This window comes from Halomonas sp. 3A7M (assembly GCF_014897875.1).
In the GTDB taxonomy this organism is placed as follows: Bacteria; Pseudomonadota; Gammaproteobacteria; order Pseudomonadales; family Halomonadaceae; genus Vreelandella.
This window is the reverse complement of record NZ_JABUZD010000030.1, coordinates 1-57,671: the sequence shown is the minus strand read 5'-3', so window position 1 is coordinate 57,671 and position 57,671 is coordinate 1. Positions and strand designations below refer to the sequence as shown.

Below are 57,671 nucleotides of genomic sequence, written 5' to 3'. Positions count from 1 at the left end.
CGACGATCATGTGATGGCGTAGTGGCTCGCCCTGAACGGGCCATCCCAGGGAATCTCACTACCGCTAAATGCAGTGCGTTAAGCTCACCCCTCCCGTAATGCCTCTACCACTCGTTCAGCCAATACCTCACTGGCATCACTACTGCCCGCACGCTTGACAAGAAATACCTGATAATCGCCCAATGGCGGTAGAGCATCGTTGTTTAACCGTTTGAGCGGTGGGCGAATCAAGCTTTTCGGAAAAGCCGTCACAGCCAGATCAGCCAGCATAGCCGCTTCCTGACCAGCACAATGGTCACAGGAGTAAGCGATCCGGTAATTAACCCCAGCATGATCAAGGGCGTTTAGCGCGATCCTCCGCCACGCACACCCCTGTTGAGCCAAGGTCACCGGCAGCGGTGTGCGTTCTACGGCAACGCCATCCTCACGACCAGCCCACACTAACGGTTCGCTATGCACCACATCACCGCGCGCCGCCTGACCAGGCTCTCCGCCCATCACCAGCGCCAAGTCGAGTTCTCCCTCATCCAGCCTAGCGAGCAGGTCTTTGCTGCGCCCAACGACGACATCGACCTGCACGGCCGGATGCGAGCGAGCAAACTGAGCAAGCACATTGGGTAAAATACGCCCAACGACGTCGTCAGTTATACCCAGCCCCACGCGCCCTTCTATGGTGGGAGCTAAAAACTGAGTCACGGCTTCAGCATTGAGCTTAAGCAGCCGTCGACCATAGCCCAGGAGTACTTCCCCCTCGGTAGTCAGGCGCACATAGCGCGCCTCGCGCACAAATAGCGTTTGCCCAAGTGTTTCTTCTAGCCGTTTGATCTGCATGCTCAGTGCAGATGGGGTGCGAAATAGCTGCTGGGCGGCGCGGGTGAAGCTGCCGCTCTCCGCAATCGTCACAAAGGTGCGTAGCACCTCGCTATCCAGTAACGGCAAGGCAGCTCGGCTGGGAGCTATGGTCGATAGTTGATTCATCACGCCCACCTTTCAGAAAAACTTAACGATCAGTGTAGATCTTTTCGTTTGATTGATCCGAGGCGAAGTACCAAGCTGTTCACAAGAGGTCGCGACCCTCTCACTTATTGACCACAAACCATGCCTGTCCAGTCGGTGCCCAGACACCGCTGCCTGCACAGTCGTTGTGAAAAAAGAGGTGCGCGATGAAGTGTGAATGTTCAGCCCAACATGCCCAAAATGCATGGGTAAAAGCCAGCCAATTAGCGCCGCCCCCAAAGCCACCACAAGTAGATTTTTACATGCCTGCCATGCCGTCAATGAGGCTAATTCGCGCGCTAGATATGGGCTGGTGGCGTTTCCGGCGGCGCTGTCTTTTCCGCCGCCATATACTGCCGCTATTGGCCTACGATGATCAGGTGCTGCTGGATATTGGCCATTGCCGCGAAGATATTCTCTGGGCCAACAAGCTCCCATTGAAGATCGACGCCATCCACGCGTTAGAAGCCCGGCAGAAAAAGCAGTAAGCCCAAAAGGCTCAGGATCAAAAAAAGCTCCGAACCTTTCACCGGTTCGAAGCTTTTAATGGAAGCTCTCAATAGCGTTTTAAGCACCCAAAATGGTGACTAGGACTCAACCGCTATTTTCACACCCCTATCGGCCCACCATCGCGCTTCTGAATAACTACGGTAGATGCCCGAGGGCGTACCTGACCGCTGGCCTCAGCGGTGGCATCTTGGGTCAGTGCACTACCATCCGCGGGCCAGTTGCCGGGGTGCTGAATATTAATAAACAGCGCCGTTTTGTCCGGCGTCGCAAAAATGCCGGTCACTTCACAACCGTTCGGCCCTACGGCGAAGCGTTTCAGTTGCTGCTGGTTGCTGTTGTTAATCACCGGGCCGGTACCCTGAATCTCGTCCAGGCTGTTAGGCACCACGGCTAATAGCTGGTCGTTGGTGTACTCGGTAATGCCTTCGTAACCATTATCGGTCTGTATCCAGAGAATGCCCTGACCATCATCACGCTGGTCAAACCACAGACCATCGGGGCTGGCAAACTGGTTCATTTCAGTCAGGCCAGAATGATTGCCTTCATCATTAGTGGCGGCACCAAACACAAACACTTCCCAGCGAAAGGCATTCGGCAAGCGGCTTTCACGCCAGCGGATAATGTGACCTGCTTCGTTATTAGCGCGTGGATTAACGGCGTTGGCCGGGGCTGTCTCATAGCCTACCCCTAGCTGAGCAATGTCATCGCCTTGATTGGTGAAAGTAGCCGCTGCAGCTTCTTCGCTACGCTTCGAATTATTGGTCAGCGTTAGATACACCTCGCCAGAGGAAGGATCCACGGTTGCCCACTCTGGGCGGTCCATTGGTGTCGCTCCCATTAGATCCGCTGCATCACAGGTGTTAATAATCACTCCAGCTAAATCATCCTCTGCCAAGCCCAAAGCCGTTGCCAACGAACGGCCATCGCGTGTTTGCGCGTTAGGTGTTAGCGGCAACCACTCACCGCTGCCATCAGCGTTGAAGCGAGCCACATAGAGGGTGCCGTTATCCAGATATTTACTACCAATGGCGAGGCGGTCATACGCTTCACCCGGACGATTGGCATCGGCGGGATCCCAGGCAGCGTCAGAAACATACTTATAGACGTACTCGTTGCGGGAATCGTGGCCAGAGTAGTACACCACGGGTTGCCCTGCTTCCAGCTTACCTAGCCAGCACCCTTCATGACGGAAACGACCAAGTGCCGTGCGTTTTACCGCGTAAGCATCACTATAGGGATCGACTTCAACTTGGTAGCCAAAGGTGCGCGCTTCGTTGCGGTAATCATCTTCAGCACGCTCGCCCCGTGGCGTGATATTGAAACGCGCAAACTCATCGTTTTCTTCAGAGGCATCACCCGCCGAGGTATCCCAACCATAGCGGCTTTTATCGGTAGGAATACCAATCCGCGCGTCGTCCTGGAAGAGTTGGCCGTGATTAATGAACACATTGGGCCAGTTCTCTTCGCAAGCGATATAAGTACCCCAGGGCGTTAACCCATTACCACAGTTGTTATTGGTGCCACGGGTTTGCGTACCCGCTGGGGAGAAACGCGTTTTCACATAGTCACTGCCTGCCACTGGGCCTGCAATTTCCATCACCGTCGCGCTGGTAAGACGGCGGTTATAGCGGGAGCCGGGCACATGCGACCAGTGTCCGTTAGCGTCTTTCTCAACTTCCACAATAGTGACACCGTGAGCGTTGATTTCAGTACGCGACTCTTCGGCGGGGCGCTTGCCTTCTGACGTATTGGTCGGGCCACCTTGAGGTGCCCACAGCGCTGCTTGATCGATATATTCGTTGTTGAGCACCAGCACAAAGCGCCGTGAGGCGTTGTCAGCATCCAGGGCAAAACTAGCCATTCCATCGTGGTTCATACCCACGCTAGCGGCTTGACGCTCGGCGGTCATTGACTGGTCGGACTGCCAGCTGTCACCAGCGCTCAACGGCGTGCCCCACGGCACCAGCACTTGGGCAACATAGCCTTCAGGCACTACGACAGCATCCGTTAGCGATCCTTGAACCGCCTCAAACGCCAGCGTCAACGGCGTTTTTTGCGCCCCGTTTGAAGCCAGTGCTTGGGCGGCACCGCCAAAGCCAAGCATTGAAGCAGCGGCCAAACCTAAGCCGCCCCGCATTACCGCTCGTCGCGAAACATGCTGCGCTAACACATCCGCAAACGGCTGGTTGCTGCTCTGATTTAACAGGCGATGGTCTTCAATTTCCTTGCTCATAACTACGATCCTCTCGTCACGGTTAACACGCGCTAGTTTTATGTTAAGAGGACACTAATCAATTTAAATGACAGGGTAATGACGAGAACTCTACTGTTAGGTGAACGTTCATTCGCAAGCTATTCCCCACCTTTAAAAACTGTTGGTTAAGCATCTGCACGGTGGTTAGGTAAGGTTGGGAGTGATGGTTGTGAGAGGTAGTCAAATCTGCTAAATTAATGCTAATAGTTATCATTACCACAGGAAACAACCTCTCATGCAGCCCAGAAAAAAAGACGTTCCGCCAGAAGGCTCGCCTAGCGCATCTCGCGAAGTGACAAGTCAGGCGCTGCTTGATCAAGACGGTCAGTTGGTTATTCACCATGAACAGCGACGCTATGTGCTGCGACGCACGAAAAGCGGCAAGCTGATCTTAACGGCGTAAGCCTTTTAAAATAATCACTTACCTACTACTAACCCTTTTAACCAGCCAGGTAGCCCATCGCACCCAGCCAGCAACATTATCCATCACTTTCTGCTGGAACTGTCTGGCCCATGAAACCAACTCACACGTTAGGCTTTTGCCTTACCTTACTCCCTCTTCTGCCTGCCAACGCCAATGACTCGGGCTTAGACCCCCTCACAGTCACAGGTACCCGAGCACCGACGGATCTGTCCCGCGCACCGCTGATTATCGACATCATCGACCGCCAAGACGCAACGCTTGCCACCGCGAGCCGCGTTGAAGACGTGCTGAGCCGCCAGCCTGGCCTGCATGTGGCTGGCCAAGGACGCCGTAACGGCCAAACGCTGAGTATGCGTGGCTTCGGCAGAAATGGTGTACTGGTGCGCCTGGACGGTGTTCGCCAGGATATTTCCACTGGCCATGTGGGCAACTTCTTCCTCGACCCAGCGCTGATCCAAGAAGTGCAGATTGCCCGTGGCTCGCTTTCCAGTCTGTACGGTAGCAATGCCATGGGCGGCGTTGTTAGCTTTACCAGTGTCGAGGCCAGCGACCTATTAGCCCCAGGTGAAGATAGCGGTGCACGTCTTTCTCTAGGCGGGGCAACAGCGAACGACGAGCTACGCGGCAGCCTGACGGCGTTTGGTCGCCGCGCCACGGCTAACGGGCAAGTGGATGGGCTATTTTCTGTGGGCCGTAGCGAGTCCGGCGATATTCGTCGCGCGGGCGGTGATGATGCAGTAGAAGATGCCAGCCTCAATAGCCTGCTTTTAAAAGGCGGCTGGGAACCAAGCGACGACCAACGGGTGTTTATTAGCTGGCAGCACTATGATGAGCGCGCCACCCAACCCGCTAATCCGCAACAGCTATCAACCAACGCTAGCAACCCATTACGCGACCGTGATGTTGAGAGTAATAACGTACAACTTGGCCACCGCTGGCAACCGAGTGGGGCCACTGAAATCACCTCTCAGCTTACCTTTAGCCAACAGGATATCGACGAACCACAGGCTAACCGTACCCTTGAGCGGATCGGCCTGCAGAGCGATGGCTATCACAGCATCGACCATGGCTGGCTTTCACAAACGCTGGTGTTTGGCGCAGAGCTGGAACAGGCTCGCCAACGGCCTGACGGTGAAGCGAATGGTTTCCCTCACGCTGATATCGATACCCAGTCAGCCTATCTTGATACCACGCTTACTGCGGGCCGCTATTTAGCAGAGGGCGGCGCGGGGCAGTTTGACGTCGGCATTGGCGCGCGCTATGACCGCTATGACGCCAGCGGTCAAAACGATGCCGACAGCGTGCACGACCAAGTGTCGCCGCGCTTCCGCCTTGCCTGGCGACCCGACGACACCTTGATGCTGTTCTCCGGCTACGCCGAAGCCTTCCGCGCACCCAGTCTTTCCGAGCTTTACGCTAATGAGCGCCACTTTGCCGGTTTCTGCGCCGGGCCCACCTTCTGCACGCCGGATAACTACTGGATTCCCAACCCTAACCTGTCGCCTGAAACCAGCCGCACCTGGGAAAGCGGTGTGGTATGGCACCAAGGCGACTGGCAGGCGCGCGCCAGCTACTTCGACACTCGTGCAGACGACTTCATTGACACTCAGGTCGATATCATGGCGGGCACGACTCAGGCCGTAAACGTGCAGCGTGCTCAGCTATGGGGCTATGACGCCCGACTTACTTGGCAACCTAGCGCATTCCCGCTGCTGACCAGCTTTGTAGGTCTTTCAGAGGTATCCGGCAAAGATCGCGACAGCGGTGAGGCCCTGGGTAGCCAAACACCTCTGGAAATGACGCTGGGCAGTGACGTTGCGCTTTATAACGGCACTGTACGGGTCGGCTGGCAAAGTCGCTTTGCTCAGGCGTTCGACAAACAGGGCGACGATGAACGCCTGCCAGGCTATGGGCTGCACGATATCCACCTTGCTTGGCAAATCACCCCCGCTATTGATACCGCGCTGCGCCTCGCCAACCTCGGCGACAAAGTATGGTATCGGCCCGATGGCAGTCTGGGCGACGGACGTAGCCTGTTCGCCACCCTCAACTGGCAGTGGTAACTCCTTGCAATGTTAAGCCTAGAGGTGACGTATGATTGAGTCCCAGCAGATCGCAATTCTTGAAGCCTTTGACGCAGCACGAGCAGCACAGCCTCGCCTGCCAGCGATTGATATTGCCGAGCGCTTATCAATCAGTGAAGGCGAACTTCAGGCCGCGCGCTTAGGCCGTGACGTATGGACGCTGCCCCTCGCGCCGAAAGACCTTGCGGCGCGCCTCCCCCTGTTAGGCCGAGTCAAAGCGCTCACCCGCTCCCGTTTAGCCGTGCTTGAGCAAACCGGTGATTACCCTGACCTAGACGGTGGGCCGCAAACCGGCTTGCTGCTTGACCCAGGTGGCCTAGATTTACGGTTGCTGTATTCCCATTGGCACTGGGCTTGCCTAATCCGCGACCCTATTCATGCCCCCCTGCCAACGGAGAGTGAACAAGGCCAGTGGCGCTGGAGCCTGCAAATTTTCAATCAGCATGGCTGCGCCATTCACAAAAGCTTTGCGCTGGAAAATCCGCTGCCCCGCCCATGGGGCGCATTAGCTGCTCTAGGCACCCTAGATACCCCCGCGTTTACCCAAAGTGTGCCCCGCTTAAAGCGTGCTCTTCCTGAAGCGCCGACACTCGCCAGCGAATGGGCGGCGATGCGCGATGTGCACCAATTTTTCGCCCTGCTCCAGCGCCACCATCTAGAGCGCATTGAAGCCAACCAGCTAATGGAAGGCCGTTATACTCGCGCGCTGCCCGTCGATGCCCTGGAAAATCTGTTAACCAAAGCCAGTCAGCGCACACTGCCACTGATGCTGTTCGTAGCCAGTCCTGGCTGTGTGCAAATTCGCACGGGCACGCTACCTGAACCTCAGCGCGCCCGCGGCTGGCTGAACCTGTTTGGCGAGCAGTTCACGCTGCACCTTAATGACACTGCCATTGAGCAAGTGTGGCAGGTCAGCAAGCCTAACCGCGACGGTGGCGTCACCAGTGTAGAAGCCTTTGATGCAGAGGGTTCTTTGGTGCTGCAAATTTACGCTGAGCGCCAGGAAGGTCGCGTGGAGCGGCCCGAGTGGCGGCAGTTGCTGAATGAACTCGGCAACCAAGAGGCCGTGGCATGAATGTCACACGCTTCGCACGCCACTCGCTTGCCGCGCTACTGATTGGCTGGCTAACCACTGGCGGGGCGCTAGCCAACGAACGCTGGGTCATTCTGGGCGGCGATATCGCTGAAATCATCGCCGCGCTTGACGCGGATATCGAGGTCGTTGCCCGCGATGATACGGTGCTCCACCCGCCCGAAATGGCCGCACTGCCCTCGGTAGGCTATCTGCGCCAGCTGTCGGCAGAAAGCGTACTCTCAGTGGCGCCGGACCGTGTGTTAGCCGCGGGACATTCCGGCCCGAAAGAAGTGTTGGAACAGCTAGAGGCCGTGGGTGTAACGGTTGATGTGATTGATGCCCCTGCTGACCTTTCCTCGATTGCCGAGAAAGTCCGCACGGTGGCTCAGCACACGCAACGCCAACAAAGGGGTGACGAGTTGGCAGCCTCACTCACCGCAACGCTTGAGCGCTTGGCGGCTCTTCCCCCGCTGCCGGATACGCGTGCGATGTTTATTCTTCACCATAGTGGCCTAACACCGCGGGTTGCCGGCAGCGACACCGCCGCCCATATAGCCTTGAATGCCGTTGGCCTCGACAATGCTTTTGGCGATATGGCGGGCTATCAAAGCGTTGCGGCAGAGGCGCTGGCAAAAGAAGCACCCGCACTGGTGATTATGTCCCAACGGGGGTTAGACGCGCTGGGCGGTGAAAATGCGCTATGGCAGTTACCGGGTATGCGCTTAACGCCCGCAGGACGCGAACAGCGGCTTATTGTGATTGATGATCAGGCCCTGCTCGGTTTTGGCCCTCGCACGCCTGAGCAGCTATTTACCTTGCGCCAGAACATTGAAGCACTGCTGGGCACAGAGCAGGTCAGCCGATGATCACCAGCGCTTCCCATGATCGTTATCGTCCCTTGTTACCGCTTAGTCGAACAGCACGGGTGTTAAGTGGCCTTACCCTGGCGTTATTGATCGCCCTTGGCTGGGGTGCTGCTTCAGGCGCGTTAGGTGTGTCGCCCTGGGCACTCGTTAATGGCAGCGCAGATGAGCTCAGTGTCCAAGTGTGGTGGCAGCTACGCCTACCGCGCCTGCTCCTGGGGGTTGCCGTGGGGGCGATGCTGGCGGGCAGTGGTGCCGCCATGCAGGGGCTATTTAGAAACCCATTGGCCGACCCAACGCTATTAGGCCTTGCCAGTGGTGCAGGGCTATTTGTAGCACTTTGGATTGTGCTATTTCAGGACAGCGCTGCCGGTAGCCTCTATGGCCAGTTTGCAGCGGGCTTTCTCGGTGCGCTTAGTGTTTGCTTAGTGGTGTTTGGCATTGCCAAGCGCCAAGGGGGTGGCAGTGCCGCCGTCATGTCACTGCTACTAGCAGGCTTAGCAATCAACACGTTAGCAGGCGCTGGAGGCGGCGTACTGGCGTTTATTGCCAGCGACGAGCAACTTCGTCAGCTCAGCTTATGGGGAATGGGCACGCTTACCAACGCTCTGTGGCGCACCACCGCCGTAGCCCTTGCCCTGATTGCTGTTGCCCTATGGCTGTTAATACGCAGCGCTCGTGAGCTTGACCTACTTCAGCTAGGCGAATCTACCGCCCATGCGGCAGGCCTGGATGCAACGTGCTTAAAACGCCGCGTGGTCGTTGCTACCTCGCTGGGTGTAGGGCTGTGCGTCGCGCTTACCGGCGTGATTGGCTTTCTTGGTTTACTCGTCCCCCACTGCCTGCGACTTTGGCTCGGGCCTGGCCATCGCCTGCTGCTACCCGCCTCTATGTTAGGCGGTGCACTACTGCTAGTGGTGGCCGACACCCTGGCGCGCACCCTCGGCGCGCCCGCCGAAATCCCCGTCGGGCTGTTAACCAGCCTACTGGGCGGCCCCTATTTTCTTTACCTGCTAATGCGTCGGAACCGGGCATGCTAACTCTACATCAGGCGGGTTTTACCACCACGCCCTCAATCGCGCCGCTGGACGGCACCCTTCGCCCTGGTGAGCTACTCGCCATTGTTGGCCCCAACGGCGCGGGCAAAAGCACACTACTCAGCATGCTGTCGGGATTTCGTCCCTGTGAACAGGGCGAGCTACATCTGGATGGAAAACGCCTGAGTGAGTGGCCAATCAACGAGCTTGCCAATCGCCGGGCGCTGGTCGCCCAGCAAGAGTTGCCCGGCTTTGATTGGCAAACCTTTGAGCTGGTGAGCTTAGGCAGCAACCCCAGCAATGCACTGATTGCGGAACTGCTGCATGACCTAGATCTGACGCAGTTAGCTAAACGCAGCGTACTTTCACTCTCTGGCGGTGAACGCCAACGGGTAATGATTGCACGAGGTGCCTGCCAGCTACTCTCACGGCGCTCTCCTACCGCTAAAGATGGCGGGCTTTTACTGCTGGATGAACCCACTAGCGCACTCGATATCGGCCAGCAACAGCGCTTAATGCGTCAACTACGCACCTGGGCAGAACGGAACAATATGGCGATTGTCTGCGTGCTCCACGACCTCAATCTCGCCAGCACCTACGCCGATCGGGTATGGCTGTTACATCAGGGCCAGCGTATTGCTCACGGCTCGCCCGCCCTAGTGCTTGACCCCGCCACCATCGCCAAGGTGTATGACGTAGAGCTGCAGCCTATCAATAGCAGTAACGCTGCAGCCCCTCTTCTCGCCCTAACGCCTTAAGATAACGTTCAGCAGCCAACGAGCTCTATCCCGCAGAGTGGCAAAGCCTTCATATAAGTCCATACTTATCCCATACGTAACGGGCAATATATGCATTACCGTGTGCCAATTGGGGAGCAAGAATGAGACTGATCAGCCTCATGTGGGTAATGCTGGCAGGGATGAGTTTTAGCATCGGCGTATTAGGCATTTTTCTGCCCCTATTGCCGACCACCGTGTTTATGCTAATCGCTATTTACTGTGCCTCAAGGGGGTCTCCACGTTTTGAGGCCTGGATTCGCTCCCGCCACTATGTCGGGCCGCTGCTGGTTACCTGGGAACAAGAGCGCGCCATACCCAAGCGCGCTAAGATTTTTGCCGTTTGCACGATAGCGTTGAGTGCCGTAATCACCGTCTGGTCACTCGGGCCTGGCTGGTTAAGCGGGGCAGTGGTGGCCCTACTAATGCTGATTGCCCTTTGGCTGGCTACCCGGCCAGAGCCTTCGTCTCATAGCTAAGTGTGACTGAATAGTTCATCGTTTAGTGAAGTGATCGCCACTTCCAGCTGTAGCGCTGCTTGGGCTCGATATGGGCTGGTATACCGTGTGCTTGCATCACAGTACCTCCATGGCTTTCAACCCTACCTGTCTATAACATTCATAAAGCGAGCCGCCAGGAGTTTGCACTTCTTTAACACTAAGCTTCCAATAAGGACGGGCTCTATGCGCGATGAGGAAAAATACACAAATTCAGAGGAGCAACTGCTCTATCTTCAAAAACGGTTAGATGAGGAAGATACCGCCGCCCTAAGCGAGCTGTTTACTGAACTCGATATTTTATCGATTGCGCGCACGCTCGAGTCTTTTCCAACCAAAACTCGCGACCGATTGTGGGAGTACATTCCTGAAGCACTGCTCGGCGAAGTACTCGCCGAAGTCGATGAAGATATTCGTGCCGACTACATTGAAGACCTTTCTGCCAGCGATGTAGAGCAAATCGTAAAAGGCCTAGATGCCCAGGAAGTGGCTGAAGTTCTCGACGTCGCCGACGAAGAGATCAAAACGACCGTCTATGCCAGCTTAGATCAAGAGATCCGCGCCCAAGTTGAGAACCTGCATTCTTATGAAGATGACGTGGTCGGCCGTTACATGGACCCAGAAACGGTTAATGTAAAACAGGGCGTATCGCTGGAAGCCGTACAGCGCTATATCCGTATTCATCAGCTGTTGGATGATGAATCGCAACAGATCATGATTACCGACAAGGATAAGCGCCTGTTGGGCACGCTGACGCTCATTGATCTAGTCAAACAACCACAGGAGAGCGTCGTTGATGAGTACATGGTTGCCCCCTTCACACTCAATGACCAGATGAAGGTAAGCGAGGCTGCCGCACTGCTCCGCTCTAAAGAGCTGCCTTTTGTTCCGGTTTGCGATAGCGACGGGCTGTTAGTGGGCCAGTTGAACGCCGCTGATGTATTAGAAATCACCCAAGATGATGCTGACATGACGTTAAAGCACATGTCGGGCGTCAGCGACGAAGAAGAAGTCTTCACTCCGATACTGCGCAGTGCAAAGAGCCGCGGCATTTGGCTGGGCATTAACCTGCTCACTGCATTTTTAGCGGCCTTCGTAATTGGGCAGTTTGAAGAGGTCCTGGATCAAATTGTAGCGCTAGCCATCCTGATGCCGGTGGTCGCGAGTATGGGCGGGATTGCGGGCAGCCAAACCCTCACGGTAGTGATACGCGGCCTAGCGCTCGGCCAGCTCGCCGGTAATAACAAACAGTGGCTCTATAACAAAGAACTGTGGGTGGGGATGAGTAACGGCTTGGTGTGGGCACTCGTCGTTGGTGGTATTTCCTACCTGTGGTTCGGCGATCCGCTGATTACACTGGTGATTACGCTGGCCATCTTTGTGAATATGAGCCTAGCGAACTTATCAGGCGTGCTGATTCCCTTAGTGTTGAAAAGGTTACAAATAGACCCCGCATTATCAGGTGCCGTCATCTTAACCACCGTTACCGATGTGGTCGGCTTTATGTCGTTCTTGGGGTTAGCTACTTTAATCATCCTATAACCATGTGCCCCTGGCGGGCACTGCAACACTTGAAAGGAGAAATCGCTAAGCACCGCTTGACTTGGAGAAGGTGCCCATATATTTCTGCTATGTGCGGCACGGCTCCGGATAGCGCAGGGAATCAGGCAATAGGGCGATTCTGATGAGCGAGCCATCTTTTGAACAAGATGCCAATGCTCAGGGCACAACTGTCGAACGGAAAGCTGCTGGCCGAGGGAAAGAACGAAGGAAATAAATAGACCGACTTCACCGGACAACAACAGTACAGCAGCGGTATGACAGCTGAACCGGCCCTCGCAGCACAGGATGAAGTCGAGTGAATGACCGTTAACACCTGCACGCTAATGGGGAACCGGACATATGAACAATCCGTATGAGACGCTATTCCACCGCCAGAAAACAGCTTTTCTCAGCGACCGCACGAAATCACGCGACTGGCGGCTAGATCAGCTCGCGAGAATGGAGCGCATGCTGCTTGAACATCGCGAACGCTGGTGTGCAGCACTTCATCAAGATTTCGGCAAGCCGCCGTTCGAACAGCAGTTCGAGATCACTGTGCCGATGGGAAATATCGCCTATTATCGCGACAATCTGGACCGGCTGATGGCACCGGAAGAGGTCGAAATCCCTGAGGGGCTGGCAAAGCTCGGCCAGCGCGGTGTGATCCGACGTGAACCCTTCGGCGTGACACTGGTGATCGGGCCATTCAATGCGCCGATCCTCCTGTTGCTCGATCCGGCCATCGCGGCGCTGGCAGCGGGCAATCCCGTGATCCTGAAACCGGCCAATACCACGCCAGCAACGGCTGCGCTCTTCGCGGAACTGGTGCCTCAGTATTTCGAGCCCGAAGACGTTTCCGTGGTCACTGGTGGACGCGAGGAGATCTCAGCGCTGCTGGAATTGCCCTTCGACTTTATCTTCTTCACCGGCAGTTCGGCGGTGGGCAAAGTCGTCATGCGGGCGGCTGCCGAGCACCTAACACCTGTGATTCTGGAACTGGGAGGACAGAACCCGACCATCGTCGACGAGACCGCAGACCTTGATCGCGCCGCTGGCGCCATCGCCTGGGGGCATAACGCGATCTCGGGTCAATGGTGCATCGCACCCGGTTTCGTCTGCGTACATGATAGTGTCGCAGACATTTTTGTCGAGAAACTGAAAGCGGCGATCACGCGCATGTACGGGGCCGATCCGTCGCAAAGCCCTGACTTCGCGCGCATGATCAGCGAGAAAGATGCGCAGCGCGTTGCCCCCTATATCCTGCCGGACAAAACCGTACTCGGGGGGCGCTTCGATGTGCCTGCCCGCTACGTCGAGCCCACCCTGCTTTATCCTTCCGATTGGTCGGACCCAGCGATGCAGCAGGAGGTGTTTGGTCCGGTGCTGCCAATCCTGCGCTACGGCGACATGGCCACGCTGATCGAAATGCTGAAGACAAGAGACAAACCGCTGGCCGCCTATATCTTCAGCCGCGATGAAGCGACGATCGAGCACTTTCTTCAGTCAGTGTCCTTCGGCGGCGGCTGCGTAAACCTGACCAATCTGCATTGCTGGGTCGGCTCGCTGCCCTTCGGTGGGGTCGGCAATTCAGGGATAGGGAAGTATTACGGCAAGACGGGGTTCGATGCACTCAGCAACACTAAGTCGCTTTTGATCTCGCCCGCCGACAAGACCGTCGATGTCTATCCGCCCTATGAGGACAAAGACATTGGCGCGATGCTGGCTCCGTTTTCCTGACAGATCCTTAGCGGCCTTGTCCTGTTAGTTGTTATTTGTAGCGTTGCAACTGGAGGGGCCGCCGCGGTGTACTGTGCGAAAAACCTGAAGTGAAGTACGCCTTTATCCATCGGCATCATCAGGCACGGGGCTGCTGATATTAGACTTGCACCCACTGCCCCGTCTGATCTGACGTTTCGATGGCATCTATCAAACGATTCACCCGCGCCGCTTCGCGGAAGTCTGGATAGAGGGGAAGATCGTTAATGATACCTTCGACCAGATCACGCACCTCGATAATTTTCTGGTCGTTATAGCCCAAACCATGGCCCGGTGCGGGGCTAAAGGCCGCATAGTCGGGGTGTTCCGGGCCGGCTAACAGCGTAGTGAACCCACGCCTGCCGTGGGCATCGCCGTGGCGATACAGCTGCAGCTCGCTCATGCGCTCCTGATCAAACACAATGGCACCTTTAGTGCCCGTTAGCGTGTAGGCCAAGCCCATTTTTCGACCAGCCGCCACCCGAGACGTTTCGATATTGCCGATTAACCCTTTATCAAACCGCAGCATGGCCTGGGCCTGATCGTCGTTTTCCACCGCGGCCATACCGCTGCCGTCGGCATTGGGCCGAGAGGGGATGACAGTCTGTAGCTGGCCGCAAACCTCGCTAATCCGCTGCCCGGTTAAAAATTCGGCCATATTGAGGATATGCGAGCCCACATCACCTAACGCACCGGCCCCTGCGGTCGCCCGCTTGGTATGCCAGTCGTGGGGCTTTTCCGGGTCGAGCAGGTAATCCTCGTTGTGCCGCCCACGAAAGTGAATCAGCTCACCAATTTCACCGCTGGCGACAATCTGACGAGCCAACTGGGTGGCGGAATTGCGAATATAGTTAAAGCCCACCAGAGTTTTGACGCCCGCTTTTTCAGCCGCGGCGACCATCTCGTCGGCGTCTGCCGTGCTCAACGCCAGCGGTTTTTCGGCGTAAACATGCTTACCAGCGGCAATGGCGGCCAGCGCCATCTCTTTATGCAGAAAGTTAGGCGCGCAGATATCCACCACGTCCACGTCACTGTCGGCCACCAGGGCGCGCCAGTCATCGGTGGCGCGAGCAAATCCCCAGGCACGTGCTCGGCTCTCCGCAGTGGCAAGGTCGACATCCGCCAGCAGTTCGCAAACGGGCTTGGCAGGCAGTTCAAAAACACTGGATGCTGCATTAAAGGCAATGGCGTGGGCTTTACCCATAAAACCAGTGCCGATCAGGCCAATCTTGAGGGTTTTCATTGTGGTTATCCCTGTTAACAAGTTAATTGCCGGTAAAAAAATAATTGCTTTTACAAACACTCGATGAAGGGGTGTGAGGGCAGGTTGAAGCGAGGGTCTTTCGCCATGGATGGCGAAAGTAGCGCCCATGGACGGGTTCACAGCGCCCTCGCGGAAACCTGCCCTCATCACCTGATACACTGGCCGGTTTTAAAACAATAACGCCGGGCTGGGCCCGGCGTTGAATGATGTCGTGCCCCATAGACTGCTTACATGGTCGGCATGGTGAAGTGGTTGGTCTCTTCACGAATGCCGCTGGGCCAGCGTTGGGTGATGGTTTTCATACGGGTGTAGAAACGCACACCGTCGGGGCCGTGCATATGCAGCGGACCAAACAGCGAGCGCTTCCAACCGCCAAAGCTATGGAATGCCATGGGTACCGGGATAGGTACGTTAACGCCGACCATACCGACCTGGATCTGCTCGCAGTACTGACGCGCCGCATCGCCATCGCGGGTAAAGATTGCCGTGCCGTTGCCGTATTCATGAGCGTTGATCATGCTGACCGCTTCGTCGAAGCTGGCCACGCGAGCAATCGCCAACACCGGGCCAAAGATCTCCTCGGAGTGAATACGCATTTTTGGCGTCACATGATCGAACAGAGTGCCGCCAATAAAGTAGCCATCACCTGCGCCATCAACCGTTGTCTGGCGACCGTCGACCACAAGCTCTGCGCCTTCATCCACACCAACCTGAATATAGTCCGCCACCTTGTCGCGATGCTCGCGGGTGATGAGCGGCCCCATATCGTTATCAGGGCCATCAACCAGGCCAGGCCCAACCGTCAGCTTATCCAGTTCAGCTACCAGCTTTTCACGCAGGCGGTTGGCGGTATCTTCGCCCACGGGTACAGCAACGGAAATCGCCATGCAGCGCTCGCCTGCTGAGCCATAAGCCGCGCCCATCAGGGCACCCACGGCTTGATCGAGATCCGCATCAGGCATAATCACCATATGGTTTTTAGCCCCGCCCAGCGCCTGAACGCGCTTGCCATGTGCCGATGCCGTAGCGTAGATGTACTCGGCGATGGGTGTGGAACCCACAAAACTTACCGCCTGAACACGCTCATCGGTGAGCAGCACATCGACGGCTTCTTTATCACCATTGACGACGTTAAAGACACCACCCGGAAGGCCCGCCTCTTTAAGCAGCTCGGCTAAGCGCAGCGGCGTGGAGGGATCTTTTTCCGAAGGCTTCATGACGAAAGTGTTGCCGCAGGCCAAAGCGATGGGGAACATCCACATGGGCACCATGGCGGGGAAGTTGAACGGCGAGATACCGGCGCACACGCCCAGCGGCTGCATCATCGAGTAACTATCAACGCCGGTGCCGACGTTCATGGAGTGCTCGCCCTTCTGCAGGTGGGGAATGCCGCAGGCAAACTCAACCACTTCCAGGCCGCGGGTCACTTCGCCTTTGGCGTCTGAAAACACCTTGCCGTGTTCGCTGGAGATAAGTCGCGCCAGCTCATCGGTGTGCTCCTCGACCAGCGCTTTAAATTTAAACAAGATGCGCGAGCGCTTTAGCGGCGAGACTTTTGACCAGCCGGCAAAGGCTTCGTCGGCGATGCGCACGGCTTCACGAGTTTCATCGGCGGTGGCTAGCGCTACCTGGGCGCTTTGTTCGCCGGTGGCCGGATTATAAACCGGCGCAGTGCGCTGGCTCTGACCGGTGGAGAACTCACCATTAAGATAATGGGATAACGTCTTCATACAAGCTCCTGATTAAAAGGCGGCGACTGGCACCGTTTAGCTGGCAATGTCGAAACCTGCCTGCTCGGCAAGTTGGCGCAAGTTGCGATACCCCAGGCGAGCATAGGTCAACGGATGGGCGACTTCGGGGTCTTGTTCGGCTTCAACCACTAACCAACCCTGGTAGCCCTGTTCGCACAGGTGGGTTAAGGCGGGCAGAAAATCCACATTGCCATCCCCCGGCACCGTAAACAGGCCGTCTAGCACGCCGTTTAAAAAGCTTTTGTCGCGGTTGCGCACTGCGTCCAGCACCGGAAAGCGCAGGTCTTTGCAGTGCACATGGTGGATACGTTGGCTGTAGCGTTTGGCGATGGCGAGCGGGTCGCCGCCTGCACCGCGCAGATGACCAAAATCAAGCAGTAGCCCCACGCCTTCGCCGGTGTAATCCATTAAGCATTCAACGTCGGCCTGGCTTTCGATCACCGTGCCCAGGTGGTGGTGATATACCAGTTGAATGCCCTGGGATTTCAGGTAATCACCCACCACCTCAAGACCATGCAGCAGGCGCTGCCACTGTTGCCCGGAAAGATGCGGACGCTGGGAGAGCGGGCGCTCCTGATCGCCGTGTACACAGTGGGTAACTTCACATAGCACCATTACCTTAGCGCCGCACAGCTTGAGCAGGTTCATGTGATCCTGAATAGCCTCAATCTCTTCTTCAGGCGTGCGCTCCAACAGCTGCGCAGAGTACCAGCCCGACACAAGCGCCAAGTCGTGGGCGCTTAGCACCTGATTCAAGGCGTCGGGCGTGCGGGGAAACTTGTTACCTAATTCAAAACCACTAAAGCCTGCCTCGCGCCCCTCTTTCAAACAGGTTTCCAGCGGTGTTGCGCCACCCAGGCTGGGCAAGTCATCGTTGGTCCAGGTGAGCGGATTGATGCCTAAAGTAACCGTCGGCATAGCGTATTCCTTGTCATTTTTGTCTGAGTATTTTTGGCGTTAGGGCGCTTTACCCTATCGCCGACTCTCTGATGTTTTGTATTCGATTAGCGGGCCTGACGCTGCTTAGCCTCGCGGTAACCTTGATAGGCTTTATTGACGGCTTCGCGCTCGGAAACCTCGGGCACGGCCACTTCCCACCAGGCACCGCCTTCTTGGGTGCTGGGCAGTGGGTCAGTATCCAGGGCAATCACATAGGTCGAGGAGGCGCTGCGAGCGCGCACCAACGCCTGCTCCAGTTCCGCAATGCCGCTCACTGATTCAGACTCACAGCCCAACGCTTTAGCGTGGGCGGCAAAATCGGTTTTCGGTGCACCAGCCTCGATGGTGCGGCAATCTTGCAGCAGGTTGTTGAACCCCGCGCCGCCGGTGGCGTGCTGCAAGCGGTTGATACAGCCATAACCGCGGTTATCCAACACCACTACCGTCAGCTTGTGGCCCAGCATCACCGACGTCGCCAGCTCCGAGTTGTGCATCAGGTAGCTGCCATCGCCGACCATCACCACTACCTCGTTGTCAGGTTTGGCCATCTTGACGCCCAGCCCGCCGGCAATTTCATAGCCCATGCAGGAGAAACCGTACTCAACGTGGTAGCTGCCAGGGCCCGAACATTGCCAGAGTTTGTGCAACTCGCCGGGCAAACCACCGGCAGCACATACCACGGTGGTATCGTTGCCTGCCTGACGATTGACCGCACCGATCACCTGGGCATCGGTGGGCAGCGCCAGCCCTTGATCTGCGGTTACACGGCGCACTATGTCGGCCCATTCGCGTTTGAGCGTGCCAGTTTGTTCGCGCCATTCATCGCTACCGCGCCACTCGCCCAGCGCTGCGTCGAGTTGCCCCAACCCGATCAAAGCATCGCAGCTAAGCGGCAACGCTTGATGCTTCAAGCTATCGAAACGGCCAACGTTAAGGGCAATCAGTGTTTTATCGTTGTCTTCAAACAGCGCCCGAGAGCCAGTGGTAAAGTCCTGCAGCCGTGTGCCCACCGCCAAAATTACATCTGCCTGTTCCGCTAACTGGTTGGCAGCTGCACTACCGGTCACCCCAATGGCACCCACAGCGCAAGCGTGGCTATCGGCCAGCGCGCCCTTCCCCGCCTGAGTTTCAGCCACCGGAATAGCGCGCTTTTTGGCAAATTCGGCTAAGGCGTCGCAGGCAACCGCGTAATGTACGCCGCCGCCAGCAATGATCAGCGGGCGTTTGGCCTGTTGCAGTGCGGCGATGGCTTGGCGAAGTTCGAAAGCATCCGGCGGCGAGCGGCGAATGCGATGCACTTTGGGGGCAAAAAATGCCTCCGGATAATCGTAGGCAAAGGTTTGCACATCTTGGGGCAGCGCCAGGGTCGCGGGACCGCAGTGTTCAGGGTCAAGCAGGGTGGCAATCGCCTGGGGCAGGCTGGTCAGCAGCTGCTCGGGGCGGTTAATGCGGTCGAAGTAGCGCGATACCGGGCGAAAACAGTCATTGACGCTAATCGTCGGGTCACCGAAATGTTCCACTTGTTGCAGCACCGGATCGGGTTCGCGGGTGGCAAAGGTGTCCCCCGGCAGCAGCAGGATCGGCAACCGGTTGGCATGAGCAAGCGCCGCGGCGGTGACCATATTGGTCGCCCCCGGGCCGATGGAGCTGGTCGCCGCCATTAGGCGCTGGCGGCCATTGGCCTTGGCAAAGGCGATCGCCGCGTGGGCCATGGACTGTTCGTTATGGGCACGAAAGGTCGGCAATTCGTCTTGCACGTGGTAAAGCGCTTCGCCTAACCCCGCCACGTTGCCATGACCAAAAATCGCAAACACGCCTTCAAACAGCGCCACTTCTTGGCCATTGATCTCAATACGCTGGGCGGCGAGATACTTAACCAGCGCCTGGGCCATGGTGAGTCGAATGGTGCTCATCTTACGTCTCCTCGGTGTGGGCCAGCGTTTGCGGCTGCGCCTGCCTTAATTGCCGCCACGCCGTTATCAGCTCGGCATAGTTCTGGGCGACTCGCGCTACCAAGCTAGCGTCATCGATACGCCCAGCCAGCCAATCACGACTCGCACTAGCAAATAGCGTGCGACCAACGGTGAAACCCTTACAGCAGGCATGATTGGCGGCTGCTTCAAAGCCGCGTTTCATGTCGTCCATAGGGGCGTCGAGCCCGAGCAGTACGACCCCGCGGCAGTAAGCATCCTCGCGCTCAATGGTCTCGCCCACCGCCTGCCAGGCAACATCCGTCATTGAGGGTAGCTTCCACCAGTCTGGGCGAATGCCTAGGTTGTAGAGCCGCTGAAGGCTGCGCGGTAGCGTCGTGTTATCGCTTTGCATATCAGCGGGAGGGATTATCTCAATCAGCAACTCCAGCCCATAAGCACAGGCCGCCTGATAGAGCTGGCGCAGACGCTCCTCCTGCTCTAGGCGCAATGAGAGTTCATCGTCAGGGTGGTAGAACACCAAGCATTTAATGATCTGTTCTCTAGGCCAGTTGCGTAGGCAGGCACCTAAGTCATCGCCATGCTGGAAACGCAGCGGGCGTGAGCCTGGCAGCTCCACCGGCCGACCAATCCACCAGCCTTTTCCACTGGCTTGATTGAGTGCGTCTTGACCCAGCACGTCATCAACCAGGATTGCGGGAGTGGAAATGCCACCCAGCTTGGCGCCCTCTTCAGCGGCGCTGACCAGGAGTTTTTTAAGCTTAGGAAGGCGCGCACTATCGGCATGCTCTTCGCGGGCCATATCGGTAAGCTGGCGACGGTGGTCAAATGCTAACCCCAACACTTCGGGCCATTGAACGGGCACCCGGGTAGTGACGCGGTGCAGATGATTCAGGCGTTGATCGATATCCGGACGGGGTACCTCATCCCGGCGCGCCAAGTAATCAAATAACTCGTCTTCAGTGGGCATGGCGGGAGCACAGCCGTGGCGGGAGACCACCAGCGCGCCACAGGCATTGGCATAGCTGGCACTGGTTTGCCAGGGTTCATTGCGCAGCCAGCCGCGTAGCAAGCCACTCATAAAGGCATCGCCAGCGCCCAGCACATTGAGCACCTCGACCTGAACGCCCTTGACTAGAATGCCGTCTTCAATGCGGTCAGGAATAGCGCCTTCAAACACGACACAGCCCATGGGGCCCAGCTTGCATACCAGAGTGGCTTCACTAACCTCACGTACCGCGCGCAGTGCCGTTAAGGTGTCGGTGCTGCCGCCGGCAATATGAAACTCCTCTTCGGTGCCTACAATCAGGTCAAAATCTGGCAACCAGCGTTGCAGATCTGTAGTGACTTTTTCATCGGCGATAAAGCGGGTTTCACCATCACCAGGGTTGGTCAGCCCCCACAGTACGGGGCGATAGTCGATGTCCAGCACTCGCTTCACGCCATGATGGGCGGCGGCGTCCAGTGCTTTGCGGCACGCCCGGCGAGTGGTATCGGTAGAAAGATGGGTGCCGGTAATCGCCAGCGCCTTGGCCCGAGCGATAAATTCAGGGTCGATGGCATCGGCGTCGATGGCCATATCGGCACAGTCGCGGCGGTAAAATAGCAGCGGGAAGCTTTCGCGATCTTTTAACGCCAGCAGCACCAAGCCGGTGTGGCGCTCGGGGTCGGTTTGTAGCGCGGAGGTATCCACCCCCACTCGTGCTAATTCCTCGCGAACAAAGTTGCCCATTTGTTCATCGCCGACCCGCGAGAGCATGGCAGACTTCAATCCCAAACGAGCGGTACCGTAAGCCATATTGCCCGAGCTGCCACCTAGGTACTTGGCAAAGCTCGCCACGTCTTCTAAACGGCTGCCAATCTGTTCGGCGTACAGGTCGACCGCCACACGTCCCAGGCAAATCAGGTCAAGCGGCCGGTGTTGACTATTGTTATTCAGCATAAATGTCTCCCCACGTCACAAATTCGTGGTATCGGGCAAAAGAGGGCACTGGGCATAAAAGCGTCTTGGGTGGCTATCGATGAGGCTTACCTAAAATGAGAAGGCAGCACGGAATCGATCAAGGGCGAGGCCGTCATCGCCAGAGGCCCAACCTTCTAACCCCACCGTGCCGCGATAACCTATGTCGTTCAGCGCTTGAGCAATGGCCGGGTAGTTAATCTCGCCAGTCCCCGGTTCGCAGCGCCCAGGCACATCGGCTACCTGCACTTCACCAATGTACGGCCCGCAGCGGCGAATCAATTCAATCAGATTACCTTCGCCAATTTGGGCGTGATAAACATCTAGCATGATGCGCAAGCTAGGCCGATCAACACTCTCCACCAGTGCTAGAACATCTTCCAAGCGAGCAAACGGCACGCCGGGGTGATCAACCTCGGTATTGAGGTTTTCAAGCACGAAGATGACGTCATTCTTCTCGCCAAGATCTGCCAGCCGATTGAGCGTGTCGCGGGCTTTGAGCCACATAGCGCCCGTCATCTGCTGGCAAGGTTGAACGGGCAACCCATTACCATCTAGCCCGGTGCCATGCAGGTTAAGGCGCGGAATGCCAAGACGCTTTGCTACCTCAACCGACTCAGCGGCGGTGCGTAGCAGTTCATCTGCCCCGGCGGCATCTGCCAGGGTGCCGGTGACATAGCCGGTCATGGATGAAAACGTCGCCCCGCTATTGGCCAGTGCGTCAATGTCGTGCTTCGTCCAGTCCCAGATTTCGACTTGAAAGCCCAGTTCAGAAATACGCTTAACGCGTTCCAATATCGGCAAATCGCAGAAGATCATTTCAGCACAGACAGCCAGCGTGAACGGCGATGATGGGGTCAACTTATTCATCATGCTTCCTTAATAGCCGCTTGCCGCTCGCGGTGAAGTTTGCTCGGCGCTGCTTGCATCGGCAGGCTGAGTGTCTTGATCGGCTAAGCTGGCCTTCTTGGCTTTATCCTCCCGCTGGAATTCCGCAAGCTCTGCATCCAGGCTTTCAAGCTCAGCGCCACCCGCCATCATGTTGAGCACTTCTTCGCGGCTGACTTCCTCTTTGCGGAAGGAGCCCAAACTACCGCCGCGTGACAATAGGGTGAACGCATCGGCCACTGGGTAAGCATGGTGGACATTGTGGGTAATAAAGATGACTGCAAGGCCATCTGCGCGGGCTTTGGCAATGTAGCGCAGTACAACAGACGCCTGCTTGACCCCAAGCGCGGACGTGGGCTCATCCAGAATCAGCACTTTGGCACCAAAGTAGACGGCACGAGCAATCGCCACACACTGGCGCTCCCCGCCAGAAAGCGTGCCTACCGGCTGGCTTGGGTCGCGTACATCAATACCGATTTTGGACATTTCCTCTTTGGCAACCCGGTCGGCATATTTCCAATCAATGCGCTTTAAAGGCCCCCAGCCCACCGTCGGTTCGCGCCCCATAAAAAAGTTACGGGTAATCGACATCAACGGCACCATCGCCAGATCCTGGAAAACGGTCGCGATACCAGCGTCTAATGCATAAGCTGGGGACTTGAAACGAGCGGGTTTGCCATCCAGTAGCATTTCGCCGTGGGTGGGCTGGTGAACACCGGAAAGGGTTTTAATCAACGTTGACTTGCCAGCACCGTTATCCCCTAGCAGGCACATAACCTCACCGGAGTAGACCTGCATCGAGATATCACTTAAGGCGATAACACTGCCGAAGTGTTTGCTGACACTGCGCATTTCAATCATTGGCGTACGTGTGGTCATGTTATTTGGCCTCCATCGCCTTTTTGCGCATGTAATTGTTGAATAGCACCGCCACCAGCAACATCACGCCCAGGAAAACCTGGAACCAGTCGGTATTAACGCCGGTGTAAAAGATGCCCATTTGCACCATGCCAAAGATCAGTGCCCCCAGCGCCGCACCAATGGCAGACCCATAGCCACCGGTCAGCAAAGCACCGCCAATGACAACGGCAATGATGGCTTCCAGTTCTTTTAATAGGCCGCGAATGGTGTCCGCCGAGCCGGTATCCATCACCTGGATGCAGGCAAAGATGGTGGCGGAGAAAGCGGTGAACATGAACAGTGAAATCTTGACGCGCTGGACGGGAACGCCTGAGTTGCGCGCCGCATTGGCATCGCCACCGCTAGCGAATATCCAGTTGCCGTAAGGCGTGCACAGCAGCACCCAAGTCGCTACAGCGGTTAAGCCCAGCCACCAGACAATCGAGACAGGAATACCGGTAACCGTGGGGTTGCCCGCAAAGTTGGTCGCCATCCAGCCATTGGCTGCCATCCAGCTAAATAGGCCCGTAGCGACTTCTCCAGAGAAAAGCGCCGAAAACCAATCTCCGGGGATATGATCCTGCACTCCTCCTACCTGAGTACGTCCCGTCAACAACCGACTGGTTCCGATAGCCAGGCCACGCAGAATGAACAGGAAGCCCAGGGTAACGATAAATGACGGCAAGCCTGTTTTATTGACCAGATTACCGTTAATCCAGCCCACCAAGCCCGCACAGGCGAACGCCAATAAAATTGCGGCCCATAGCGGCCAGCCATACTCCACCGCGGGGATGGCAATCAGGATGCCTGCCAAGCCAATCATCGAGCCAATCGACAGATCAAACTCTCCGCCAATCATCAATAACGCAGCCGCCGTGGCGATAATGCCGAGCTGAGCGGCGACTTCAAGAAAATTAATAATACCCGCGGGGGTAAACATCCCGGTGCCGCTGGAAGCAGCGATAAAGAAGGCAAGCACCAACACGGCACCGGCCAGCGCCCCCAACTCCGGGCGATTAAGCGCTTTCTTCCAGAAAGAGACTCTCTGGATACGCTCATCTTGATCAGCCGCTGCTGGCGCAACCGATGATTTCGTTTCAGTGGAATTCATAGCGATCGACTCCCAAGGCTCGACACCGCCGAGCCTTTTCCGATTAGGTAGTTATCAGCGGATGCCCTGACTACTCAGCTCAATGACCTGAGCAGCGTTTTCTTGAGTAACAAATCCAGGGCCGGTGGCAACATCCCCTGCGGGCAGCAGACCGTTCTTGACGAACTGATCTAGGAACATGACAGGTAAATAGCCCTGCATGTACTGCTGTTGGTCGATCGCAAAGTCCAGCTCACCCGCATCCAAGGCTTCCAAAATACCGGGTGAAAGGTCAAAGGTGCCGAGAGTGAACATATCGGTTGCTCCCTGTTCACGCATGGCCCGGATCATCGGATCAGCGGCCAATGCTCCCAAGGTCAGCACACCACGCACATCACTGTTTTCGTTGAGGTAAGCGACAATAGCATTGCGAATATTGGTGGGGTCGTAAGTGGTCGCTAGCTGCTCAGCATTGCCATCGAAGCCGTCGACAAAACCATCACAGCGCTGGTCAAGTCCTTGGTTGCCTTGTTCATGGTTAACGCAGACGCCTTTCTCGACGCCCATCTCCTGCATGCGTTCAGCAGCTTGTTTACCTGCCTCATATTCACTCTGCCCAACGTGTAACCGGGCACCATAATCCCTTGCCACGTCGCCACCGGAGTTAATAGTGATGACGGGTATGCCGTTATCGACAGCATTTTGCACAGCGCCACCCAGGGCATTTTCGTCGGTAAAAGAGAGAATCAAACCATCAGGACCAGATGCCACTGCTGCTTCTACAAGTTGCTGCATCTTGGCCATATCAAAGGTGGAGGGCGCGCGATACTCCAAGCTAGCCCCAACGGTTTCAGCGGCGGCTTCTGCACCGTTTTTAACCACCGACCAGAAAGGATCAGAGGGAACGCCATGGGTCACCATGACGAAACGGCTCTCTTCTTGCTCTGGTTCCTGTGCTTGAACGACACCTGCCATTAATGCCGTGGTAGCGGCAGAGGCTAGAAGCCATTGAGATAGACGTGCCATAAATAATTCCTCATAACGTTATCGTTGTTGGTAGGGAAGTGGCATTAAATGCCTTGGCGTTATGAAATATAGATTCCAAACATCAGTTATAGCAAATTATTTATTCTATACTTTGGTATAAATGGAATATTTATTCCAATCAACTAGACTGCACAGCAACGAGTCACTTTGCTCAGTACTGCATATCCACTAGCACATAAGCAGAAGGCTGCTAGATGGGCCAACGCGAAGGAATTTGTATGCCACAACCACCACAGAGCTACCGTGAGTTGGAAACGCTGATCACCGCCGAGTACGCCACACTGAGCAAACGCTTACAGCAAACCGCGCGCTTTATGCTTGATCACCCTCAGGAAGTTGCTTTAGCGACCGTGGCCAAAATTGCCGAACAAGCGGATGTCACGCCATCCACCTTAATTCGCTTAGCCAATAGCTTGGGCTTTAAGGGCTTTTCCGAAATGCAGCAGCTGTTTCGCAGCCGTCTGGTCGATGAGTTGCCTAACTACACCGAACGCATTCGCGCGGTACGCAGCGCCACCGGAGAAACACCCGATAGCACCCAACTATTATGGGAGTTCGCTGACGCCAACCGCGCCGTGCTTGAGCAACTACCCAGCCGTATTGATCCAGAGAGCCTAGAGAAGGCGCTGGATATTTTTGAAAAGGCCCATGCGATTCATGTGATGGGCGCACGACGCAGCTTCATGGTCGCCAGCTACATGACCTATGCCCTGGCGCATGTGGATAAACCTGCGCTGCTGGTCAGCGGTTTGGGGGGAATGTACGGCGAGCAACTGCGCGCGATGAGCCAACATGACGCGCTACTGACCATTAGCTTCTCTCCCTATGCCAAAGAGAGCCAAAAAGCCTGCGAAGACGCCCATCAGCGCGGCCTACCCATTGTGGTGATTACCGATTCGAGCCTTAGCCCACTGGCGCGTTTCGCGGATGTTGCTTTCGTGGTTAACGAAGCTGAAGTGAAAAGTTTTCGCGGCTTGACCGCATCGCTCTGCTTAACCCAAGCCTTGGCAATTGCCCTGGGCGTACGGCAAGACAAATCCCGGGACAAAGCCCTGGAAAAAGCCTCAACTAAAAAACGTAAGACATAAACACCAAGCCAACAGCAACAACAAAACAGGAGTGCTTATGAAACTCGCGCTTATCGGCGCTGGGCGCATCGGCAAGGTGCATGCCCAGGCCATTTATTCACACCCCAACGTGACGCTGGTTGCCGTGGCTGATTTTCATCAGCCTGCCGCAGAAGCCCTAGCCGAGCAGTACGCTAGCCGAGCGGCCTCTGTGGATGAAATCTTCGCAGATGATGAAATTGATGCCGTACTGATTGCTTCAAGCACACCTACGCATGCGGAGTATCTCGAGCGTGCCGCCCGCGCAGGCAAGGCGGTTCTGTGCGAAAAACCTATCGCCCTGGATTTAGCGCGCACGCGCGATGCCCTACAGGTACTTAGCGAACACCCGGTGACCTGCGCGTTAGGCTTTAACCGCCGCCACGATCCTCAGTTTGCAGCATTAAAAAAAGCGATTACCGAAGGGCGTATTGGCGCACTTGAAACGCTGACGATTATTAGCCGCGACCCCTCTCCCCCGCCTGCCGAGTATGTGGCTGAGTCCGGCGGTCTGTTCCGCGACATGATGATTCATGATCTTGATATGGCTCGCTGGTTGCTGGATGAGCCGATTGAAAGTGTCTTTGCCGTCGGTAGTAGCATCATTGACCCAGCGATTGGTGAAGCAGGTGATGTAGATACCGCCATGGTCACCCTTACCACCGCCAGTGGCAAGCTGTGCCAAATCAGCAACTCGCGGCGCGCTAGCTACGGCTACGATCAGCGTATCGAAGCCTTTGGCAGCCAAGGCATGCTGCAAGCCCAGAACGAGAGCGACACTCGGCTACGTTTTACGGGGGAAGCAGGCCAAGTGGAAGACAAACCCAAGTGGTTCTTCCTGGAGCGCTACGCCCAAGCCTACCAACTTGAAATTGGCGACTTTGTCGCCGCCTGGCAAGAGAAGCGTGCGCCACTCGCCGGTGCCCAAGATGGCCTAGAGGCGTTGCGCTTAGCCGATGCAGCGGAGCTTTCATTGCGTGAAGGTCGCAAAATACTGCTCGACGCCCCGGTTTAAACCGACGCAGACGGGTCTGTGGAGACCCTTCATATCGACAACGACTAGCTGCCAACCGAGCAGCTAGCCATCAGAAGGAGCGATATATGGCTTCACTACTGGTACGCCCCACCGCCCCAGATGCCCAAGGCACCGTGATTGACGTTACCCCTGAATCGGCTGGCTGGACGCACGTTGGCTTTCGGGTGCATAAACTCGCCAAGGGCCAGCGCCTGGAGGCCAGCAGCGATGACCAGGAAGTCTGTCTGGTGCTGCTCACCGGGCGGGCCACAGTGACCTGCGGCGAGCACCGCTTTGAAGACATCGGCAAGCGCATGGATATCTTTGAGCAGATCCCTCCCTACGCGGTTTATCTGCCTGACCATGTTAGCTACGCGGTGGAAGCGACCACGGACTTAGAGCTTGCGGTGTGCGCTGCCCCTGGGGATGGCAATCACGCCCCAAGGCTGATTTCCCCCGACAACATCAAGCAGAGCACCCGTGGCCAGGGCACTAATACCCGCCACGTACACGATATTCTGCCGGAAACCGAGCCCGCCGATAGCCTACTGGTGGTTGAAGTATTCACACCTGCGGGCAACTGGTCTAGCTACCCGCCACATAAACACGATGTGGATAACTTACCCCACGAATCATACCTGGAAGAGACCTACTACCACCGTATTAACCCTGAACAAGGGTTCGCCTTTCAGCGCGTTTACACCGATGACCGCAGCCTTGATGAAACCATGGCGGTAGAGAACGGTTGCTGCGTGCTTGTACCCAAGGGCTACCACCCTGTAGGCGCTTCCCATGGCTACTCGCTCTACTACTTAAATGTCATGGCGGGGCCCAAGCGGGCGTGGAAATTTCACAACGACCCCGACCATGAGTGGTTAATGAAAGCCTAACGGGCGGCACAATTTGCCTGCTAACATTTATCCAATGCTATGCTGTATAGCCCCGCTAATGCGGGGTTTTTCGCGCTAGGGAGCCTCTGATTAATGTAATGAGCGCAGGCCAGACAAGGCAAAAATTAACGAAAAAGCGGAGTTTACGGGTTGTAAATGAGCATTTTGAGGCGATTTTTAACGCAGTATGGCCAAGCGTAATAGTTAATCAGAGGTTTCTTAGGCTTTTCAACGACTGGTTCCCAAGGACTTGCCATGCTTCCCGATTACTCCACCATCGCTTGGGTGTTGATTGTATTTTCTGTTTACCTGACTGGCGTTTCAAAAGGTGGTTTCGCGGGCGGTTTCGGCACGCTCTCGGTGCCGCTAATGGCACTGGCGATCAGCCCCACCCAAGCGGCAGGCCTGCTGCTACCGCTACTGCTGGTGATGGATGTATTTGCGGTGAAGGCATGGTGGGGCAAGCAGGATGCTACTGAGGTCTGGCGCTTTGTGCCGGGGCTGTTTATCGGCGTGACGGTGGGGACGCTGCTGTTTGGCAGCTTAAGCGAACAGGGCTTACGCCTGACCCTCGGCGTTATCACCTTGCTGTTCGCCGCCTATATGCTGCTCAAGCCCGTTTCTAAAAAACCAATCTCCACTCGTTGGGCATTGCCAGCGGCAAGCGTCTGCGGCTTTACTAGCTTTATGGCCCATGCGGGCGCGCCGCCGTTAAACGTTTATCTCCTGCCGCGCAAACTATCGAAAGAGAGCTTTATTGCCACTTGTGCGGTGACCTTTGCCGTAGTCAACGCGATCAAGCTAGCGCCGTATATGTGGCTGGGTGAAATCAATGTCACCAGCGCCTGGGCATCGTTGCTGTTGGTACCCGTCGCTTGGATCGGCGTGCGCAACGGGCTGTGGCTACAAAGCCGCGTCAACGAAGCACTATTTTACCGCCTCGTGATCCTGGCCATGTTCCTGGTGGGAATCAACCTAGTCTGGCAAGCGGTAGGCTAGCGTAAATTTACAGTACCTCAATTATCGGGGCACAAAACTTAGCTCTCCTCCCCTCATCTACGCCCCTTTACTCCTTCATAAGGAGGGTTTGGATCACCCTCGATATCGTCATGTTGTTATTAACAATGACAACACAGGTGGTACTTATGTTTTCCAAATATGCTTTCATTCTTGCCGCAAGCGCATCATTGGGAATAGGGCTAACCGCCCAATCGGCTAACGCCAACACGTTTGTGCATTTATTTGAGTGGCAATGGGACGATATCGCGCAAGAGTGCGAGAACTGGTTAGGCCCCAAAGGTTATAAGGCTGTGCAAGTATCACCACCGCAAGAGCATATCCAGGGCGATGCTTGGTGGACGCGCTATCAGCCTGTTAGCTACCAATTGGAAAGTCGAAGCGGCTCCAGTACAGCGTTTACCCACATGGTCCAACGCTGTGAAGCGGCGGGAGTCGATGTGTACGTCGACGCCGTGATTAATCACCTAGCCCATGGCAAGGGCCAAGGCACCGCAGGGTCCCACTATGACCACGAGACCCTGAGTTACCCTCATTATCAGCCTCAAGATTTTCACGAACCTTGCGGGATCGAACAAGACGACTATGCCCATAACGCAGAGCGTGTTCGCCGTTGCCAGTTGGTTGGCCTTCCCGACCTCAAAACCGGCAACCCTGCCGTGCAAAACAGCATTGCCGAATACCTGGATAGGCTAGCCGAACTAGGCGTTAAGGGCATTCGAATTGATGCCGCTAAGCACATGGAACCTAATGACATTGCGCACATTCTAGAACGGCTAGAATCCTCGCTTTATGCCTTTCAGGAAGTTATTGACCTAGGAGGCGAAGCAATCAGCGCCGCCGAGTACCAGGGCATTGCCGACATTACCGAGTTTCGCTATAGCACGCACCTAGGCGATATTTTTAATCATCAGCCACTGGCCAACCTTCATCGGTTAGGCGAAGAGAGTGACTTTTTACCCAGTGAAATGGCCGTTGTGTTTACCGATAATCACGACAATCAACGTGGTCATGGTGCCGGCGGCGATAATATTTTGACACACCAAGACGGTAGCCTTTACCGCCTAGCCAATATGTTTATGCTTGCTTGGCCTTATGGCTATCCCAAAATCATGTCGAGCTACACATTTACTGACAGCGACCAAGGCCCACCGCAAACGGCGGTATACCAGCAAGGAGAGGTTCAGTGTGGAGAAGCCTGGGTATGCGAGCACCGCTGGCCCGAAATTGCCAACATGGTCACGTTCCGCCAACACACTGAAGGCGCAGGCGTTACCCACTGGTGGGATAACGGTAATAACCAAATAGCGTTTAGCCGAGACACTCAAGGCTTTCTTGCCATTAACCGTGAACACAACGATTTAACACGCACGTTCGACACCGACATGGCCGATGGCCACTACCAAAATATCGTGGGTGATGATCAATGTGTTGCCGTTGAAGACGGACAGCTCACGCTAAACATCCCAAACATGTCTGCCGCCGCGTTTCATGTCGGCGCTCCCTGCCCCGCGCCATAATTCTTGGGGGCGGACCTTCGCCCCCCTGCCGCTCCACTAGCATTTCGCAGCGTTTCAAGACATGGCTTTACAGCGCTACAAGCACCAGCCCCAAAAGCATTACCAATGTACCAGCGGCTTTTGCCATCGATGCAGGCTCTTTTAGCCACAGCACGCCCATTAATACCCCCACCGGAATGGAGAGCTGGCGCAGCGCCACGACGTAACTCACTTCGTCGGTTAGTGCCAGGGCCATGAGTACCAGGCCATAAGTGCAGGTCATCATCAGCCCTGTGACGACCAGCATCACTAGCCCTTGCTGGCGGATGGCGGGCAACCGGCGACGCTCCGTGGGTAGCAGCATCAGCAGCGGAATCGCCCAGGTTAAGGTCATCACTGCTTGTAACACCATAAACACCGCGCCGGCGGTTAAACTGCTATGGCCTGCTAGCTGCATCAACGCCAGTGCCTGTTTATCTATCAGCGAATAGCCCACCGTGCCGGCGGCTGCCAACAGTGCAAACCCCATGGCTGGTGTTAAATAGGTCGATAGCCTGCGCGCCTCTGGGTGGCTTAGTGGCAGGCACAGCGCCCCCGCCACCACCAATGCCATGCCAATGCCATCCGCCACATCCAGCGTGCGGTTGCCGAGCAGCGCAATGGATACGAGCGGCACAAGCACCACTGGCAGCGCCCGAGCGATGGGATAAAGCACACTGACTTCCCCACGTGCATAGGCCCAGGCTAAGCCAGCCATATAGAGCATTTGGCATAGCCCTGAAAGCGCCAGCCATCCCCAAAATGCGTTGGGTAGCGCCGCCAACGATGGCCCAAGCCACACTAGCGGCAGCAACAATGCACCGCCTGCCCCGTAAGCCAAGGCAAAAAAAGCCAGCGATGGTGCATTGCGCTTACCCAACACGTTCCACCCAGCATGCATACACACCGAAAACAGCACTAACGCCAGTGCGGCTGGACTCAAGGCCGCTCTCCTCGCTGTAAACGGGCATTAATGGCATCTACAACGCTTGGCAGCTCGGCGATAGTGGCAATGCTGTAGTGCGGTTTTGATGGAGCAAATTGAGCGGCCACGCGCTCATGGGCTGCACGGCGTTCGCTATCGCTTAGCGCTTGATACTGGCCATAACTCAGCCCCAAGGCGTTGCCTGAACAAGTGAGTGCGACCGCCCACATTCCTGCATGGCGCCCTTCAAGGATGCCGGGGGCGGTATCGTCCACCTTGATACAGGCAGCAACATCACTGATGCCTAACGCAATGACATTGGCCAGCGCCTGGGCGGGGTGTGGGCGACCGTTGGGCACCTCATCGGTGGCCACCACATGATCCACCTTCAGGCCATTACCGGCGGCTAGCGCCACCACCTTTTCCATCACCACGGCCGGATAGCCAGAGCACGAACCTATTTTCAGCCCCTGCCCTCGCAACCAAGTTAGCGTATCAAGCGCCCCAGGAATCACCGCCGAGTGATCGGCAATTTTGGCGATCTGCAGCGGCATAAAGCGTTCATAAAGCGCCGTCACATCGGTATCAGTCGGCAGGTGGCCGACTGCCTGGAGAAAGCGCTCGGCTATCTCAGGCTGATTGCACAGCGTGTGGATATGATCCCATTTGCCCATGCCCATCGGGCCGCGTGCTTCTTCTAGGCTGATCGCCACACCCAGTTCGGCAAAGGCTTCGACAAATATCTGGGTCGGGGCGAAGGAGCCAAAATCGACCAGCGTACCCGCCCAGTCACAAATCACCGCCTGCAGACATTGAGGAGATTGATAGTGCATCAGGCACTCCTTGATTCAGTGAAGAGAGAAACACCCATATTCGTTAGGGCGTCTTGAATAACGCTGAGTAACTGTTCAATCACCGCCGCATCCAATTGGCCAATGCAGCCGATGCGAAAACTTTCGACGTCAGTTAACTTGCCCGGGTAGATCAAAAAGCCACGCGCCTTCAACGCTGCATAGAACGTCTTAAATTCAAACGCAGGGTCGGTAGGGCTCAAAAAAGTGGTGATAATCGGCGATAGCCACTCATCTTCTAAAAGCGTGCTGAAGCCTAACGCTCGCATGCCTTTTACCAGCACATTACGGTTATGGGTATAACGTGTGCAGCGCCCCATCACGCCGCCCTCTTCCCGGTGCTGGGCAAGCGCCGCTTGAAAGGCCACCACCGTATGCGTGGGCGGAGTAAAGCGCCACTGGCCAGTGCGTTCCATGTAATCCCACTGGGCGTGTAAATCCAGACTCAGCGAGTGGGCTTGCCCCTGACCAGCAGCAAGTAGCGTCTGGCGAATGATCACAAAACCAAAGCCCGGTACGCCTTCGATGCACTTATTGGCTGAGGAAATCAGCACATCAATAGGGGTTGTTGTCAGACTGATCGGTACGCCTCCAAACGAGCTCATGGCGTCAACGATCAGCGTTTTTCCGTGGGCGCGTACCACCTCAGCGATGGCTTCCAGCGGGTTCAAAATGCCGGAGCTGGTTTCGCAGTGAACTAGAAACACTGCTGTAATGTCAGCATCTTGCTGTAGCAGTGCCGCCACTTCGTCGGGTTGCGGTGGTAGGTAGTCACCTTTGTCCAGCGTCACATAACGGCGGCCCATCATATCGAGCAGTTGAGCAGCCCGCTTGCCGTAAGCGCCGTTCATTAATACCAACACCTTGCCGTTGGGGTTGATTGCGCAGGCCAGCGCACTTTCAACGGCGAACGTGCCGCTGCCTTGCATCGGCACGCAGGCATAGACGTCGCTTGTCGCCTCGGCCATGGCAAGCAGTTGCGCACGCACATCGGCAGTCACACGGTTAAAGTCATCATCCCAGGAGCCCCAGTCACGCAACATGGCTGCTTTGGTCGCCTGGGAGGTGGTTAGTGGCCCTGGGGTTAAGAGGTAAGGCGCTTGTGAATGACTCATCATTTTGGTCTATACCAGATTATAAGCACATATTAGCCGCTGTCGTAGTGGGCTGTTTAGCCCGCCTGACGCCAACGCTGAGCGTTGTTTAAGAGAACGTGGGTAAGCGCAGTGTGGAGCAGTTTAACCACCAGCGAGGTAAGGAAAATCAGCACAGCCATGGCCGCGGCGCTAGCAAAATAGCCCGCTTCGTCCAGATGCAGTACCGCCACTGAAGCAAGCCGCGTATCGCTGTTATAGAGGAACACTACCGCAGACACTGTCGTCATCGCATTGACGAACAGGTAGACAGAAATATCCAGCACGGCAGGCAGCGATACCGGCAATGTCACGCGGCTAAACGTGGTCCAGAACGGTACTTTTAACGAGGCTCCCACGGCTTCAAACTCCGGATCGAGCTGTTTCAGCGCGGTGACAGAGGTGAGGTGACACACCGTATAGAAGTGCACTAGCGTGTTGAGCACCAGAATCGCCATGGTGCTGTACAGCCAGTTAAGGGGATTCCCTGCCTGGTTGAAAAAGAAGATATAAGCCAGGCCCAGCACCATACCCGGCACCGCCATGGGTAGCATGGCCATAAAATGCAGGCCCTGGCGCAGCGGGCGATAGCCTTCGCTCTTTTCAATCAGCCACGCATTAAAGAAAATCACCAGTGTACCCACTAACGCGACGCTAAAGGCCAGTTTGAGGGAGTTAAACCACGCCCCCCAGCCACCGCCGGCTAAGCCTTGAAAGGTGTAATGCTGCAGCGTAAACGACAGGTTATAGGGCCAAAACTGTATGAGCGACGCATACACCGCGGTACCAATGACCAGCAGAATAATGCCCGCGACCGAATAACACAGCAGCGCAAACGTCCAGTCTCGCAGCGGGCTAGGCGTTGGCTGCCACGGTACTGCCCGAGCCGAAAGCTGAGCCACTTGGCGTTTCTGTATCCAGCGGTCGACGATGAACGATAGCACTGCTGGCATCAGTAGAATAACGCTAACCACCGCGCCCATTTGGAAGTTCTGCTGCCCCACCACTTGGCGATACACATCGGTGGCGAGCACGCTGAATTGGCCGCCAATAATTTTCGGCACACCAAAGTCGGTAATGGCCAGCGTAAAGACAACGAACAGGCATGAAATCAGCCCGTAACGCACCCCGGGCAGCGTAATCGTCAAAAACGTACGCCACTTTGGCGTGCCCAATGCTTCTGCTGCTTCATAGAGGCGTGCATCGCTATTGGTCAGCGCAGTGGTTAGCAGCATTAGCGCATGGGGAAAAATCCAGAAACTCATGCACATCACAATGCCAATCGGCCCATAAATCGAATGACCTGCCAGCACGTCGCTCAAAAACCCCTGGTTACCAAACAGATAAACCAAGCTAATTGCGGGTAGCAACGAAGGGGCCAAAATGGGCAAAATCGCCAACATTCGAAACAGCCGTTTGCCCGGCATGCAGGTACGGGTAATGCCGTAGGCGCATAAAAAGGCGAGCCCTGCGACAACCACCGTCGTAGTGAACGCAACGCGCAATGAATTGGCGATCGAATTGACCAGTGCTGGCGTTTGAAAATACTGCACAAAGTTAGCTAGCCCAATAAAGTCGCCGCTGCGGTCTTGCAGGCTTTTCACCAACATTGCAAATAGCGGAAACAGCAGGCCGAACACTAACAGCGCCACAGCCGCTAGCAGCACGATCAGGCGTATCAATGCTTCCAGCGAAGGCGTTGCTGCAGGCGCTGAAAATATACTCGCCCTCATGACTGGTTGCTCCCTGCCGGATATAAGCGGGCAGCATCGGCAGGCAAATGGACACCCAAGGTTTGCCCTAGCCGTAATCCTAGTGTGGCGCTATCACGGCTGGGAACATCAGCTAGCAACCATTGTTCGGTATTGTTAAGACGCAGCGATACCCGCTGAAACGCACCTAAAAACTCAATGCCCATAACATCACCGCTCAGCCCAGTGGTGCTGGCACTAAGCGCGACTGCTTCGGGGCGAATGGCCAGTTGAGCTGCTTGGCCTTGCGGGTAGGCGTGCGGCAAACAAGGGCAGGAAATAGTGCCTAGCAACGCGTGGTTATTCGCCTGTGCGGTCACCTCTAAAAAGTTCATGGTGCCGATAAATGACGCCACAAAAGCGCTAGCGGGCTGGTGGTAGATCTCGGCAGGCGTACCCACTTGTTCGATCACCCCGTGGTTCATCACTACGATACGATCAGCCATGGTGAGTGCTTCTTCTTGATCGTGGGTCACCATAATGGTGGTCACGCCAAGGCGCGCCTGTAGCGCTTTGATCTGATGTCGCAAATGGCCGCGCACCCTCGCATCCAGCGCTGAGAGCGGTTCATCAAGCAGTAACAGGCCGGGCTCAGTAGCCAGCGCTCGTGCCAACGCAACCCGCTGCTGTTGCCCACCAGAAAGCGCGGCAGGATATTTATGTTCGCTGCCACTAAGATCAACCAGCGCAAGTAACTCCGCCACGCGGGCATCAATCGTCGCTCGATTACTGCGACGGTTGCGTAACCCGTAGGCAACGTTGTCGAACACCGTCAGATTGGGAAACAGCGCATAAGATTGGAACACGATGCCAAAATCCCGCGCCTGCGGGGGCAGCGTGGAAATATCCTTGCCGCGCTGAATTAAGCTACCTGCTGTTTGTTGAGCTAGGCCTGCAATAGTGCGCAACAGGGTTGTTTTGCCACAGCCAGAAGGCCCTAAAAAGCATACAAACTCGCCTTCCTGAATCTGTAGCGCAATGTTGTCCAGCGCGGTAAAGCTACCGAAACGCTTGGTGACACCATCTATGCTTAGGTGCGCAGAGGGTGAGAGGGGTTTCGCCGCCGAGTGGGCCGTCAGCGGCGATGTCAGTGTGGTCTGCATAACATCTCCAAGCCCCGGCCTTGGCCGGGGCAGCTGTTCGTGCTTACTGTTCGGTTTTACCGTCGTAGCGGCGCTGCCACTCTGCCAGCACGCGTTCGCGGTTAACCGCGGCCCACTGGAAGTCGGCATCAATCATGCGATCGGCAATGTCAGTGGGATAGTTTTCAATCGGCTGTGCCACACCGGGATAGGCCACCACGGCGTAGCCTTCGTTATAGAGTTCGTTAGCCTCGCGGGAAACGGCCCAATCCATCAGCGTTTGTGCAGCTTCCTGTTTGGCGGTGCCCGCAACGATGGCGGCAGCTTCCATATCCCAGCCAAGCCCCTCTTCCGGGAAGATCACTTCAATCGGTGCGCCTTGGGATTTTAACCGTGCACCACGGAAGGCAAACGACACACCGACTGCTGCTTCACCGGTGGCCGCCAGGCTGCAAGGAGCAGAGCCGGAGTGGGTGTAACGGGAAATATTGTTATGCAGGCGGTCCATGTAATCCCAGCCCTGCTCTTCGCCCCATAGCTGCATCCAGCTGGCTACATCCAGATAACCGGTACCCGAGGAGTTGGGGTTAGGCATAATCACATGCCCTTCAAACTCAGGCTGGGTCAGGTCTTCCCAGGAGGTCGGCATCGGCACGCCCTGACGCTCGCCTTCAATAGTGTTGTAGCAAATGGCCGCTACCCAGGCGTCCATGCCTACCCACGCAGGGTCTTCACCGTTACGGTAAGCAGCATCAATAAATTTTTGATCAAGGTTTTCAACGCCTGCGGGCGCATAGCGCTCCAGCATGTCCTCTTCTTCAAGCACCAGCAGACTGGTGGCGGCTAAGCCCCAGATGACGTCTGCCTGGGGATTATCTTTTTCCGCCAGCAAGCGCGCAGTAATCACGCCCGTAGAATCTCGCACCCAGTTAATAGTGATATCGGGGTGAGCGGCATTGAAGCGTTCGGCGTATTTTTGCAGGTCATCTGACTCAACGGCGGTGTACACCGTTAGCTCAGTGGCGCTAGCCACCGAAGTGAAGGCAACGGCAGTCGTTGCGAGCAGAGCAGTTGCAATCTGAGTAGGTTGGAACAAACGGCGAAGTTTCGACATGGTAGGCTCCCAGCGTTTTGGTATAGACCAGAAGTTTGCCGTCGCTAGATGACAGTGCGATGACGCTTGTTTGACTGATTTTTTAAGTTGTTATGTATGCGTATGGATGGGATCTTGTGAGGGTCCTCATGAGCGCCTTGTCTCCGTAACCCTGTTACTTCTGACCCGACAGCTCAACACTGATGCATAACGAATCGTGCAACCAGTGCTCTTCGTCATATTCGATAGGACGCTGTTGATCATCAAAAATGGCACGGCAAATGTTTAGCCCGGCCGCGCCTGGGGCAACGAGTAACTCTTCTGCATCTAATGGCGACAGCGCTTCGGACACCATGCGTATCGAGCGATTGGCCAAGTGATGCCCCCACCGCCCTCTTAACAACCCCCAGAGTGATTGTCCGCTGTAGATGTCTAGCAACTCTGGCGCACGCTCTGGCACCACCCAAAGCGACTCCACCAGCACAGCACGATCATCCACATAACGGCGACGGCGAATATGGTGAAACGGCTGGTCATCGGGCAGCCCCAAGGCACGGGCAGCCACCAGATGTGAGCGGGTTTCCAGCTTTAGAACCGCCGTTCGTGGTTGCCGCCCCTGAGCCCCCACATAGTCGTTAAAGCCTGCGTCCCGGGTGGGGTCATACACCAGCCTAGCCGGTGAAATAAACCAGCCACGCCGATTGCTGCGGTGAATGAGCCCTTCCCCCTCCAGTTGCGCTAAGGCTTGGCGCAACGTAACGCGGGTCGTAGAGAAGCGCTCCGCCAACACTCGCTCAGCGGGCAATTTGCCTTCCCACTGCGTGGCATGCTGGGTAATTAAATAACGAAGCTGTTCCGTTAACTGTAAATAGTAGGCATCAGGCATGCGCCGATTTTCCTGATAGATCGTTGGCCGATGAAGCGTCTGTCGACGCTGCCATCCGCCAGTCTAAGCGCTGCCACCCTTCTACACTAGCCACCTCCGCCAGCACGGGATCAGGGTTAACCGCCACTGGGCAGTCGACATACTGCAGCAGCGGGATATCGTTGCGGGAATCTGAGTAGAACGTTGTATGGCTGGGGGCAATTTTTTGCTCGATTAACCACTGCTGAAAACGCACTACTTTCCCCCCACGGTAAGAGAGCACGCCTTTGCTATGGCCGGTGTAGCTTGCCCCGCTTGCCGCTTGTTCGACACTAAGCTCTACCGCCAGCACATGCTCAATCCCTAACATCGTCGCAATCGGCGCGACCAGGTGATGCGATGACGCAGAAATAAGGACGAGGATATCGCCTGACTGACGGTGCGCGTCCAGGCAGCGCCAGGCTTGATCAAAAATACGGGGCTGCAAATGGGTAGCGACAAAGCGCTCAACTTCTTTTTGTACATCGATTACTCGGCGGCCCCGCAATGGCGCCAAGGTCATTGCCAAGTACTCCTCTAGCTTTAACTTACCGGCGTGATAAGCCTGCTGCATCTGTTCGGCACGGGCTATAAAGGTCTCGGCATCACTGATCCACCCCTGCTCAATCATCCATAAATTCCAGCGGTCGCTGCAGTCTCCATCCAGGAGGGTGTCATCAAGATCAAACAGAGCGAGGCGCATGTGGCACTCCTTTTTTCGCGAGTTCGGCGGCGCGTAGGGTATGCCAACGATGATGACAGGACGATGACGCCATTGATGAGAATGGAAATTGCTCGCCCTACCTGCCAATAAAATGGCTTAAGGGGTTAACCACATTGAGGCAAACTCATCGGCGGGTAGCGGACGACCAAACCAGTACCCCTGAGCTTCGCTGCAGCCCATTTGTGCGAGCAAATCGGCCTGGGAAGGGCTTTCAACGCCTTCTGCAAGGGTTTTCATATCAAGCGTGTCAGCCATAGCGATAATGGTTTGCACAATCGCCCGATCATGGTGGTTATCGAGCATGTCACGCACAAACGAAATGTCTATTTTTAACGCGTCCGCAGCAAAGCGCCGTAAATACGAGAGCGATGAGTAGCCTGTACCGAAGTCATCAATAAACAGCGCGTAGCCAGCCTGACGCATAGCCTGAGTAATTGTGACCGCCTGATCGGGATCACGCATAAAATCACTTTCAGTGAGTTCAAGCGCAATGGTGTCTGGAGGTACACAGGCGGTTAGCTTAGCCACATGTGCGGTTAGCTGAGGGTCGGCAAATTGTTGCGCTGAAATATTGATTGAGAGCCTACCTGGCAGTGGCGTATTACCGGCCTGCCAAACACTTAACTGACGTGCCGCTTCTTCTAGCACCCAGTCTCCCAGCATGCGGATCAAGCCACGCTCTTCCGCCAAAGCAATAAACTCGCTAGGGCTTACCCATCCCCACTCAGGGTCAAACCAGCGGCACAGCGCTTCAGCCCCCGTCAATGTTTTGCTCGTAAGACTGAACTGCGGTTGAAAATAAAGCTGTAAGCGCCGCTCAGTAATGGCTTGATGCAGGCGCTCGGTCATCCATTGGCGGCGCTCCAGCGTCTGACGCATCACTTGTGTATAGGGGCATACGCTATTATCACGGCGTTTTGCGTGATGGAGTGCGATACTGGCTGCGTTAAACAGCTCACCGGCCTCCGCTACATCGCTTGGATAGCTAGCAATCCCGATACTGACATCGAGGTTAAAAATACGATGCCCCAGCTGGATAGGGAGTTTGATAAGTTCGCATAACTGAAACACCACTTCTTGAAGGCGAACATCCTCAATGCTGGGCAACAGTACGGTAAATTCATCACTGGAAAGTCGTGCGACAGCGCTTTTAGATAGGCTAGCTTGCCGTAAGCGCTCGGCCACGGTTGCGAGTAACTGATCTCCTACCTCGTGGCCATGTAAATCATTCACCTCTTTAAAGCGCCGGATATCCAGCAGCAGCAGCGAAAGAGAGTCACCCTGACTAGATGCCTCTTTTCCCATACTGGCCAATAGCTCCATAAAGCGCGCACGATTAGGCAATCCTGTTGTGCTGTCTGTATAGGCAAGACGTTGCATGTGACGATGATCACGGCGACGTTCTAGCTCACCGGCAGCACCCGTAGAGAGAATTTTCAACACGGAAGTTGCAAACGCATTGGTCGTCAGTGGTGTTTGATAAAACACCATCATCACACCAATGGCATCGCCCTTAGCATTATCCAAGCGGCGGCCTATCCACGCCTGGGTACTTAACGAGGTTCCCGGCAGCGTAAACGCATGGCCACTTTGAACAACGCTCTCGCCTTCAAACACGACTCGTTCAGCAGGCGTTCCCTGCAGCATAAACGTTTGGTTATCTATTAACTGGCCATTCGCGACTAAACTAACGGTCTGGGCTGCTGTTGCGGGCCGCAGCGTGTTTATCTTATTAGATGTCCCCAAAGACCGTGGAACAGGTTGATCCAGTAACGCAATAAACCCAGCATCTGCTTCTAATAACGTGGCTAACGTGATGATCAACTGGTGGAAGTAATCGTCTCCTACGCGTGAGGTAACTGTAGAGGCTACTTGTACCACCGCATCCTGCACGCGTTGTGATTCGTGCTGGTCGGTCACATCTGAGATAAAGCCCTCGAGATAGGCCACATGGCCATCATCATCGATAACAGCTTGCCCTTGCTCCCACATCCAACGGTAACTGCCATCCCGATGGCGCAATCGGTACACCACACGATATGGCTGACGCTGCTGGATTGCCTGTTGTGCTGCTAGATGAACGCGGTCTTGATCGGCTTCGTGTATGAGGGAGGCAAAACTGATGAGTCGATTATCTTGTAATTCGTCCGGATGATAGCCCGTGAGCGCCTCAGCCCCTTGGCTGACCAACTGCATCGTCCAGTGTTGATCATTTAGGCAACGGTAGGCCATGCCAGGAAGGTGATTCAGCAATGTGTTTAAACGCCGCTCACTCTCTCGGGCCAATTCTTCACTTTGACGAAGCGCTTGCTCGGCTTGGCAGCGGCCAAGCTCTGCCCCCGCTTGAGCGGCCACAATGCGCAAGATTTCGTTTTCAAGCCCATCGAGCTGCATCGGTTTATTGCTTAACACCGCCAAGATGCCAATGGCCGAGCCATCGGATGAAAACAGAGGCAGTCCCATGTAACTCTCTGCACCCAGTTGGCTGAGCAGCTCGTCTTTAGGAAAGCGCGCCTGAACATCGCAGGCATACAAGCAAGGTTCTCTACCTACAACCGTTTCACAAGGCGTTCCCATAAGAGGATAAGCGATATTTTCCTGATGATCGTTATTTGACCAAACGGCCAATGTTGTAGCCATATGCGCCTCGGTGACCACAGCGATCAACGCATGATCAATCCCAAGCAGTTGGGCAAGTTGCTCGACAAGCGTCGTATAAAAGTCAGGTCTTCCGCTACGTCCTAAACCTTCCGCCAACTGACGGAAAATCTCCGACGCTTCGTTTCTGGTGTGCATTGGCGCACTCACTTTTGTCATCGTAGAGCAGCTGCCCACAGAGCACTGTTATAATAAGCTGTTGCAATAAAATGCAGCGGGCTACAGCATAAACAGTTATTTTACTGATTTACCATGCCTATCTATGACTCTTCTAACACACGCAGACGCTATAATTGATTATTTAGCACATAACTTAGTGGCTGCTCGCTATGCTGGACAGCACGTTGAGGGATAATATGACGAGCCGTTTAGCGGAAGACGAAACACTTTATACTTCGCTCACTAGCGAGCTTCCCAGTTTTCTTGGTAATGCGTTATTACGCTCGGCTAGCCTACCTTCGCTTCCTGCTATCGCCATGCAAGTGCTTGATATCGCACGCTCCCCCCGAGCTTCTCTGAGTGACTATGCGCGCGTTATTGAACGCGACCCAGGGTTAACGGCGCGCCTTATTGCGGCCGCGAATAGCGTGCACTACCTGCGTTCAGCTCATCCTGCACAAACCAGTTTGGAAGCCACCCAGCGACTGGGATTAGACGCAACGCTCGCCACCGTATTGAGCTTCACTCTGTTTCCCTGGCCACCTACAGAGAACGCGGCTCTGCAAACATGGCGACGCGCCATTGTTGCCGCCGTGGTAGCAAGCAAGCTGGCTCACCAACTCTGCCCCGCACAGGTTGGCAGCGCATTCACGCTTGCCCTACTGCAAGATATAGGCATTTTGGCGATCCTCTCCACCTACCCAGACGAGGCCGAGGCACTATACGCTGAACGCAGAATGTCTCACGCACAGTTGGTCAACGCTGAACGCCGCCACTTTGGCAGTGACCATACACTGATTGGTGCTTGGTTAGCCGCCAAGTGGGGGCTACCGTCCTCGATCGTGCATGCTATTGACCAAAGCCATGACGGTTTTTTAACCGATGACATGGCAACACTCTGCCTGCGCTTATCCGGCCCAATCGCCGATGCATGGCTCAGCCCTGAACCAAGCACCACCTTAGCAATGTTGCTTAGGCAGTTAGCGGTCACAGAAACACTGCCTACGAATGTCATTGAAGCGCTTTTCCATCGCTTGTCAGAACAAATTGATTTATTAACAGATATTTTGGATCTCACCGTACCCGCGCCTGTGGATAGCCAAACACTGCTGGCGGACGCACAACAGTTGCTCTATCAACACTCTTTGACGCTCACCGCACGATTAGATGCTCAGTAACAGCAGTTGGATACACTACAGCTACATAATTCTGCATTAGAAGAGCGCAGCCGTATTGACCCACTCACTCAATTGGCTAACCGTGCGTGGTTAGAGCAGCAACTCCAGGAACGTTTTGCGCTTTGCAATGAGCAAGGCCGCACAATGTCAGTGGTGTTTATCGATTTAGATCATTTCAAAGTGCTTAACGACCAATATGGCCACCAGGCAGGCGACTTAATTCTGGAACGTTTTGGTAAAACGCTCGCGTCATTAACTCGCTCAGGCGACTTGGCTGGGCGCTATGGCGGTGAAGAGTTTTTAATTATATTGCCCGATGAGACCGCTCAAACTGCGAGACAGTTAGCCGAACGCATTGCGCTGCATTTAAATGAGCAACCGATGTTGGAAATTGACCAAGAAGCACTGTATATCACTGCCTCTATGGGTATTGCGTGTTTAAGCGATGGCAACTTCAGTAATGAGCGGGAGCTGATAGATGCCGCCGACCAGAGCATGTATTTCATCAAACGCTCTGGCCGCCGGGGCATCTCCATTCATGGCCAAGATTAACCGTTAGTCGTCTACTATCTGTTCAGTGCCTGGGGCAGGTACAAGGCGATTTCAGGGAAGAGATGCATAAAAGCAATCGCCAGCAGCATCAGCAAAAAGAATGGCAGTGTGGCTTTCGTGATGGTGACAATATCTTTACCGGTGAGCCCTTGAATGACAAATAGGTTAAAACCCACTGGCGGTGTAATTTGCGACATCTCAACCACAATCACCAGATAGATACCAAACCAGATCAGATCAAATCCAGCGGCGCTAACCACGGGCATAATAATGGCCGTGACTAGCAGAATCAGTGAAATACCATCCAAAAAACAGCCCATGATCAACAGCAGCACCGTTAAGGCCACTAGCAGCATCGTGGGGGATAGCCCCATTTCACCGATCGTGCGAGCTAACTGCATTGGTACCTGAGTAAAGCCCATCGCAGAGGTCAAAAATGACGCGCCAGCAATAATAAAAGCGATCATGCACGCGGTACGTACTGCGGCAAATAACGAGCTGGTAAAAATATCTCGATTAAAGTGGCCATTAAAATGCGCAATGACCATCGACAGCACAACGCCTACCGCGGCAGCTTCTGTTGGTGATGCTAGGCCGCCATAAATCGATACGATAATACCGCCAATCAGCAGCAGAATTGGCACCAGCGACCAGGTATTGCGTAGCTTCTCAACAAAGCTCATGCCCGACTCATCAGCACCGGTTAAGCCGTTCCGGTTACCTTTCAATAGAGCCCACAGCACCAGATAAGTCATAAACATGGCTAAGATCATCAGCCCCGGCCCAATGCCTGCCATGAATAGCCGAGTAATGGACTGCTCAGTCACTACGCCATAAACAATCAGCACGATAGAAGGCGGAATCAGCAAGCCTAGCGTTGAAGCGCTGGCCAATGTACCAATCGCCATGTTGCTGTCATAGCCGCGGCGCTCGAGTTCCGGCAGGGTCATTTTCCCCACCGTTGCACAGGTCGCCGCTGAAGAGCCACATACGGCGGCAAACATGCCGCTGCCAATGATATTGGTGTGAAGTAAACGTCCTGGCAGGCGATTTAACCAGGGCGACAAGCCACGAAACATATTGTCGGCAAGACCTGAGCGAAACAGAATCTCCCCCATCCAGATAAACATCGGCAACGCCGTTAAATCCCAGCCATAGCTTGCTCCCCAAAAATCCGAGGCAAGAATAGGGCCGGGGTCGAAGGGACTAAAAAACTGAAGCGCAATCCAAGCAGTGCCAATCAGAGCAAAGGCAATCCAGACGCCACTGCCTAACAGCACCACAAGGGTAAAGATGGTAGCCAAACTAAGTAATAGCACGAGGGTGTCTCCTGGGTAGCGTCTTAATGCGCTTCGTTGTCGTCGATGGCGGTTGCTTCACGGAAGCTCGCAGGGTCGTGGATAGCGATACGCAGCGCTATCCACAAGGCTTCCAGAAGTGCCAATGCCAAGAGCCCTACCCCAACGACTAATACCGATTGCGGTATCCACAAGGGAATCGATAAAAAGCCCGACGATACATCGTTATATTGAAGGCTCTCTCTTGCTAGCCCAATCAAGCCATAAGCCAGCAACAGGCTGATCACTACCGCAATGAGTAACCCAAACACCTCAAACCAGACGCGTATGGCTGAGGGTAGTCGCGAGATAAGCAGCGTCACCCGAATATGCGCATGGTGAACAAAGGTGTAGGCAAGCCCAAGAAACGTTGCCCCAACTAACAGATAAGACGCCATCTCAGAAACGCCGGTGATGCTCACGCCGAGCCGGCTAAGGCCAACCAAAACAAGCAACGCATCTACTAACCGAAACGTGACCTGCAGTGCGATAAGTGCACAAATAGCCACCATACACGCGGCTGCACCCCAAGCACCGAGGCGGTAGAGTTTGTCGAATTTAAACATCATGTTCGCAGTCTCATTGAGCGCGTGGGTGGTAAGGGCGGCACAAACAGCCGCCCTTAAAGCCAACATTAGTTGTTAAGACTCAGTTACCGCGTTGTTCGCGATAGCTCTCTAAGGCTTGTTTTGCGTCATCGTCAGCGCGGGATTCCCAGTCGGCAAACAGCTCATCGCCCGCCGCTTGCAGAGCAGCAGACACCGTCTCGTTAGGCTGAGAAACTGAGATGCCATTTTCCTTCAGCGCCTCCAAGCTAGTTTCATTGTTCTCGCGGCTCATTTGCCAGCCACGCTCTTCAGCCCTAGCAGCCGCTTCCATCAGCGCGTCTTGGGTAGCTTCATCTAAACGATCAAAGCTGCGCTGACTCATAAACACAATATTCTTAGGCAGCCACAAGTTGGCATCGGTGTAGTCGGTCACATAGTCCCAGGCTGCCATGGAGTTACCGGTAGAACTGGACGTAATCATGGCATCCACACGACCGGTGCTAAACGCGGTAGGAATATCAGACTCTTCGGTTTCCGTCGGGCTGCCACCTAAATTATCAACGAAACGCTGAGTATTAATATTTGGCGCACGCACCCGCAAGCCATCGAACTGATCGGGATCGGTTAACGGCGCAGAGGTGTAAATGCCCTGCGCTGGCCAAGCGACAGCATACAAAGGCACCATTCCTTCATAGGCAAACAGCTCAGTAATCATCGGCTTAGTGGCTTCCCACAAGGCATAGGCATCTTCATAGCTACCGGCTACCCCCGGCAGCGTATCAACTTCGAAAATAGGGTCATCATTGGAAAGAACAGAGAGGAACACTTCGCCAGCATCAATCGTGCCACGGCGCACCGACGGCTTAATTTCACCATGTGAGACCAGCGAACCACCGCTGTGCACCGTAATGGTTAAGTCACCGTTTGTGGCCTCAGCCACATCCTCTGCAAACTGTTTATTGTTCTGGGTATGGAAGCTTGCATCACCATAAGGCGTTGCCATAGTCCATTCAGCCGCATGGGCCGTGGCAGCCAAGCTACAGATAGTGGCTAGGGCAAGGGGAGTAAAGATGCAGTTACGCATAGGAGCATTCCTCTTATTTGTAATATTCGTGGAGGCTCACTTAGATTTAGCAGAAGTAATGGCGCATTACTTCTATATTTTCTATAAGCCACATCACAACATAGCTCATATGCGTTCAAGGCAGATAGAAGCCGCTTTTTTGTTTCAAGCATCACGTCACTGAAAAATCGTGCTAATTAAAGCTGTACATTAGAACTTGCAAAACAACTTAGAGATCTTCGAATTGCATAGGCTCCTTAATCGTTTAGTCACTGCATCCTTTTTACAGGCTAACGCGCCGCTCGTTGCATCAAAGCTGACACTTTTTAAAGAGAAGCGGCTGCCCGTGCTGCCTGGTCATACAGGCCAGACATTGCACGTAAAATCCCCGCCACTTTACTGATTTCTGCACGTTCTATACCCATCGATGTAAGCGAATCAATTAGACAGGCTTCACGGATTTCGGCATAACGGCTACAGGCATTTCGTCCTTGTTCAGTAGTACAAAAGTAAGTTTCCTTACCTTGTTTTTCACCTTTAACGAGATTGAGTTTAACTAACTTTCTCAGCGCATACGTAACAGTATGAGTGTCTTCTACATTTAGCACGAGGCATATATCAGCTTGACGCTTTGCACGTTCACGATGGCTGACACTATGCAGAACCAGCACATCCAACGTCCCCAATTCTGGATAGCCAGTAGCGGTCATACAACGCACCATCCAGCGATTGAAGGCATGGCTCGAGATGATCAAACCGAATTCAAGTTCAGACAACTCTTTCGCCTTGTGTGATAAGTGCTCCGACGAAACAATCGGCCCACGCCCACCCGCTACCATTTGGTCTACATCTATCATTAATACCTACCTATTTATTTTGCATTGTTAATCCATATTAGCAGAGCGGACGCCCGCTAATTGAACCATAGTCCGCGGTTTTAGGGGCGGCTAGCAACTCGTTTTCGATATCAAAGGTTCTTCTACCATTAAGAAAAGAGGGTAAATCGTACAATTGACACGTGAACACTATGCAGATAATTTACAGATAAATCATATAAAAAATATAGGTATATTACTGTGCCTCATCATGATCATCCTCCCCTACTGTCCGTTCAATCGCTGGATATTGCCTTTGGTTCCAACCGTGTCGTCAAAGACCTTTCGTTTGACCTATACGCTGGCCAGACGCTGGCAATTGTAGGCGAGTCGGGATCAGGAAAATCCATGACCTCGCTGGCCACGATGGGCTTAGTTCACTATTTGAATGCCACCATCGCCAAGGGCAATATCCTGTTTCGCCGTAGCCCAGACAGTAAACCGATTGATTTAACGCAACTTTCTGATAAGGAAATGCGTAAAATTCGTGGCAAAGAGATCTCAATGATCTTTCAGGAGCCGATGACGTCGCTGAACCCGGTCTACACCATTGGCGATCAAATCACCGAGGTACTGCTGCTGCATGGCGATTACACCCGAGCCACCGCCAGAGAAGAGGCATTAAGGCTGCTACGCATTGTGCGTTTAGCTGATGCAGAGTCCCTACTCAAGCGCTACCCTCACCAACTCTCCGGCGGTATGCGTCAGCGGGTAATGATCGCGATGGCACTTGCCTGTAAGCCCAAGGTACTGGTTGCTGACGAACCCACCACTGCGCTGGATGTCACCATCCAGGCTCAAATCCTGGCTATCATCCGCGACCTCCAAAAGGAGCTGGGGATGGCGGTTATCTTTATCACCCATGATATGGGCGTAGTCGCAGAGGTAGCCGACCACGTTGTCGTGATGCGTAATGGTGAGAAGGTCGAAGAAGCGGACGTCAGCACCCTCTTTGCGTCCCCCCAGGCTCCTTATACTCAAGCACTGCTGGCTGCTGTTCCAACATTGGGCAGCATGCAAGGTCAAACGCTGCCACGTGCCGAGCCACTGGTTATTTTTGACGGCAATAAAATCATCACTCAAGGCGAGCCGACGGTACAGGATACCGTTCGCACTCAGGAAACGCCGGTGGTAAGCGTCAAGAACTTGGTAACGCGTTTCGATATCAACAAAGGTTTTTTTGGCGGCGTCAGCCACCGCGTCCACGCAGTAGAGAGCGTGAGCTTTGATATTTTCCCTGGCGAAACGCTGGCATTGGTCGGAGAGTCAGGTTCCGGAAAATCTACCATTGGCCGCACCATTCAGCAGTTGCAGGAGAGCACCAGCGGCGACATCGTCTTTTCCGGCAAAGCTGTTACGGAAATGTCACGCAGCGAGAAAATGATGCTACGCCAACAGGTGCAGTACATTTTCCAAGATCCCTTTGCTTCACTAGACCCGCGTAAGACCGTAGGTTTTTCTATTGCTGAGCCTATTCATACCCACCGATTGATGAGCGATCGAAAACGCATCCAACTGCGAGTTAACGAGCTGTTAGAGCGTGTTGGTCTTCAACCAGAACATGCTAATCGCTACCCGCATGAGTTTTCAGGTGGCCAGCGGCAGCGTGTTTGTATCGCTCGGGCTCTGGCCTCGAAACCCAAGTTGATTATTGCCGATGAAGCGCTTTCAGCACTGGATGTCTCGATTCAGGCGCAAATTATTCATCTGATGATGCAGTTACAGCGCGAAGAGGGACTCGCGTACCTCTTCATCAGCCATGACATGGCTGTGGTTGAAAAAATGAGTCATCGCGTCGCGGTGCTGCATCTGGGACAGATTGTTGAGATGGGACCACGCCAGCGAGTATTTGACTCCCCTCAGCACACCTACACTCAGAAACTACTTTCTGCCGTACCAGTGGCTGACCCTCACTACCGTCGCGAACACCTACTGCTGGAGGGAGATATCCCAAGTCCTATTCGTAAGGTAGGGGATGAGCCAACGGTGTTCTCCTTAGACGAAATAGAAGCTGGTCATTTCGTCTCACGTGGCGGCGCTTCGCACTGCCTGTAGTCATCCGCAGTAAACATCAACAATAAGCTTTTGGAGAACTGTAAAATGAAAAAGACAACACTGTTCCAAGCCTGCACATTGGCGGCCGCCATGGCGACAGCAACTGCCAGCCACGCAGGCTCGCTGACGATAGCCTCGCCACAAGACCCAGGCAGTTGGGATCCTATTGACACCTTTTTGGTTAACTGGGCCTCGGTAGCCACCAATATCTTTGATGGACTAACCTACCGTGGCCCTGATCTTGAGCTGGTTCCTGGGCTAGCCACAGCATGGGAAGAGCTGGACAACGGTACGCGCCTACGTTTCACGCTACGCGAAGGCGTTGTTTTTCATAACGGAGAACCGTTCAACGCCGAGTCAGTCAAGTTCACCTTTGATCGGCTACTTGGCGAAGAGGGCGCACGCGGTCCACAGCGCTCGAACTACACCGCTATCGAACGTGTCGATATTGTTGATGACTACACCGTTGACTTCTATTTAAATGAACCCGACCCCGTATTGCTCACGAAGTTAGCTGGCTACGGAGCCATGATCGTGCCTCCCGGTTACATTGAGGAGCATGGCGACGATTATTTTAATACCCACCCTGTAGGCACTGGTCCCTTTAAAGTAGTCGACTACACGCCACGTTCTGATGTGCAACTGGAAGCATTTACCGATCACTGGGGCGGCACGCCCAAGCTCAATAGCGTCACCTATCGCTTCATCTCTGAGCCATCTACGGCCGTCGCCGAGCTGCAGGCAGGACGAATCGACATTGTGCTTCCACCAACTATCCCTATCGGCATGATTGGCGCGATCAACGATCATCCCAATACTAAGGTAGTCAGCGTCGCATCACCGACGGTAGAAGCGCTCCGCTTTGATACCCAGTCTGGTATCACCGCTGACGAGCGTGTGCGCCAAGCCATTATCATGGCAGTGGATCGCCAGGCGATTGTTGATTCCATTCTGGCTGGCGAAGGAAACGTTATCGCCAGTTTCCAAGGCAGCCAATCGTTTGGATTCGATTCGGAACTAGAGCCTTATCCTTATGACCCTCAGCGCGCCCAAGAGCTGCTCAGGGAAGCAGGCGTAGAACCAGGGGCTACGCTCCAGATTGATGTGCGTGGCAATGACTCAACCTTTGCCGAAGTTGCTCAGGTGGTTGCCGCCTATCTGCAAAGTGTAGGACTCAATGCTTCCATTCAGCCTTATGAAACCAATGTGCTACTCAATGACATCATTCCAGCAGGACGCACCGGTGCAATGTTTCAGCAGAAGTGGGGCGGCTGGACGTTTGACTACGACAACACTGCTTACCTGATGTATCACACAGGCGAACGCTGGAACCCTTACGACAGCGATGAACAACTAGACGAGATGCTCAACGCACAGCGCGGTATTTTGGACCGCGATGCGCGCGAAACGCTACTGCAGGATATCGCTCGCTATACCCAGGAGCGCGCACTTGAAATGCCACTTTATAGTTTGAACGCTCTGTACGGCGTGGGAGAGCGGGTAGAAAATTTTGAACCGGCGCCCGATAACCGGATACGCCTGACCAACGTCGACGTCTCTGAATAAGTCCAATTCGCCGCCGCCATGAACGGCGGCGGCCATTTGTTTATCGAGAGGGAGGCCACGTGGCCAAGTTTCTTTTCTACCGATTGCTACAAGCACTGTTTGTGCTAGTAGCCGTAACGCTGATCGTTTCGTTTGCGATTCGCCTTACAGGCGATCCGGCGGTGATGCTGGCACAAGGCGCTGGAAGTATCACCGAGGCGGACCTAGAACGCATTCGCGAAGCCCTGGGCCTGAATCAACCGTTTTTGGTCCAGTATCTAGAGTTCCTTAAAGGGTTGTTTACCGGTGACCTGGGGCGCAGTTTTATGGGCGGTACGCCGGTAAGTGAGCTGGTCGGCCGAGCTCTGCCTGCCACGCTGGCTCTCGCCTTCGCATCACTTGTGGTGTCTATTGTTGTTTCGATTCCGCTGGGTATTAAAGCTGCTGTTTCGCGCGGCAAATGGCCCGATCAGTTGATTCGTATTCTATCGCTTGTAGGGCTTTCTTTTCCGAACTTCTGGCTCGCCATCATGCTGGTGCTGCTGCTTTCGATTACCTTTAACTTGCTTCCTCCTAGCGGCATGGAAGGGTGGCAAAGCTTTATCATGCCAGCAGCGACGATGGGCATTATTTTGACAGCAACCAACGTGCGTTTGGTAAGAACCACGATGCTGGAAACGCTCCGCTCACAGTACATCATGGTGGCAAGAGCTAAGGGCCTTTCCAACTCCGTCGTGCTTTATAAGCACGCTCTGCGCAACTGCTCGATTCCCCTAATCACCTATTTTGGCTTGCAGTTCGGCGGGTTACTCGGCGGTATCGTCGTGGTTGAACGAGTGTTCAATTGGCCAGGACTTGGCACATTGGCCTTCGATGCCGTGGCCGCCCGTGACTATCCAGTGCTACAAGGCGTTATCACAATCCTCTCGCTGATGATTATCTCCATCAATCTGCTGGTCGATATCGCTTACGGCTTTGTCGATCCGCGCGTGCGTAAGAGCTAGGTGCCATTATGTCGGTAAATTCTCTTGATTTGGAGCGTTTCAAAAGCTTCGAGTTCATCATGGGTGCCCTGCTAGTCGGCGGTATTACCTTTGCAGTGCTATTTTCAGGCTGGCTATTTCCAGGCGGCGGAAGCGACGTTAATCTCGCCATGCGGTTAACCCCGCCACTCGCCGATGGCAGCTTCCCGCTCGGTACGGACCCACTGGGCCGCGACATTCTCGCTCGGGTCATTATCGGTGGTGAAATTTCACTAAAGGTGGGGTTCTACTCTGCTTTGGGAGCGGTAGTGCTGGGTATCGTCATGGGACTGCTTTCGGGCTACTACGGCGGTATTGTTGATATGATCGTCATGCGTTTTGCCGACGTGCAGCTCGCGCTCCCTTTCATTCTGCTCGCCATCACGTTTATCGCGGTCATCGGGGGCGGACTGACCAATATGATTATTCTGCTGATCGTCTCTCAATGGGTGCAGTACGCTCGTCTAGTCAGAGGGTCGGTACTGTCACTTAAAGATCGCGAATTTATTCTTTCTGCCCAGGCGATTGGCGTGCGCGACTGGCGTATTCTCTTCCAGCACCTGCTTCCCAACCTGCTTGGCCCGGTGATTGTGCTAATGACGCTCAATGTGGCGAACAATATTCTACTGGAAAGCAGTCTCACCTTCCTTGGACTTGGCGTCGACCCAGTGATCCCCAGTTGGGGCGGCATGCTGGCTGAAGGCCGTACCTATCTCCAAACTGCCTGGTGGATCAGCGTATTTCCTGGTGTAGCGATCCTGCTCACCGTACTGGGTCTTAACCTGCTTGGCGACTGGCTACGCGATACCTTAGATCCAACGGGGCGGACGTCACAATGACATTACTGCTAGACACCACATTTGAGCGCAGCGTCGATGCGCTCGTGGCACAGTATCAGCGCCAGCTATCACCCGGTGATGAGCTGACTGCCTGGGTTTTCGATGACCAACCCACTCGACAACACGCCGAACAGTTACTTGCTCAGCACGGTATCAAGGCACGCTTTTACAGCGCCTATAAGCCGCTAATTCACTACTTTATTGAAAGCATTAACGAAACTCTCGGCGATTGCCCACTGCGCGCAATACATATCCGCTATCCTGCGCCCGAAGAGTCCCCCCAACGTTTTCTGCTGGAAGCTTATCCTCTGGCCGGGCTACTCGATAAGCAGGTGGCGCTGACCTGGGAAGCAGTGCCTTGCGCAACCCAGACTGCGCTCTATCACTATGAACTGACGCTGACCAACGACGCTGGCCAGCACGAACAAATCAGCGTCGCTGCTCCCAACCGGCGCCACCTCGACCATGTAAATGCTTGGCAGCTCTCTCCTTGCGGCTGGATTGCTTGGCGCACCGCGAATGGCGAGGGAGATAGTACGTATTACACTTGCGATTACGAGCGTCTGTTTGAAGTGGCAATGGAGACGATCATCCAAACGCCCTGGTCAACCAAGCAGCCCTTTTTCGAAGAACTGAATATCAGCGTTAACCTGCCGATCCAAGACACATCACTACCTTTTGGTAGAGAGCACATCAGCCTCACCGAAGGTATGCATGAGGAACTCTACTTTTCGCTACTGGAGTATTATCAGTGCCATGCTGGTTTACCACTAGGAGATCGTTCGATTCAGCCTGGGCAGATTGTGCCGGAAATTCGTAACTGTCCTGAAAAGCCAATGTCACTGATGATCAGTCTACGGCCGCTATGTAAATCTATAGCCCCTACTCAAGGCGATATTGCGCTTGATACGGCTCCGCATCCTCCCAGCGTTCCAAAAATCACCAAGCAGTTGGAAGCTCTCGGCGGCGACATTATCAACGCCAAGAGTCGCTGCGGGCGCTTACTGTCTGCACGTTATCGTCAAGGAAGCGACCGTGCAGTAATGATTAGCGCTGCGCAGCATGCTAATGAGCCTTCAGGCATCGTTGGCGCCCTTCGTGCTGGGCGTGATCTAGCGCTGCAAGCGGGCACACACTTTGTGCTTTCACCTTTAGAAAACCCCGATGGCTACCGTCTACAGCAACGACTAGTCGCTGAGCAGCCAACCCATATGCATCATGCGGCGCGTTATACGGCCTTTGGCAACGACTTACAGGCACAAGCGGCCAATGGTGAGTTCGAGCTTGCCATCCGTGAACGGGCCAAGGCGTTAAGCGGCGCCAATCTGCATATCAATTTGCATGGCTACCCTGCGCATGAATGGACTCGCCCCTTAACCGGCTACATACCACGTAACTTTGAGCTATGGTCAATCCCCAAGGGCTTCTTTCTCGTCATCCGCTATCATCAAGAGTGGGAAACGCAGGCCCAAGCGTTACTAGAAGGGGTTACCGATCACCTATCAACCGTACCGGGATTGGTTGAGTATAACCAACGCCAAATCGAGGTTTTCGAGGCTCATGCCGGTAGCTTGGAGTTCTTGACGCGCCACCATATCCCCTACTTGCTAACGCCTGACGACCAACAGCTGACCCCGCTACAGCTGATTACTGAGTATCCAGACGAGACGATTTACGATGACGACTTCATTATAGCGCACCAAGTGCAGTACGAGACCGTAATGAGCGCCTATCGCAGCTATCAGTCTATGATGCTCCCTTGCACGCAGGGTTGAGCTGCTCACTCATAAAGAGAGTGCACAATGATCGATAATAAACTCCCACTGCTCAACTGCGACATGGGCGAAAGCTTCGGTAATTGGTCGATTGGCTTAGATGCCGACGTAATGCCTTACGTCGATTGTGCCAATATCGCCTGTGGCTATCATGCCTCAGACCCCCATGTCATGCGCCGCACGGTCGCCTTGGCCAGTCAGCATGGCGTGCGTATTGGCGCCCACCCCGGCTACCCTGACTTAATGGGGTTTGGTCGTCGCTCTATGGCCTGCTCGCCCGCAGAAGTAGAGGATATGGTGCTGTACCAGGTCGGTGCGCTGGCCGGAATTTGCCAAGCAGAAGGCGTGACGCTGAGCTACATAAAGCCCCATGGAGCGATGTATAACGACATGGCGGCGAATCTTGAGTTATTGGAAGGCGCCATGCGTGCGGTACGTGCTTATGATGCCAACCTTCCGCTAATGGTCATGGCAACTGCCGATCCAGAACCTCATCGTCAGTTGGCGAAACAAATGGGCGTTACCCTGTGGTTTGAAACGTTCGCTGACCGCGCTTATGAAGCAACCGGCCATCTCGCCTCTCGCCGCCTGGCAGGCGCTGTCCACCACGACCAAGCCACTATCGTTGCGCAAGCTGTTGCGCTCGCCAAAGGCGAGGCGCTGACCGCCCGCGACGGTAGCGCGCTGCATCTACCCTGCGACACCCTGTGCGTGCACGGCGACAATCCTGAGTCGGTGGCTGCCGTGCGCGCGATTCGTGATGCCTTTACGGCGCTGGAGTCTGCGTGAAACTGCGTTTAGAAACGGCGGCCATGGACGCCGTAACGGTACGACTGTTTGACACTATCGATGAAGCCAATATGGCGTGGATCATAGCTGCCGATCAAACCCTACGCGATGCGCTGGGCGAGGCACTCATTGACCTGATTCCCTCCTATACCACGCTGCTGGTGCACTACGACAGCCAGCAACTAACCTTTGGCCAAGTCGCTACGCTGATTCGCAGTGCGTTGCGCCACTTAACGCCTGCCGAATCGCAGAACGGTCAGTTGCATGAGATCCCCGTGTGGTATGACGAAAGCGTTGGCCCTGAGCTTCCGCTGGTGGCAAAACGCGCAGGGCTCAGCGTTGACTCTCTGATCGAGCGTCACTGCGACCATGATTACTGCGTTTTCGCGCTGGGCTTTGCCCCCGGCTACGGTTTTATGGGGTTGGTAGACGAAGGCATCGCCACGCCTCGCTTGAAAACACCCCGCCGCAAAGTCGCGGCAGGCAGTGTGGGCATTGCCGATCGACAAACGGCTATCTACCCGCTCCTTTCTCCAGGGGGATGGAATATTTTAGGTCGCACCGCCGTACCGCTATTTGAATACGCTAAGCGGGGCGAGCCCCTGCTGCGCCCTGGCGATAAGGTGCGCTTTAAAGCGATTGGCAAAGCAGAGTTTGAAGCATCAGGCGGCGATACAACGCCAATGGAGGAGCGGCCATGAGCCAGGCAATGCTAACGGTTAAGCAGGCCGGACCACTGGCTCTGATTCAAGACTTAGGGCGGTTCGGCGTGGGTCATTTGGGAGTCACCCAGAGCGGTGCCGCCGACTGGATTTCATTTCGCTGGGCAAACTGGCTCCTCGGTAACGCACCTGATAGCGCGGCACTGGAGATTGTTATGGGTGGCAACCTCAGCTTGGTTGCCAATGCCGAGGTGCGCTTAGCACTCACTGGGGCCGACCTTGGCGCTACCATCGATGGACAGCCATTAGCCACCAACACCAGCTTTCTGCTGCGTTCCGGTCAAACACTCATTTTCAGCCAGCCCCGGCGTGGCCTACGGGCCTATCTCGCGTTTCCTGGCGGATTAAACGCACCAACGATTCTGGGCAGCCGTGCCTGCACTGCCCGCGAACAAATTGGCGGGCTCCATGACGACGGCAGACCGCTACAAACCGGCGACCAGCTCACCTGGCAAGGTAGCTCACCCGGTGAGCGCAGCTTGCCTGAAGGAACAGCCCCTGCCATGCCGGAAAAAAGCTGCCAACTCAGCATGGTGCTTGGCTCGCAGGCTTCACGTTTCGCCGGACGCAGCCTGTACAACGCTTTTAACCAGCCTTGGACAGTAGATAACCGCGCTGATCGCATGGGTATTCGTCTCACCGGCCAGCCTCTGCATTGCACGCTCGGTGGCATTATTTCTGAAGGAATTCCCCTTGGCGCCGTGCAAATCCCACCCGACGGCCAGCCGATTGTGTTAATGAATGACCGCCAAACCATTGGTGGCTATCCTCGCCTTGGTGCGCTTACCCCGATGGCCTGTGCGCTGCTTGCTCAATGCGTACCGGGAACCGAGGTGCGTTTGAGCCCTGTCAGTGCCAGCCAAGCGCAAATTGCCTATCGGAAGCAATTAAGCCATTGGATCGAGTAGGAAGGGGAGTCGCCTCCCCTGTCCTCTCACACCA

Annotated in this window: 49 protein-coding genes; 25 read left to right on the top strand and 24 right to left on the bottom strand. The window is 55.0% G+C overall.

The annotated features are described in order from the left end of the window. Positions 1-84: 84 nt before the first annotated feature. Positions 85-978, bottom strand: a complete 894-nt coding sequence (locus INT19_RS02210) for a LysR substrate-binding domain-containing protein (protein WP_089040581.1) — start codon at positions 976-978, stop codon at positions 85-87. Between the two features lie 185 nt (positions 979-1,163). Here INT19_RS02210 and INT19_RS02205 point away from each other — a divergent pair, with 185 nt between their 5' ends. Next, entirely contained in the window at positions 1,164-1,484 is a 321-nt protein-coding gene (locus tag INT19_RS02205) for a hypothetical protein (protein WP_193059556.1), read from the top strand. Positions 1,485-1,603: 119 nt separating this feature from the next. Here the strand turns inward: INT19_RS02205 and INT19_RS02200 are convergent, their stop codons facing one another. After that, on the bottom strand, positions 1,604-3,739 hold the full coding sequence (locus tag INT19_RS02200; RefSeq protein WP_193059555.1) for a PhoX family protein: 2,136 nt from the start codon (positions 3,737-3,739) through the stop codon (positions 1,604-1,606). Positions 3,740-3,995: 256 nt separating this feature from the next. Here INT19_RS02200 and hemP point away from each other — a divergent pair, with 256 nt between their 5' ends. The 9 genes from hemP to INT19_RS02155 all read left to right on the top strand — a co-directional run bounded on the left by hemP (position 3,996) and on the right by INT19_RS02155 (position 13,795). After that, positions 3,996-4,163, top strand: a complete 168-nt coding sequence (gene hemP, locus INT19_RS02195) for a hemin uptake protein HemP (protein WP_084183610.1) — start codon at positions 3,996-3,998, stop codon at positions 4,161-4,163. A gap of 110 nt (positions 4,164-4,273) precedes the next feature. Then, entirely contained in the window at positions 4,274-6,247 is a 1,974-nt protein-coding gene (locus INT19_RS02190) for a TonB-dependent receptor domain-containing protein (protein ID WP_193059554.1), read from the top strand. 31 nt (positions 6,248-6,278) lie between these two features. After that, positions 6,279-7,343: a ChuX/HutX family heme-like substrate-binding protein gene (locus INT19_RS02185; RefSeq protein ID WP_193059553.1), complete on the top strand. Its 1,065-nt coding sequence runs from the start codon at positions 6,279-6,281 to the stop codon at positions 7,341-7,343. Then, complete coding sequence (locus INT19_RS02180) at positions 7,340-8,209, top strand: heme/hemin ABC transporter substrate-binding protein (protein WP_193059552.1); 870 nt, start codon at positions 7,340-7,342, stop codon at positions 8,207-8,209. Before INT19_RS02185 ends, INT19_RS02180 begins: the two co-directional genes overlap by 4 nt. Continuing rightward, positions 8,206-9,246, top strand: coding sequence for a FecCD family ABC transporter permease (locus INT19_RS02175; RefSeq protein WP_193059551.1), 1,041 nt, complete (start codon positions 8,206-8,208; stop codon positions 9,244-9,246). Before INT19_RS02180 ends, INT19_RS02175 begins: the two co-directional genes overlap by 4 nt. Next, positions 9,240-10,001 carry an ATP-binding cassette domain-containing protein gene (locus INT19_RS02170; protein WP_193059550.1) on the top strand — a complete coding sequence of 254 codons (762 nt, stop codon included), beginning with the start codon at positions 9,240-9,242 and terminating at the stop codon, positions 9,999-10,001. The genes INT19_RS02175 and INT19_RS02170 overlap by 7 nt, the downstream gene beginning before the upstream one ends. A 122-nt stretch (positions 10,002-10,123) precedes the next feature. After that, positions 10,124-10,498, top strand: coding sequence for a YbaN family protein (locus tag INT19_RS02165; RefSeq protein WP_226912429.1), 375 nt, complete (start codon positions 10,124-10,126; stop codon positions 10,496-10,498). A gap of 204 nt (positions 10,499-10,702) precedes the next feature. Beyond that, positions 10,703-12,058 (top strand): magnesium transporter, encoded by a 1,356-nt coding sequence (mgtE, locus tag INT19_RS02160; RefSeq protein WP_193059549.1) that lies wholly within the window; start codon positions 10,703-10,705, stop codon positions 12,056-12,058. A 360-nt stretch (positions 12,059-12,418) separates the two neighbouring features. After that, positions 12,419-13,795 carry an aldehyde dehydrogenase family protein gene (locus INT19_RS02155; RefSeq protein ID WP_193059548.1) on the top strand — a complete coding sequence of 459 codons (1,377 nt, stop codon included), beginning with the start codon at positions 12,419-12,421 and terminating at the stop codon, positions 13,793-13,795. A 139-nt stretch (positions 13,796-13,934) separates the two neighbouring features. On the opposite strand, the gene INT19_RS02150 is transcribed toward INT19_RS02155, so the two are convergent. The 9 genes from INT19_RS02150 to INT19_RS02110 all read right to left on the bottom strand — a co-directional run bounded on the left by INT19_RS02150 (position 13,935) and on the right by INT19_RS02110 (position 25,562). Further along, the gene (locus INT19_RS02150) at positions 13,935-15,056 is read right to left on the bottom strand and encodes a Gfo/Idh/MocA family protein (RefSeq protein ID WP_193059547.1); all 1,122 of its coding nucleotides are present in this window, start codon (positions 15,054-15,056) and stop codon (positions 13,935-13,937) included. A 248-nt stretch (positions 15,057-15,304) separates the two neighbouring features. Next, a complete protein-coding gene (locus INT19_RS02145) occupies positions 15,305-16,807 on the bottom strand; it encodes a CoA-acylating methylmalonate-semialdehyde dehydrogenase (RefSeq protein ID WP_193059546.1) in 1,503 nt (500 codons plus the stop codon). 36 nt (positions 16,808-16,843) lie between these two features. Continuing rightward, positions 16,844-17,746: a myo-inosose-2 dehydratase gene (gene iolE / locus INT19_RS02140; RefSeq protein ID WP_193059545.1), complete on the bottom strand. Its 903-nt coding sequence runs from the start codon at positions 17,744-17,746 to the stop codon at positions 16,844-16,846. A gap of 86 nt (positions 17,747-17,832) precedes the next feature. Then, on the bottom strand, positions 17,833-19,680 hold the full coding sequence (gene iolD, locus INT19_RS02135; protein ID WP_193059544.1) for a 3D-(3,5/4)-trihydroxycyclohexane-1,2-dione acylhydrolase (decyclizing): 1,848 nt from the start codon (positions 19,678-19,680) through the stop codon (positions 17,833-17,835). A gap of 1 nt (position 19,681) precedes the next feature. Beyond that, positions 19,682-21,640: a bifunctional 5-dehydro-2-deoxygluconokinase/5-dehydro-2-deoxyphosphogluconate aldolase gene (locus INT19_RS02130; protein WP_193059543.1), complete on the bottom strand. Its 1,959-nt coding sequence runs from the start codon at positions 21,638-21,640 to the stop codon at positions 19,682-19,684. Between the two features lie 90 nt (positions 21,641-21,730). Beyond that, positions 21,731-22,528, bottom strand: a complete 798-nt coding sequence (locus tag INT19_RS02125) for a TIM barrel protein (RefSeq protein ID WP_193059542.1) — start codon at positions 22,526-22,528, stop codon at positions 21,731-21,733. A gap of 9 nt (positions 22,529-22,537) precedes the next feature. Beyond that, on the bottom strand, positions 22,538-23,425 hold the full coding sequence (locus INT19_RS02120; RefSeq protein ID WP_089040564.1) for an ATP-binding cassette domain-containing protein: 888 nt from the start codon (positions 23,423-23,425) through the stop codon (positions 22,538-22,540). A gap of 1 nt (position 23,426) precedes the next feature. Continuing rightward, complete coding sequence (locus INT19_RS02115) at positions 23,427-24,557, bottom strand: ABC transporter permease (protein ID WP_193059541.1); 1,131 nt, start codon at positions 24,555-24,557, stop codon at positions 23,427-23,429. A 54-nt stretch (positions 24,558-24,611) separates the two neighbouring features. After that, entirely contained in the window at positions 24,612-25,562 is a 951-nt protein-coding gene (locus tag INT19_RS02110; RefSeq protein ID WP_089040562.1) for a sugar ABC transporter substrate-binding protein, read from the bottom strand. A 239-nt stretch (positions 25,563-25,801) separates the two neighbouring features. Between INT19_RS02110 and INT19_RS02105 the strand changes: the two genes are divergently transcribed. From INT19_RS02105 to INT19_RS02085, 5 genes are all read left to right on the top strand, one after another. Beyond that, a complete protein-coding gene (locus INT19_RS02105) occupies positions 25,802-26,671 on the top strand; it encodes a MurR/RpiR family transcriptional regulator (protein ID WP_193059540.1) in 870 nt (289 codons plus the stop codon). 37 nt (positions 26,672-26,708) lie between these two features. Further along, the gene (gene iolG, locus INT19_RS02100; RefSeq protein ID WP_193059539.1) at positions 26,709-27,704 is read left to right on the top strand and encodes an inositol 2-dehydrogenase; all 996 of its coding nucleotides are present in this window, start codon (positions 26,709-26,711) and stop codon (positions 27,702-27,704) included. An 86-nt stretch (positions 27,705-27,790) separates the two neighbouring features. After that, the gene (gene iolB / locus INT19_RS02095; protein ID WP_193059538.1) at positions 27,791-28,594 is read left to right on the top strand and encodes a 5-deoxy-glucuronate isomerase; all 804 of its coding nucleotides are present in this window, start codon (positions 27,791-27,793) and stop codon (positions 28,592-28,594) included. A 255-nt stretch (positions 28,595-28,849) separates the two neighbouring features. Beyond that, complete coding sequence (locus tag INT19_RS02090) at positions 28,850-29,593, top strand: sulfite exporter TauE/SafE family protein (protein ID WP_193059537.1); 744 nt, start codon at positions 28,850-28,852, stop codon at positions 29,591-29,593. A 146-nt stretch (positions 29,594-29,739) separates the two neighbouring features. After that, positions 29,740-31,131 (top strand): alpha-amylase, encoded by a 1,392-nt coding sequence (locus INT19_RS02085; RefSeq protein ID WP_193059536.1) that lies wholly within the window; start codon positions 29,740-29,742, stop codon positions 31,129-31,131. Between the two features lie 67 nt (positions 31,132-31,198). On the opposite strand, the gene INT19_RS02080 is transcribed toward INT19_RS02085, so the two are convergent. The 9 genes from INT19_RS02080 to INT19_RS02040 form a co-directional block, all read right to left on the bottom strand. After that, positions 31,199-32,092, bottom strand: coding sequence for an EamA family transporter (locus tag INT19_RS02080; protein ID WP_193059535.1), 894 nt, complete (start codon positions 32,090-32,092; stop codon positions 31,199-31,201). Next, the gene (gene phnX / locus INT19_RS02075) at positions 32,089-32,907 is read right to left on the bottom strand and encodes a phosphonoacetaldehyde hydrolase (RefSeq protein WP_193059534.1); all 819 of its coding nucleotides are present in this window, start codon (positions 32,905-32,907) and stop codon (positions 32,089-32,091) included. The genes INT19_RS02080 and phnX overlap by 4 nt, the downstream gene beginning before the upstream one ends. Then, on the bottom strand, positions 32,907-34,043 hold the full coding sequence (locus INT19_RS02070; RefSeq protein ID WP_120386235.1) for a 2-aminoethylphosphonate--pyruvate transaminase: 1,137 nt from the start codon (positions 34,041-34,043) through the stop codon (positions 32,907-32,909). Before INT19_RS02070 ends, phnX begins: the two co-directional genes overlap by 1 nt. Positions 34,044-34,096: 53 nt before the next feature. Further along, a complete protein-coding gene (locus INT19_RS02065; RefSeq protein WP_193059533.1) occupies positions 34,097-35,791 on the bottom strand; it encodes a putative 2-aminoethylphosphonate ABC transporter permease subunit in 1,695 nt (564 codons plus the stop codon). After that, positions 35,788-36,912, bottom strand: coding sequence for a putative 2-aminoethylphosphonate ABC transporter ATP-binding protein (locus tag INT19_RS02060; protein ID WP_193059532.1), 1,125 nt, complete (start codon positions 36,910-36,912; stop codon positions 35,788-35,790). The genes INT19_RS02065 and INT19_RS02060 overlap by 4 nt, the downstream gene beginning before the upstream one ends. 43 nt (positions 36,913-36,955) lie before the next feature. Beyond that, positions 36,956-38,005, bottom strand: a complete 1,050-nt coding sequence (locus tag INT19_RS02055; RefSeq protein WP_193059531.1) for a putative 2-aminoethylphosphonate ABC transporter substrate-binding protein — start codon at positions 38,003-38,005, stop codon at positions 36,956-36,958. Between the two features lie 154 nt (positions 38,006-38,159). Beyond that, complete coding sequence (locus INT19_RS02050) at positions 38,160-38,870, bottom strand: UTRA domain-containing protein (protein WP_193059530.1); 711 nt, start codon at positions 38,868-38,870, stop codon at positions 38,160-38,162. Next, complete coding sequence (locus INT19_RS02045) at positions 38,863-39,591, bottom strand: HAD family hydrolase (protein ID WP_193059529.1); 729 nt, start codon at positions 39,589-39,591, stop codon at positions 38,863-38,865. Before INT19_RS02045 ends, INT19_RS02050 begins: the two co-directional genes overlap by 8 nt. A 117-nt stretch (positions 39,592-39,708) precedes the next feature. Then, the gene (locus INT19_RS02040; protein WP_193059528.1) at positions 39,709-42,408 is read right to left on the bottom strand and encodes a sensor domain-containing phosphodiesterase; all 2,700 of its coding nucleotides are present in this window, start codon (positions 42,406-42,408) and stop codon (positions 39,709-39,711) included. Between the two features lie 218 nt (positions 42,409-42,626). Here INT19_RS02040 and INT19_RS19335 point away from each other — a divergent pair, with 218 nt between their 5' ends. Both INT19_RS19335 and INT19_RS19330 read left to right on the top strand, forming a co-directional pair. Continuing rightward, positions 42,627-43,607: an HDOD domain-containing protein gene (locus INT19_RS19335; RefSeq protein ID WP_226924443.1), complete on the top strand. Its 981-nt coding sequence runs from the start codon at positions 42,627-42,629 to the stop codon at positions 43,605-43,607. Positions 43,608-43,613: 6 nt separating this feature from the next. Then, complete coding sequence (locus INT19_RS19330; protein WP_226924442.1) at positions 43,614-44,159, top strand: GGDEF domain-containing protein; 546 nt, start codon at positions 43,614-43,616, stop codon at positions 44,157-44,159. Positions 44,160-44,173: 14 nt separating this feature from the next. Here INT19_RS19330 and INT19_RS02030 read toward each other — a convergent pair whose 3' ends face one another. The 4 genes from INT19_RS02030 to INT19_RS02015 form a co-directional block, all read right to left on the bottom strand. Further along, entirely contained in the window at positions 44,174-45,478 is a 1,305-nt protein-coding gene (locus INT19_RS02030; protein WP_193059527.1) for a TRAP transporter large permease, read from the bottom strand. 23 nt (positions 45,479-45,501) lie between these two features. Next, positions 45,502-46,065, bottom strand: a complete 564-nt coding sequence (locus INT19_RS02025) for a TRAP transporter small permease (protein ID WP_120386230.1) — start codon at positions 46,063-46,065, stop codon at positions 45,502-45,504. Between the two features lie 79 nt (positions 46,066-46,144). Further along, entirely contained in the window at positions 46,145-47,128 is a 984-nt protein-coding gene (locus INT19_RS02020; RefSeq protein ID WP_193059526.1) for a TRAP transporter substrate-binding protein, read from the bottom strand. A gap of 305 nt (positions 47,129-47,433) precedes the next feature. After that, entirely contained in the window at positions 47,434-47,883 is a 450-nt protein-coding gene (locus INT19_RS02015) for a winged helix DNA-binding protein (protein ID WP_319022050.1), read from the bottom strand. A 300-nt stretch (positions 47,884-48,183) separates the two neighbouring features. Here INT19_RS02015 and INT19_RS02010 point away from each other — a divergent pair, with 300 nt between their 5' ends. From INT19_RS02010 to INT19_RS01975, 8 genes are read left to right on the top strand one after another with little or no spacing between them, the layout of a single operon-like run. Further along, positions 48,184-50,037 carry an ABC transporter ATP-binding protein gene (locus INT19_RS02010; RefSeq protein WP_120386228.1) on the top strand — a complete coding sequence of 618 codons (1,854 nt, stop codon included), beginning with the start codon at positions 48,184-48,186 and terminating at the stop codon, positions 50,035-50,037. Positions 50,038-50,082: 45 nt separating this feature from the next. Next, complete coding sequence (locus INT19_RS02005) at positions 50,083-51,603, top strand: ABC transporter substrate-binding protein (RefSeq protein WP_193059524.1); 1,521 nt, start codon at positions 50,083-50,085, stop codon at positions 51,601-51,603. A gap of 59 nt (positions 51,604-51,662) precedes the next feature. Further along, complete coding sequence (locus INT19_RS02000) at positions 51,663-52,586, top strand: ABC transporter permease (RefSeq protein WP_120386226.1); 924 nt, start codon at positions 51,663-51,665, stop codon at positions 52,584-52,586. An 8-nt stretch (positions 52,587-52,594) separates the two neighbouring features. After that, positions 52,595-53,443, top strand: a complete 849-nt coding sequence (locus INT19_RS01995) for an ABC transporter permease (protein WP_193059523.1) — start codon at positions 52,595-52,597, stop codon at positions 53,441-53,443. Beyond that, positions 53,440-55,218: a peptidase M14 gene (locus tag INT19_RS01990; protein ID WP_193059522.1), complete on the top strand. Its 1,779-nt coding sequence runs from the start codon at positions 53,440-53,442 to the stop codon at positions 55,216-55,218. Before INT19_RS01995 ends, INT19_RS01990 begins: the two co-directional genes overlap by 4 nt. Before the next feature lie 27 nt (positions 55,219-55,245). Beyond that, positions 55,246-56,007 carry a 5-oxoprolinase subunit PxpA gene (locus tag INT19_RS01985; protein ID WP_193059521.1) on the top strand — a complete coding sequence of 254 codons (762 nt, stop codon included), beginning with the start codon at positions 55,246-55,248 and terminating at the stop codon, positions 56,005-56,007. Next, entirely contained in the window at positions 56,004-56,708 is a 705-nt protein-coding gene (pxpB, locus tag INT19_RS01980) for a 5-oxoprolinase subunit PxpB (RefSeq protein ID WP_193059520.1), read from the top strand. Before INT19_RS01985 ends, pxpB begins: the two co-directional genes overlap by 4 nt. After that, positions 56,705-57,637, top strand: coding sequence for a 5-oxoprolinase subunit C family protein (locus INT19_RS01975; protein WP_193059519.1), 933 nt, complete (start codon positions 56,705-56,707; stop codon positions 57,635-57,637). Before pxpB ends, INT19_RS01975 begins: the two co-directional genes overlap by 4 nt. The last annotated feature ends 34 nt before the right edge of the window (positions 57,638-57,671 follow it).

Coding starts and splice junctions, on each gene's coding strand:
- INT19_RS02115 (WP_193059541.1), bottom strand. CDS start 24,557: ATGAATTCCACTGAAACGAAATCATCGGTTGCGCCAGCAGCGGCTGAT.
- INT19_RS02205 (WP_193059556.1), top strand. CDS start 1,164: ATGAAGTGTGAATGTTCAGCCCAACATGCCCAAAATGCATGGGTAAAA.
- INT19_RS02120 (WP_089040564.1), bottom strand. CDS start 23,425: ATGACCACACGTACGCCAATGATTGAAATGCGCAGTGTCAGCAAACAC.
- INT19_RS02090 (WP_193059537.1), top strand. CDS start 28,850: ATGCTTCCCGATTACTCCACCATCGCTTGGGTGTTGATTGTATTTTCT.
- INT19_RS02025 (WP_120386230.1), bottom strand. CDS start 46,065: ATGATGTTTAAATTCGACAAACTCTACCGCCTCGGTGCTTGGGGTGCA.
- INT19_RS02190 (WP_193059554.1), top strand. CDS start 4,274: ATGAAACCAACTCACACGTTAGGCTTTTGCCTTACCTTACTCCCTCTT.
- INT19_RS02150 (WP_193059547.1), bottom strand. CDS start 15,056: ATGAAAACCCTCAAGATTGGCCTGATCGGCACTGGTTTTATGGGTAAA.
- INT19_RS02060 (WP_193059532.1), bottom strand. CDS start 36,912: ATGCAGACCACACTGACATCGCCGCTGACGGCCCACTCGGCGGCGAAA.
- INT19_RS19335 (WP_226924443.1), top strand. CDS start 42,627: ATGACGAGCCGTTTAGCGGAAGACGAAACACTTTATACTTCGCTCACT.
- INT19_RS02175 (WP_193059551.1), top strand. CDS start 8,206: ATGATCACCAGCGCTTCCCATGATCGTTATCGTCCCTTGTTACCGCTT.
- iolD (WP_193059544.1), bottom strand. CDS start 19,680: ATGAGCACCATTCGACTCACCATGGCCCAGGCGCTGGTTAAGTATCTC.
- INT19_RS01990 (WP_193059522.1), top strand. CDS start 53,440: ATGACATTACTGCTAGACACCACATTTGAGCGCAGCGTCGATGCGCTC.
- INT19_RS02020 (WP_193059526.1), bottom strand. CDS start 47,128: ATGCGTAACTGCATCTTTACTCCCCTTGCCCTAGCCACTATCTGTAGC.
- INT19_RS02065 (WP_193059533.1), bottom strand. CDS start 35,791: ATGAGGGCGAGTATATTTTCAGCGCCTGCAGCAACGCCTTCGCTGGAA.
- mgtE (WP_193059549.1), top strand. CDS start 10,703: ATGCGCGATGAGGAAAAATACACAAATTCAGAGGAGCAACTGCTCTAT.
- phnX (WP_193059534.1), bottom strand. CDS start 32,907: ATGCACTATCAATCTCCTCAATGTCTGCAGGCGGTGATTTGTGACTGG.
- INT19_RS02155 (WP_193059548.1), top strand. CDS start 12,419: ATGAACAATCCGTATGAGACGCTATTCCACCGCCAGAAAACAGCTTTT.
- INT19_RS01975 (WP_193059519.1), top strand. CDS start 56,705: ATGAGCCAGGCAATGCTAACGGTTAAGCAGGCCGGACCACTGGCTCTG.
- INT19_RS02045 (WP_193059529.1), bottom strand. CDS start 39,591: ATGCGCCTCGCTCTGTTTGATCTTGATGACACCCTCCTGGATGGAGAC.
- iolE (WP_193059545.1), bottom strand. CDS start 17,746: ATGCCGACGGTTACTTTAGGCATCAATCCGCTCACCTGGACCAACGAT.
- iolB (WP_193059538.1), top strand. CDS start 27,791: ATGGCTTCACTACTGGTACGCCCCACCGCCCCAGATGCCCAAGGCACC.
- INT19_RS02200 (WP_193059555.1), bottom strand. CDS start 3,739: ATGAGCAAGGAAATTGAAGACCATCGCCTGTTAAATCAGAGCAGCAAC.
- INT19_RS02180 (WP_193059552.1), top strand. CDS start 7,340: ATGAATGTCACACGCTTCGCACGCCACTCGCTTGCCGCGCTACTGATT.
- INT19_RS02210 (WP_089040581.1), bottom strand. CDS start 978: ATGAATCAACTATCGACCATAGCTCCCAGCCGAGCTGCCTTGCCGTTA.
- INT19_RS02145 (WP_193059546.1), bottom strand. CDS start 16,807: ATGAAGACGTTATCCCATTATCTTAATGGTGAGTTCTCCACCGGTCAG.
- INT19_RS02110 (WP_089040562.1), bottom strand. CDS start 25,562: ATGGCACGTCTATCTCAATGGCTTCTAGCCTCTGCCGCTACCACGGCA.
- INT19_RS02050 (WP_193059530.1), bottom strand. CDS start 38,870: ATGCCTGATGCCTACTATTTACAGTTAACGGAACAGCTTCGTTATTTA.
- iolG (WP_193059539.1), top strand. CDS start 26,709: ATGAAACTCGCGCTTATCGGCGCTGGGCGCATCGGCAAGGTGCATGCC.
- INT19_RS02070 (WP_120386235.1), bottom strand. CDS start 34,043: ATGATGAGTCATTCACAAGCGCCTTACCTCTTAACCCCAGGGCCACTA.
- INT19_RS02130 (WP_193059543.1), bottom strand. CDS start 21,640: ATGCTGAATAACAATAGTCAACACCGGCCGCTTGACCTGATTTGCCTG.
- INT19_RS02055 (WP_193059531.1), bottom strand. CDS start 38,005: ATGTCGAAACTTCGCCGTTTGTTCCAACCTACTCAGATTGCAACTGCT.
- INT19_RS02085 (WP_193059536.1), top strand. CDS start 29,740: ATGTTTTCCAAATATGCTTTCATTCTTGCCGCAAGCGCATCATTGGGA.
- INT19_RS02125 (WP_193059542.1), bottom strand. CDS start 22,528: ATGAATAAGTTGACCCCATCATCGCCGTTCACGCTGGCTGTCTGTGCT.
- INT19_RS02105 (WP_193059540.1), top strand. CDS start 25,802: ATGCCACAACCACCACAGAGCTACCGTGAGTTGGAAACGCTGATCACC.
- hemP (WP_084183610.1), top strand. CDS start 3,996: ATGCAGCCCAGAAAAAAAGACGTTCCGCCAGAAGGCTCGCCTAGCGCA.
- INT19_RS02005 (WP_193059524.1), top strand. CDS start 50,083: ATGAAAAAGACAACACTGTTCCAAGCCTGCACATTGGCGGCCGCCATG.
- INT19_RS01985 (WP_193059521.1), top strand. CDS start 55,246: ATGATCGATAATAAACTCCCACTGCTCAACTGCGACATGGGCGAAAGC.
- INT19_RS02040 (WP_193059528.1), bottom strand. CDS start 42,408: ATGCACACCAGAAACGAAGCGTCGGAGATTTTCCGTCAGTTGGCGGAA.
- INT19_RS02170 (WP_193059550.1), top strand. CDS start 9,240: ATGCTAACTCTACATCAGGCGGGTTTTACCACCACGCCCTCAATCGCG.
- INT19_RS02165 (WP_226912429.1), top strand. CDS start 10,124: ATGAGACTGATCAGCCTCATGTGGGTAATGCTGGCAGGGATGAGTTTT.
- INT19_RS01995 (WP_193059523.1), top strand. CDS start 52,595: ATGTCGGTAAATTCTCTTGATTTGGAGCGTTTCAAAAGCTTCGAGTTC.
- INT19_RS02185 (WP_193059553.1), top strand. CDS start 6,279: ATGATTGAGTCCCAGCAGATCGCAATTCTTGAAGCCTTTGACGCAGCA.